Here is a 52,689-nt window from a genome sequence, read left to right on the forward strand (position 1 = left end):
CACCGTCGTCCACCACCGGCCGCGCGCGGCGGCCGCCGCCGGCCGGCGTCCGGGAGCAGCCGTCGCCGCGGCGGCCGTGAACCGGGCCCAGGCCGCGTCGGTGTCGACGGTCCCGGCGGCGGACGGCGCGAGCGCCGAGCCGACGAGCTGCGCATCGGCGCGGGCGGTCTCCAGTGCACGCAGGCAGGTCGGGCAGCCGGCGACGTGGGCGCGGTCGTCGTCGGTCACGCCGGCCGGCTCGTCGACCAGCCGGCGCAGCACGCCCTCAGTCGGATGACGCATGACGGTTCAACTCCTCGCGAAGGGCGGACTCGGCGCGCCGCACGGTGGTGCCGACGCTGCCGGGGGACATGTCGAGCGCCGCGGCGACCTCGGCGTAGCTCCGGCCGCTGTGCCGCAGCACGAGGGCCACGGCCTGCTTGCGGGGCAGCCGGGCGAGCGCCGCCCGCACGCGGCTGCGGTCCTCGAGCGCCAGGACCGCCTCGGCCACGTCGGGCACGACGGCGGCCTCGGTGGCGGCGGCGGACTCCTCCCGCGACGTGCGGCGGCGACCCGAGCGGATCAGGTTCAGGGCGGTGTGGGCCGCGGCGACCGACAGCCACGGGCCGGCCTCGCCGGAGGGCACCGACGAGCGGGCGAAGGACAGGAACACCTCCTGGGCGACGTCCTCCGCCTGGTCCCGCGAGCCGAGGACCCGGGCGGCGACCCCGACGACCCGCTGGTAGTCGCGGCGGAAGACCTCACCGAGGTCGGCCCGCGCGGCTCCGCCGACCGCTCGAGTCGCCACCGCTCCGCCGTCCTCCCCCCGGACCCGGCGCCGGCCGCGACCGGTCACCGCCAGTCCGCCGGCCGGTGCCGGTCCTGCCGGCCGAACGAGCTCCATGCCCCTTCAGCACCGCCGGGGCGCGGAATGTGACAGTCCCCGCTCACCCGCGGCCCGCGGGCGCTCCGGAGCCGTCGACGTAGCGCCCCCGCAGCCGCACCAGCGGGTCGCCGGCCCCGGTCAGCACCGGCACGTCGACCACCTCGAGCAGGGCGAGCACGTGGTCCCCGGCCTCGATGAGCCGCTCCACCCGGCAGTCCAGCGCCGCCAGTCCGCCGTCGAGGACGATCGCCCCGCTCCCGGCCGCGCGCCGCCAGGGCACCGACTCCAGCAGGTGGCGGGCGCTCGGTCGCCCCGCCGAGGAGAACCGGCTGGCGACGATGGCGTGCTCGGCGGCCAGCACGGTCAGCGCGCACCGGCCGACCGCCTCGAGCACCTCCGCCGGATAGCCGCCCGCGGTCAGCCCGACGGCCACCAGCGGGGGCCGCGCCGACACGCTCATCACCGAGGAGACGGTGGTGCCGACGTCGTCGATGTCGTCCTGCACCGTCAGCAGGCAGACCCCCGCGGCGTACTGGCGGAGGGCCTCGGTGAACGTGGCGGCGTCGACCGGCATGGCGGCGAGTGGACCACACCGACAGGATCCCTCAGGTGGAGAACACCTATGACGTCGTCGTCCTCGGGGCCGGGTCGACCGGGGAGAACGTCGCCGACATCGTCGTCCGGGGTGGGCTGACCGCCGCCCTCGTCGAGGCCGAGCTGGTCGGCGGGGAGTGCTCCTACTGGGCCTGCATGCCGAGCAAGGCGTTGCTGCGCGGCACCGAGGCGCTCGCCGCGGCCCGCGCGGTGGACGGCGCGCGGCAGGCGGTGACCGGCGAGCAGGACGTCGCCGCCACCCTCGCCCGCCGCGACTCCTTCACCCACCACTGGGACGACTCGTCGCAGGCGCAGTGGGTCGACCGCTCCGGCATCGCCCTGTTCCGCGGCACCGGGCGCCTGGACGGCGAGCGCACCGTCGTCGTCACCGGGGACGGCGGGACGACGACCCGGCTGACCGCCCGGCACGCGGTCGCCGTCTGCACCGGGTCGGAGGCGGCCGTGCCGCCGGTGGACGGCCTGGCCGACGTCGCGCCGTGGACCCCGCGGGAGGCGACCAGCGCCAAGGAGGCGCCCGGCCGGCTGCTCGTCGTCGGCGGTGGCTACGTCGGGTGCGAGATGGCCATGGCCTGGCAGGCGCTGGGGTCGCAGGTCACCCTGCTGCAGCGCGGCGACCGGCTGCTGGACGACATGGAGCCCGAGGCCGGGGACGCGGTCACCGCCGCGCTGCGCGAGCGTGGCGTCGACGTCCGGCTCGGCACCGACGTCACCGCCGCCCGCCGGGACGGCGACGAGCTGGTGCTGCGGTGCACGAACGGCGAGCTGCGCGGCGACGAGGTGCTGGTCGCCGTCGGCCGCCGGGCGCGGACGCGGGACGCCGGGTTGGACACCGTCGGGCTGGAGCCGGGCGAGTACCTCGACGTCGACGACTCGCTGCAGGTGCGCGGCGTGCCGTGGCTCTACGGCATCGGCGACGTCAACGGCCGGCGGCAGCTGACCCACATGGGCAAGTACCAGGCCCGCCAGGCCGGGGCGGCGATCGTGGCCCGCGCCCGCGGCGAGCGGGTGTCGACGGCGGACTGGTCGCCGACCGCGGCCACCGCCGACCGGCTGGCGACGCCGTCGGTGGTCTTCACCGATCCACAGGTGGCCAGCGTCGGGCTGACCCGCGCGCGGGCGGCCGAGGCGGGCGTGCCGCACCGGGTCGTCGAGTACCCCCTGGGCAACGTCGCCGGGGCGTCGCTGCACGCCGACGGCTACACCGGGACGGCGGTCGCGGTCGTCGACACGGAGCGCGAGGTGCTGCTCGGCGTCACCTTCGTGGGGCCCGGGGTGGCCGAACTGCTGCACGGGGCGACCGTCGCGGTCGCGGGTGAGGTGCCGATCGCCCGGCTGTGGCACGCGGTGCCGGCCTATCCGACGATGAGCGAGATCTGGCTGCGCCTGCTGGAGACCTGGCGCGGCTGACCCGAGGGGCCATCGTGGCCACGATGGCCTGTCAGAGGCGGTCGAGGAGCAGCAGGCTGTAGCCGGCCAGGCTCGGCCCGTCGGTGAACCGGCCGTCGCGGACCATCGCCCGCAGCTCCGCCTCGGGCACGAACTCCGAGCGCATGTCGGCCTCGGTGGCCTCGCGCGCGACCGGGCCGGGCACCAGGTCGGTGGCCACCCAGACGTCGAACTCCTGGGTGCTCTGGCCCGGCGCGAGGTCGAGGTGGCCCAGGTGCCGCAGCGCGCCGGCCCGCAGTCCGGTCTCCTCGGCCAGCTCCGCGCGGGCCAGGTCCTCGGGGCTGCCCTCGGAGCCGGGCGTCCAGGTGCCCTGCGGGAACTCCCACGTGCGCCGGGCGACCGGGTGGCGGTACTGCTCGACCAGCCAGAAGCCGTCCCGCTCGTACGGCAGCACCAGCGCGAAGTGCGGCTTCTCGATGACGCCGTAGACGCCGGCCGACCCGTCGACGAGCTCCACCTGGTCCTCCCGCACCCGGATCCACGGGTTGCGGTAGACCTCTCTGCTGTCCGTCGTCCGCACGCGCCCATCCTGCCGGGTCCCGCCGCGGTCGGTCGGGGGGCAGGGGGCACTTCGTCAGGGCAGGGGGTGGGGTGCCGTCCCGGGCTCGGGCAGCCGGCCGTCGACGGTGGCCGTGACCGTCATCGACTCGAAGCGGGCGACGCCGCCCAGCGTGGTGAGGAACGCGACGTCGGCGGCGTCCCGGCCGGAGCAGATGCGGACCAGCGAGCGCACCGGCGCCAGGCGTGTCGCGTCCACGACGCACCACGTGCCGTCGACGTCGGCCTCGACGACGGCGTGGAAGTCCATCGGGTCCAGTCCCGGGGCGTAGACCGCGACCAGCCGGGCCGGCACCTCCAGGGCGCGCAGCAGGGTGACCGTCAGGTGCGCGTAGTCGCGGCAGACGCCACGGCCGGCCAGCAGGGTGTCGACGGCGGTGTCGACCGGGCGGCTGGCGCCGGAGGTGTAGACCAGCCGGTCGTGCACCCAGGTCGCGACGGTCTCGACCAGCTCGGCGCGCGGCAGGGTGCCGTCGAACTCGGTCGAGGCGAACCCCTCGAGCTGGTCGGACGGGCAGTAGCGGCTCGGGCGCAGCGCCTCGGCCCAGGCGGCCGGGGTGACCGCACGCGGGGGGCCGTCGCGGTCGGTCGCGGCGGTGTAGGCCACCGTCGTCGTCCCCGCGCCGAGCTCGACCCGGTGCACGCGGGCCTCGCCGACGGCAAGCTCCCGCACCTCCAGCGGCCGGCCGTCGCAGAGGACGGTGAGCTGCTCTTCCAGGGGCGCCGCCACCGCCACCTGGAGCAACGCCGTCGCCGGGGCGGGGGAGGAGATCGTCAGGGTCGCCGCGACGTCGGTTCGCACGCCCCCATCGTCGCCGCCGCACAGGTCAGCCGCCCTGTGTCGTCCCTCACGGCACCGCGCCTCGGTCGTGCTCAGTCCTGGTCGGGCGCCGGGTCGGAGGGCAGCGGCTCGGCCGGGGCGCCGGCGGGCGGCTGCTCGGCGGCCAGGACGTCCTCGACGGTGACCGTCCCGGGCGGGAGGGTCCCGGCCAGCTCGACGTCCTCGGTCGTCGGCTCGTGGCTGGGCAGCGGCGCGGGCCGGCCGAAGGCGTAGCCCTGCGCCATCACGCAGCCGTGGTCGCGCAGCCACTGCGCCTGCTCGAGGTCCTCGATGCCTTCCGCGATCACCTGCAGGCCCATGCCGAGGCCGAGCTGCACCAGACCCTGCACGAGCGCCGCGGTCGAGGGCTCGGTGACGACGTCGGCGACGAACGAGCGGTCGATCTTCACGGTGTGGATGGGCAGCCGGTGCAGCGCGGTGATCGCCGAGTAGCCGGTGCCGAAGTCGTCGAGTGCGAGGGTCACGCCGGCGTCGGTCACCTCGGACACCGCCTGCAGCGTCGCCTCGGCCGCGAACAGCGCCGTCGACTCGGTGATCTCCAGCTCCAGCCGCTCCGGCGGCAGGCCCGACTCGGCCAGGGCGTCGGTCACCAGCTCGGCGAACCCGGGCTCGGCCAGGTGGCGGGCGGAGATGTTGACGTGGACCCGCAGCCCCGCGGGCCAGCCGGCCGCGTCGAAGCAGGCCTGCCGCAGCACCCAGGCCCCCAGCCGCGAGGTGAGCCGGTTGTCCTCGGCGGCGGCCAGGAAGGCGCCGGGCGGCAGCAGCCCGCGGGTGGGGTGCTGCCAGCGGATCAGCGCCTCGTAGCCGAGCAGCGTCTCGTCCGAGAGCGCCACGATCGGCTGGTAGAACAGCCGCAGCTCGTCGGACTCCAGCGCGTGCCGGAGGTCGGCCTCCAGCTGCAACTGGTCGACCTCGCTGTCGCTGAGCACGCCGTCGTGCACCTCGATCCGGGCCCGGCTGCCGTCGGCCTGGGCGCGGGTCAGCGCGATGTGGGCCTGGCGGAGCAGGTCGTCGGGGGCGACGTCGTTGCCCAGGGTGAGGCCGACGCTGGCCGACAGCACGATCTCGCGGTCACCGATGAGGAACGGGTCGTCCAGGACCGACAGGAGCCGGTCGGCCAGCGCCCGGAGCCCCTCCAGGTCCTCGACGTCCTCAGCGAGGATGAGGAACTCGTCGGAGCCCAGCCGCACGGCGGTGTCCTCCACGCGGGTGCTCCAGCGCAGCCGGTCGGCGACCTGGATGAGCAGCTGGTCGCCGGCCTCGTGGCCGAGGACGTCGTTGACCGCCTGGAACCGGTCGAGGTCCAGGTGCACCAGGCCGACCTGCAGCCCGCGGCGGCGGGAGAGGGCGAGCGCGTGGTTGAGCCGCTCGCCCAGGGCCCGCCGGTTGGGCAGGCCGGTGAGCGGGTCGGTGAACGCCCGGCGGACGAGGTCCTCCTCCGCGCGCCTCCGATCGGTGACGTCCACCAGCGACAGGACGACGAACTGCGGCGTCCCGGTGCTGGTGTGGATGACCTCGTGCGACTGGGTGGCCCACAGCTCGCTGCCGTCGGCGCGGCGCAGCCGGCGCTCGCCGTCCACCCGCAGCCAGGGGTCCAGCGGCTGCTCGGCGGTCGGGGCCACGTCAGGGACCGGCGCCTCGTCGGGGTGGGCCAGCAGGTCGACGTGCCGGCCGACCATGTCCTCCGCCGGCCGGCCGGTGAGGGTGCAGAGGGCCTCGTTGACCACGAGGAGGTGCCCGTCGAGGTCGACGAGGGCCTTGGGGATCGGCGCGGCGAGGAAGAGGGCGCGGAAGAGCTGGCCGCGGTCGGCCAGCAGCGTGTCGATGGCCCGGAGCCGCGAGCCGGCGGCGGCGCCAGGGCTCCCCGCCCGGGGCCGCGGTACGTCGGGGGCACTCAGGTTCACCCTGACAGGGTGAGGGACCGATGCCGCCAAGTGACGGAACCTGCCCGCGGTGAGTCGTGGTCAACCGGACACACTCCGTGACGAAGTGCTCGTCAGCGGGGCCGGCGGGGCGGCTGGGGCGGGATGGATGACCCCGCCCTCGCGGGCGGGGCCGTCCCGGGTGCCAGGTCGGTCAGCCGAGCGTCCAGGCCCGGACGTAGTCGATCTGGACGTGGCCCTGCGCGGTGGCCGAGGGAGCCGGGCCGGAGAGCTCGGTCTCCGTCTGCAGGACCCAGCGCATCGGTGTGGTGGGGATCGCGGTCGGGTCGTTCGTCGTGAAGGGCTGCCCGTCGAGCACGAAGGTCACGCTGCCGGGCCGCCACTCGATGGCCGCGGTGTGCCAGTCCTGCATCGTCGTCCCGGTGTCGACGGCGAAGGCGTTGCGCGCCGGGTTGCCGGTGACGTCGTGCGAGAAGGCGGCGATCTCCTGGCCGAGGCTGCCCTCGGGGAAGTCGATCTCCCCCTCGTTCCAGTCGTCGGAGGCCGGCCACAGCAGCCAGGCCATCTTGTAGCCCGGGACGGTGTCGGACCGGAAACGGACCTCGTACCGCCCGTAGAGCTGGCCCTCGACGCTGCTGCCGTTGATGACCGGGGTGATGGCGGCGGTGGTCGCCTGCCCCCCGATGGTGTGCACCCAGACGTCGACGATGCCGTTGGCGACGGAGGTCGTCGTCTCGGTGTCGTAGCGGCCGTTCCCCGAGGTGTCGGTGAAGCCGTCGTAGCCGCCGTAGCCGGGGTAGACGTCGGTGAACTGGCCGATCGCCGCCGGGTTCGTGAACTGCTGGTCCAGGACGAGTTGCCACTCGGCGCCCGGGTCCACCGGCGGAGTCGTCGGTGTCGTCGGTGTCGTCGGCGTCGTGGGTGTGGTCGGGGTGGTGGGCGTCGTGGGCGTCGTGGGCGTGGTCGGGTCCGTGGGTGTCGTCGGGGTGGTGGGTGTGGTCGGGGTGGTGGGTGTGGTCGGGGTGGTGGGCGTGGTCGGGGTGGTGGGCGTGGTCGGGGTGGTGGGCGTGGTCGGGGTGGTGGGCTCCTCGTCCTCGTCGTCGTCGTGGTCCCGGCCCCACGGCGCGCGGTGGCCGTCGTCGTCGACGGTCACCTCCACGGTCACCGCATCCCCGATCTCCCCGTCGACGATCGGCGCCGCGAAGAACGTGTACGTCTCGCCCTCCTGCAGCCGCCGGACCTCGAGGGTGCCGGAGAGGTCGCGCACGGTCGTCGTGCGGGCGCCCGAGCCCGACGAGTCGGGGTCGTCCCGGCCGAGCAGGACGCCGTCGACGTCCTGGCCGTTGCGGTGGACGGTCCAGCGCAGCGTGACGGTGCCGTCCTCGGCCCAGGCGGCGAGGTCGATGCCGGCCTCGCCGCGTCCCCGGCGGTCCTGCCGCTCCTGCCACTCCTGGCTCCCGCGCTCGCGCTGCCGTTCCCGCTGCTCACGCTCCCAGGCATCGTCCTGATCGCCGGAGCCCTCGTTGCCGGAGCCCTCGTCCGCGGAGTCGTCGTCGGGGTCGCGGGAGCTGCCGCCGTCGGAGTTCCCGGAGTTCTCGTCGTTCCCGTCGCGGGTCCACGCGCGGTCGTCGTCGGCGGCCGCCCGCTCGCGGCGTTCGGACTCCTCGGCGCGGATGTCCTCGACCAGCGACCGGACGTCGGCCGCGTCGGGGGTCGAGGCCGAGGACCGGTAGGTGGCGCCCGAGTCCCCCTCGTCGGCGAGCGCGACCGTGGGGGAGAGCAGGACGCCGACGGTGCCGATGGTGGCGGCTACGGTCATGCGCGAGGACTTCACGGGTGGGCTCCCCTGGGATCGGTACTGCTGGGGCCGCGCTCGGCCGCCGGACCTGCGCCCGGGGCTGTGGCGGATCACGGCGGCGTCGGCGCTACCCCCTGTGCTGGCGGTCCGGCCGACACGGAGGTCGGCCGGTGCTCAGACCCTGCCTGCGCGGGGGCGGCGTCCGGCACCCCCGGCCGGGTCACGTCGCATCCCCAGTTCGGGGGAACGGACCCGTTCCGCTCTTGCTGTTCCGGGAATCCGGTGGGTGGCCCCGGGGGTTGGCTCCGTGACGGAGAGAGGAGCCGGGATGGACCACGGCAAGCGGATCGGGTTCCTGTCCTTCGGACACTGGCAGCCGATCCCCGGCTCGCAGGTGCGGACCGGGCGGGACGCGCTGGTGCAGAGCGTCGAGCTGGCCGTCGCGGCCGAGGAACTGGGCGTCGACGGCGCGTTCGTGCGGGTGCACCACTACGCCCGCCAACTGGCCTCGCCGTTCCCGCTGCTGGCTGCGATCGCCGCTCGCACCGGTCGCATCGAGATCGGCACGGGCGTCATCGACATGCGGTACGAGAACCCGCTGTACATGGCGGAGGAGGCGGCCGCGACCGATCTGCTCAGCGACGGCCGGCTGCAGCTGGGGATCAGCCGCGGGTCACCCGAGACGGCGCTGCGCGGCTCGGAGGCGTTCGGGTTCGTGCCGCCGGAGGGGAAGACCGACGCCGACTTCGCCCGGCAGAAGACGGCGCTGTTCCTCGCCGCGATCGCCGGCCAGCCGGTCGTGGACGCCGATCCCGCCATGACCGGTGGCGCGCAGGGCCGGCTGGCGATCCAGCCGCAGTCGCCCGGGCTGGCCGACCGGATCTGGTGGGGCTCGGGCACCCGGGCCACGGCCGAGTGGACGGCGCGCCAGGGGCTGAACCTGATGAGCTCGACGCTGCTGGTCGAGGACACCGGCGTGCCCTTCGACGAGCTGCAGGCCGAGCAGATCGCCCGCTACCGGTCCGCGTGGACGGAGGCGGGGTGGGACCGGGAGCCGCGGGTGTCGGTGAGCCGCAGTGTCATGCCTCTCGTCACCGACCTCGACCGGCAGTACTTCAGCGAGCGCTCCGGGGAGGACCAGGTCGGCCTGCTCGAGGGCGTCCGCGCGCGGTTCGGGAAGAGCTACGTCGGGGAGCCCGACCAGCTCGCCGAGGAGCTGGCCAAGGACGCGGCGGTGCGGGAGGCCGACACTCTCCTGCTCACGGTGCCGAACATGCTCGGCGTGGACTACAACGCACGCCTGCTGGAGACGATCGTCGCGCACGTGGCGCCGGCCATCGGCTGGGTGCCCCCGGCGCAGCGCTGACGACGAGGGCGGTGGCCCCGGGCTGACCCGGCGCCACCGCCCTCGTCGTCCGGCCCCCGGAGGGGCCAGGTGCTCAGAGCACCTCGTAGGTGACGTCGCCGGCGTCGTCCACCGTGGCGGCCACGTCGACGGCGTCGGTGGCGTCCGTCGCGTTGGTCACGGTGCAGGGGATCGCCGTGCCGGCGGCGTCGACCAGGACGGTCCGGCCCTCGGTCTCGCAGCTCGCGGTGGCCTCGACGCCGGCCTGGTTCCCGATCTCCTGGGCGAGGAAGGCCTCGACGTCGGCCACGACCACGAACTGGTTGTCGCCGGTGATCTGGACGTTGCCCTCGTCGTCGGTCTGGTCGACGGTGAAGGTGGCGGGCTGGCCGTCGAGCGTCGCGGTGCACGAGAAGCTCTCACCGGCCACCGCCTCGACGTCCTCGGGGCACTGGACGTCGGCCGCCGCCACGCCGACCTGCTCCTCGGTCATTGCGGCGATCTGCCGCTCGGCCTCGGCGGTGTCGATGGTCGTCGTGCCGAACAGGAATACCGCGCCGAGGGCGAGGCCGCCCAGGACGACGAGCGTGGCGACGATGCCACCGATGATCGCGCCGGTCCTCTTGCGCGGAGCCGGCGGCGGGCCGCCGAAGCCGCCCGGCGGAGGCCCGAACGGCGGCTGGCCGAGGGGCGGAGGCCCGAACGACGGCTGGGCGAGGGGCGGCTGGCCGTAGCCGCCGGCCGGCGGGACGGGCGGCTGCGGGGCGAAGCGGGGGTCGTGGATCTGCTGGGTCATGGTTCCTCCTCCAACGGGTTCGGGAGGAACCATGACGGCGGGTGCTTTCGACGGACTTGTCCCCGCCTGGTGCCGCACTTGGAGGACGGCTCAAGTCGTCGGGCCAGGGGCCGGGGGCGCGCCCGGCAGGGATCGAACCTGCGACCAAGTGCTTAGAAGGCACCTGCTCTATCCGCTGAGCTACGGGCGCTCGGGTGCCGATCATCGCACCTGGCGCTCCCGCGCGGCCCGCAGCAGCGCCGACCCGCGACCGCCCTCCTGGTGACTGTCGCCCGAGCGGGTGACCATGTGCGGCGCACCGTCGCCGATCGTCGGGAGGCGTGCCGTGGGCGGAGTGACCCCGACCGGGGCACCGTGGGCGGGTGGCGCCCACTACGAGGCGTACGTCGGGCGGTGGAGCCGGCTGGTGGCACGGCCGTTCCTCGCCGGGCTGTCGGTGCCCCGGGGGAGCACCTGGCTCGACGTCGGGTGCGGAACGGGCGCGCTGACCGGAGAGGTGCTCGCGGCGTGCGCGCCGGCGGCGGTGGTCGGCGTCGATCCCTCGGCCGACTTCCTCGCCTCCGCCGCCGCGCAGGTGCGGGACGGCCGCGCGTCCTTCCGTCAGGGCACGGCCCAGGCGCTGCCCGTGGCCGACGGCTCCGTCGACGCGGTGGTCTCGGGCCTGGTGCTCAACTTCGTCTCCGACCGCCGTCTCGCCCTGGCCGAGATGCGGCGTGCGGCGCGGTCCGGCGGCGTGGTCGCGGCCTACGTCTGGGACTACGCCGGGGAGATGCAGCTGATGCGGTACTTCTGGGACGCCGCCACCGACCTGGACCCCGCCGCCGCCGATCTCGACGAGGGGCGGCGGTTCCCCGACTGCGCGCCGGGGCCGCTGCACGACCTCTTCGCCGCCGCGGGGCTCGAGGACGTGACCGTCGAGGAGACCGTCGTCCCGACCGTCTTCCCCGACTTCGACGACTACTGGACGCCGTTCCTGGGTGGGACCGGACCGGCACCCGCGTACGCCGTGTCGCTGGCGGACGAGCACCGGGCCGCGCTGCGGGAGGCCCTGCGCTCCCGCCTGCCCGTCGGCGACGACGGCTCCATCTCGCTCACCGCGCGGGCGTGGGCGGTGCGCGGTCGGTGTCCCTAGCGACGTCATGCCCGGCAGCAGACCACTCCACCGGTGCGGGCGGTCCGCCGCCGTCCACAGGCGGCACCGTCGTCCACAGATGCTCCGGAGCGGTCGGCCGACCACCGGCTCGGGCCCAGGGTCGGGGGACACCGGCACCGTGCCGGTGGCGCCGGTCCCCGGCGCAGCAGCCCCGAGGAGCACCGTGAACGACACCCACGTCACCGTCGTCGGCAACGTCGTCGACTCGCCCCGCCGCGTGCGGCTGGAGAACGGCACCGTCACCAACTTCCGCATGGCCTCCACCGCCCGCCGCTACGACAACCGGGCGCAGGAGTTCGTCGACGCCGGCACCTTCTGGGTCGACGTCGAGTGCTGGAACGACCTGTCCGGCAACGTGTCCGGCAGCGTCAGCAAGGGCGACCCGCTGATCGTCCACGGCACGCTGACCACGCACAGCTGGGACAGCGACAACGGCCGGCGGAGCACGCCGCGCATCCGCGCGTTCGCCGTCGGGCCGAACCTCGCCCGCGGGACGGCGGAGTTCCGGCGGAGCAGGTCGGCGCGTCCCGGCGAGCCCGCCGACGCGGCGGCCGACGGCCCGCTGTCGCCGTCGGCTGCCACCGCGGAGGACGCCTTCCCCGCGTTGTCCGCGGTCCCGGTGTCCGGGCGGGACTACGTGGAGGACCCTTCGGCGTTGCACGACGTGACCGCCGAGGACCTCACCGCGGAGCCCGCGCACGTCTAGTCGCCCGGGCTGGGAGGATCGGAGGCGAGAACGCACGGGGGCGGGCCGGCAGCCCGCCGGCCCGCCCCCCACTCGCGAATCGACGGAAGGCCTGCGAAACCCAGTGGCTCAGTACATCTACACGATGGTGCGTGCGCGCAAGGCGCACGGCGACAAGGTGATCCTGGACGACGTCACCCTGTCGTTCCTGCCCGGCGCCAAGATCGGCGTCCTCGGACCGAACGGCGCCGGCAAGTCCACCGTCCTCAAGATCATGGCCGGTCTGGAGCACCCCTCCAACGGGGACGCGAACCTGGCGCCGGGCGCCTCGGTCGGCATCCTGCTGCAGGAGCCGCCGCTCAACGAGGAGCTCGACGTGCGCGGCAACGTCGAGGAGGCGGTCAAGCCCCTCCGCGACGCCCTGACCCGCTTCGAGGAGGTCAGCGCGGCGATGGGGGAGCCCGACGCCGACTTCGACGCCCTCCTCGGCGAGCAGGGCGAGCTCATGGAGTTCATCGAGAACCACGACGGCTGGGAGCTCGACGCCCGCATCGAGCAGGCGATGGACGCGCTGCGCTGCCCGCCGGGCGACGCCGACGTCACCGTGCTCTCCGGTGGTGAGCGCCGCCGCGTGGCGCTGTGCAAGCTGCTGCTCGAGGCGCCGGACCTGCTGCTGCTCGACGAGCCCACCAACCACCTCGACGCCGAGAGCGTGGCGTGGCTGGAGCAGCACCTGGAGAAGTACGCCGGCACCGTCGTGGCCGTCACCCACGACCGGTACTTCCTCGACAACGTGGCCCAGTGGATCCTCGAGCTCGACCGCGGCCGCGCCTACCCCTACGAGGGGAACTACTCGACCTACCTAGAGACCAAGGCCGCCCGGCTCAAGGTCGAGGGCGCCAAGGACGCCAAGCGGGCGAAGCGCCTCAGGGAGGAGCTGGAGTGGGTCCGCTCCGGCGCCAAGGCCCGCCAGGCCAAGAGCAAGGCCCGCCTCCAGCGCTACGAGGAGATGGCCGCCGAGGCCGACAAGTACCGCAAGCTGGACTTCGAGGAGATCCAGATCCCGCCGGGTCCGCGGCTGGGCAGCGTCGTCGTCGAGACCCGGGACCTGACCAAGGGCTTCGGTGACCGCCTCCTGATCGACGACCTGTCCTTCACCCTGCCGCGCAACGGCATCGTCGGCGTCGTCGGCCCGAACGGCGTCGGCAAGACCACGCTGTTCAAGATGCTCGTCGGCGAGGAGAAGCCCGACGACGGCGAGATCAAGGTCGGCGAGACGGTCAAGCTGTCCTACGTCGAGCAGAACCGTGCCGGCATCGACCCGAAGAAGACGCTGTGGGAGGTCGTCTCCGACGGCCTGGACCACATCCAGGTCGGCAACGTGGAGATGCCCTCGCGGGCTTACGTCGCCGCCTTCGGGTTCAAGGGCCCGGACCAGCAGAAGCCGGCCGGCGTGCTGTCCGGTGGTGAGCGCAACCGCCTCAACCTCGCCTTGACCCTCAAGCAGGGCGGCAACCTGCTGTTGCTCGACGAGCCGACCAACGACCTCGACACGGAGACGCTGACCAGTCTCGAGTCCGCGCTGCTGGAGTTCCCCGGCTGCGCCGTGGTCGTGAGCCACGACCGGTGGTTCCTCGACCGCGTGGCGACGCACATCCTCGCCTACGAGGGCGAGTCGACGTGGTTCTGGTACGAGGGCAACTTCGCCGACTACGAGAAGAACAAGGTCGAGCGGCTCGGCCCGGAGGCCGCCCGCCCGCACCGCGCCACCTACCGGAAGCTGTCCCGGGACTGACGAAGGACCCTCAGCAGAGGGGCCACCGACGGCCGGCCGGAGCTCGCGCTCCGGCCGGCCGTCGGCGTCTCCGGGGCTGCCCGGTCGCCGGTCCGCCCGGGCGGCACCTGCGGCGGTGCGGCAGGGTGTCGGCCGTGCGGTACACGGTGCAGGTCCCGATGCGCTGGTCGGACATGGACGCCTACGGCCACGTCAACAACGTGATCTTCCTGCAGTACTTCGAGATGGCCCGCGTCGACCTGTTCTTCGAGCGGGCGTCGCTCGAGGAGCGGACCGGCCTGCGCCGCGGCACCGTCGTCGCCGCGCACGACGTCCAGTACAAGCGGCCGGTCGTCTACTCGCCCCGCCCGCTCGACGTGCAGATCTGGGTGTCCGCCATCCGGGCCGCCGCGTTCACCTGCCACTACGAGGCCTTCGACCACGAGCACCTGGCGGTCACCGGCAGCACACTGCTGGTGCCGTTCGACTTCTCGATCAACCGGCCCCGCCGGCTCACGCCCGACGAGAAGGAGTTCCTCGGCCGCTGGACCGATGAGGGGCCCGTGAGCTGACGGCTGCGCCGGTTCCGCTCAGTGGGCCGGGACGCCCGGCCGCACCACGGCGCCCCCCGCCGGCATCCAGTCGCGCGGGGGAGTGGTCTCCACGACCAGCTTGCCGAGGGGGAACAGGCCGACCGCGGCGAGCTTGAACGAGGCGATGCCGAACGGGATGCCGATGACGGTCAGGCAGAAGGCAACGCCGCTGACGACGTGGACCAGGGCCAGCCACCACCCGGCCACGAGGAACCACACCAGGTTGCCCAGCGCCGAGGCCGCACCGGCGCCGGGTGCTCGCACCGTCGTGCGACCGAAGGGCCAGACCACGAAGCCGGCCAGCCGGAAGGCGGCGACGCCGAAGGGGATCGTCACCACCAGCAGACACGCGACCAGGCCCGCCAGCGCGTAGGCGAGGGCCAGGATCCAGCCCTGGAAGACCAGCCAGACCAGGTTCAACAGCGTGCGCACGGTGTCCACACCTGTTCCACGGGCCGGGCCGGCGGGAGGTTCCTGCGCGGGAGCTCGTGCTCTGCCCGCGGTGGTGGGCAGAGCACGAGCCTCCTGGAGGGTCACCCCGCCCCGGCCGGCGCCGGACGGCCGGGCGCGGTGCTCAGCCGGCGACGACCCGCGGCACGGGGCGGTCGGCGCCGACGGGGGCACCTCGCCGGGCCGCCTCCTCCTCCGGGACCGCGCGCACCGGCACGCCGGGAGCGATGTGCGCGCCGACGAACACCGCCGCGTTGATGCCGCCGCGGTGCACCATCGCCTTCACCAGCCGGGCTCCTGTCAGCCGCTCCAGGTGGGTGCACGGCGGGCAGCGCTTCATCCCGAACAGCAGCGCGTCGCCCACCGCGAACCAGCGGCCCACCAGCGACGGCAGGTCGATCCCGGTGGTCACCAGGTTGCGCCGGGTGTCCCCGGGCGTGAGCTCGACGCCCGCCTCGGCCGCCACCGCGGCGACGTCGGCGGCGTCGATCAGGGTCAGCTGCTTCTCCAGGTCCGGGTACGCGGCCCACGTGCCGCCGCCCAGCGCGTACCGGTCACCCTCGAGCCCCTGGCCGGCCAGCAGTCGGGCCGTGGGGACCCGGCGCATCGGGCCGGCCGCGGTCCCGGTCAGCCAGATCTCGGCGAGCACGCCGTCGGTCACGTCGTCCCCAGGGAGGTCCGCCGCGCTGTGCGGGCGGGGGCGTCGTCGGCGCCGCGGGCGTCCAGTGCCTCGCTGAGGGTGTGCGCCAGCCGGAGCACCGCGATGAGCAGCGGGACGAGCATGCCGATCCGGACGCGGTCGGCGCCGCGGGCGGCCTGGGCCTCCCGGATCCGGGCGGCCTGCTCGGCGACCAGCGGGATGAACCGCAGGGTCATCGCCACCACCAGCCCCACCCGGGCCGGCCGGACGCCGACCAGCTGCAGCGGGCGGGCCAGCCACTCCACCACCGCGACCAGCGCGGTCACCCGGGTGGTCGCGGTCACGATCGCGGCGGCCAGCACCAGGGTGAGCAGCCGCAGCACCGCGACCGTGCCGGTGACCGGGTCGGTGACCAGCAGGTGGAAGACGAACAGCCCGGCCAGCCAGAGCCACACCGGTCGCGCCTGGGCGGCCAGCGCGGCGGCGGGCAGCCGGGCCACGACCAGCCCGACCAGCAGGACGGCGGCCAGTGCCCCGGCCACCACGAGCGGCCGGGCGGTGGCGAACAGCCCGATCCCCAGCGCCGCCAGCGCGGCCAGCTTTCCCCCCGCCGGGGCCCGGTGCACCGGGCTGGCGCCCGGTAGGTACAGCGACAGCATCAGCCCATCCTCGCCAGGTACCAGGGCACCGTCTCGGCCGGTGCGCCGTCGGCGGCCACCCGGCCGTCCTCGAAGACCAGCACCCGGTCGAAGCCGGCCAGCAGCTCCAGGTGGTGGCTGACCACCACGACGTCCTGCTCCAGTTCGGCGATCACCCGGGCCACCCGGCGGGTGTTGGCCAGGTCCAGCAGCGTGGTCGGCTCGTCGAACACGATCCGCTGCGGGCGCATGACCAGCACCCCGGCGATCGCCAGCAGCTGCTTCTGCCCGCCCGAGAGCAGGTGCGCGGGGTGGTCGCGGTGCCCGGCCAGGCCGTAGCGGACCAGCACCTCGTCCACCCGGCGGGCGATCTCGTCCGGGGGCAGGCCCTGGTTGGTCAGCCCGAAGGCGACGTCCTCGGCCACGGTGGGGTGCACGATCTGCGCGTCGGGGTCCTGGAACACGAACCCCACCCGGCGGCGCACCTGCCGGGCGTGGGTGCGGGTGTCCAGGCCGTCGACCAGCACGGTGCCGGCCGAGGGCAGCACGAGGCCGTTGAGCAGCCGGGCGAAGGTGCTCTTGCCCGATCCGTTGGCCCCGATCACGCCGACCCGGGACTCGGTCAGCGTCACCGACACCCCGGCCAGCACGCTCCGGTCGCCGTAGGCATGGGCGACGTCGCGCAGCTCGATCCCGGTCCGCGGCCGGGCGTCCGCGACCGCGACCGCGGCGCCGCGCCGTCCCCACCGCATCGAGCTCAGCCGGTGGTGGCGCGCCGGGTCGGCAGCTCGATCACCGGATAGGCGCGGCGCACCGCGACGGCCACCACCGAGGCGGCGACCGCCTTGACCGCGTCACCGGGGAGGAAGGCCAGCGAGCCGGTGGCCGCCGCCGACAGCGGGATGTCGGTGTACAGGCTGGTGAACGGCACCCCGATCGCGTAGATCACCAGCACTCCGCCGACCAGGTTGGCCACCAGCGCCCAGGCCAGGTTCAGCCGCCGCCACCACAGCTGGGTCAGCGCACCGATGACGAACGCCGCGATCGGCCAGCTGTACAGAAAGCCCGCCGACGGCCCCACGAACACCGCCAGCCCGCCCCGGCCACCGGACAGCAACGGCGCGCCCATCGCCACCACCGCCAGGAACACCAGCAGCGCCAGCCCACCCCGCCGCGCGCCGAGCACCGAGCCGGCCAGCATCACCCCGAGGGTCTGCGCGGTGATCGGCACCGGGATCCCCGGCACCGGCACCGGCGGCAACAGCCCCAGCACCGCCACGATCGCCGCGAACAACGCCACGTAGGCGAGGTCCCTGGTCTTCACGGTGCGCTCCTCCCGACGGCGCGGCGGCGCCGCACGATCTCCGGCGGAAGGTACCGGAGCGGCGCCGTCGCCCTCGGGCCCGGAGGGCTCGGCGTGGGCTCGGCGGGGGCTAGGCGTGCAGCCAGACCGCCGCATCGGTGGGCAGCACCCCGGCCCCGACCTCGGCGCTGGCCAGCAGCACCTCGCCCTCGGGCAGGGGGACGTCGTCGCCCGACAGGTTGAGCAGGCAGACCAGGCCGCCGGGACGGCGGAACGCCAAGCAGCCCTCCGGCGCCGGGAGCCAGGCCAGGGACTCGCCGGCGAAGACCGGGGAGGTCCGCCGCAGCGCGAGCGCCGATCGGTACAGCGACAGCATCGAACCGGGGTCGGCCGCCTGCGCCTCCGCGGTCAGCGGCCCCCAGCCCGGCGGCATGGGCAGCCAGGTGTCCGCTCGGGTGGAGAAGCCGTAGGAGGGCTCGGTACCCGACCACGGCACCGGGATCCGGCAGGCGTCGCGGCCCCGTTCGGCGTGCCCCGAGCGCTCCCAGATGGGGTCCTGCAGCGCCTCGTCGGGCAGGTCGACATCGGGCATGCCGAGCTCGTCGCCGTTGTAGACGTAGGCCGCGCCCGGCAGCGCCAGCTGCAGGAGCGCCGCGGCACGGGCACGCCGGGTGCCCAGCTCGCCCCCGCCGTAGCGGGTCACGTGCCGCGGGCGGTCGTGGTTGGACAGCACCCAGCAGGCCGGCGCGGGGGTGCCCGCCACGGTGGCCAGCGAGTGGACGACGGCGTCGCGGAGCTCCTCGACCGACCAGTCCGAGGTCAGCAGCTTGAAGTTGAACGCCAGCTGCAGTTCGTCCGGGCGCAGGTACCGCGCCAGCCGGTCGTCGTCGGAGACCCACACCTCGCCGACGGCCATCGCCCCGGGGTGGGCGTCGAGCACCGTCCGGATGTGCCGGTGCACGTCGTGCACGCCGTCGTCGTCGAAGCGGTGGTCGCCGGGGCCGTGGTCGTCGAGCAGGCCGGTGTCCTCCATCGGCTGCATGTCCGGCAGGCCGGCGGGCTTGGCCATGCCGTGCGCGACGTCGATCCGGAAGCCGTCGACGCCGCGGTCCAGCCAGAACCGCATGGTGGTCTCGAGGTCGGCGAGCACCTCGGGGTTGGTGAAGTCCAGGTCCGGCTGCTCGGGCGCGAACAGGTGCAGGTACCACTGGCCGTCGGGCACCCGCGTCCACGACGGGCCGCCGAACACCGAGGGCCAGTTGTTCGGCGGCTCGTCGCCGTCCGGGCCACGCCCGTCGCGGAAGACGTACCGCGCCCGCTCGGGGGAGCCGGGTGCGGCGGCGAGCGCGGCCCGGAACCACACGTGCAGGTGCGAGGTGTGGTTGGGCACCAGGTCGACGGTGACGCGGAGGCCGACGGCGTGCGCCTCGGCCAGCAGCGCGTCGAACTCGGCGAGGTCGCCGAACGTCGGCTCGACGTCGCGGGGGTCGGCCACGTCGTACCCGTGGTCGGCCATGGGGGAGGGGTAGAACGGCGTGATCCACAGCGCGTCGACGCCCAGCTGCACGAGGTGCGGCAGCCGCTCCCGGATGCCGGCCAGGTCGCCCACGCCGTCGCCGTTCCCGTCGGCGAAGCTGCGGATGTAGACCTGGTAGAAGACGGCGTCGCGCCACCAGTCGGGGCCGGTGGTGCGGGCAGCGGTCAGGGACGGGTCCGGTGTCACCGGGCTCCTCGGGGTCGAGCGGGCGTCGGCCCCGTCGCGAGGAGGACGGGGTCCTTCTCCAGGACGAGGTCCTTGTTCAGATGGTGGAGAGGCCGCCGGGCGCGTCGTCGGGCCAGCGGTTCTGCATGCTGCGGGCGGCCATCTCCATGTAACCCCAGAGCGTGGCGTCCTGCTCGGGGGTGAGCTCGAGCGAGTCGACGGCGTCGCGCATGTGCGACAGCCAGGCGTCCCGCTCGGCGGCGCCGATCGCGAACGGGGCGTGCCGCATGCGCAGCCGCGGGTGGCCGCGCTGCTGGGAGTAGGTGGTGGGGCCGCCCCAGTACTGCTCGAGGAACCCGCGCAGCCGGGCCTCAGCGCCCGCCCAGTCGTCCTGCGGGTACAGCGGCGCGAGCACGGGGTCGGTGCGGACGCCGGCGTAGAAGCGGGCCACGAGCCGGGCGAACGTCGGGGCGCCGCCGACCTCCTCGTAGAAGGTCCGCGCCGAGGGCAGGCTCGAGCTCACGACTCCGATGGTCCCGCAGCGGACGCCTCCGCTGCCACGTGACCCTGCGTACGTGTGAACGACAGCAGCGGCAGGACGACGGCGACCAGCCCGATGCCGCCGATGAGCGCGACCACCCCGCCGGCCGACAGCCCCTCCGCGGCGAGCCCCGCGGCGAGGACGCCGAGTCCCTGCACGCCGTACAGCCCGCTCACCGCGACCCCGAAGGCCCGCCCGCGGAAGGCCGACGGGACCGCCTGGACGAAGGCGACGTTCAGCGGGATCACCCAGGAGGCCCCCAGGCCGGCGACGAACATCAGCGCGACGACGAGCACATAGGTGCCGCGGCCCGGCCCGGCCCACACGGTGACGAGGCCGGCCAGCAGGATCGGCACCAGGGACAGCGCCACGAGGGCGGGCACGAGCCGCTCCCGCTGGCGCTGGGTCGCGGCCCGGGCGATGAGCAGCCCGCCCAGGGTGACCCCGAGCGGGTTGGCCGCGAGGAGGACGCCGACCTGCGTCGCGCCCTCGCCGAGCTGGTCCACCAGCGGGGTGGCGATGCCCTCGGAGGCGTTGACGAAGAGGGTGCCCACCCAGGTGAGCGCGATGATCGCGCGCAGCCGGGGAGTGCGGCCGATCAGCCGCAACCCGGCGCCGGCGTCCCGCCAGATCGAGCGCGCGGCGCCGCCGTCCGGGGCCGGACGGCGTTCGAGCCGCGCCCACAGCCACAGCGCCGAGACGGCGAACGTGGCCGCGTCCAGCAGCAGCACCGCCGACGGGTGCAGGACGGCGACCAGCGCACCGGCCAGCACGAAGCCGACCACCTGGGCGATCTGGGAGCCCACGTTGGTCAGCGAGCTGGCCACCGCGTACCGGTCCGCGGACAGGACGTCGGCCATCAGCGCCGACCGGGCCGCCTCGAAGGGCGGCGCGCACAGGGCCACCACGAACAGCAGGCCGAGCAGCACGGGCAGCGGCGTCCCCGGGATCACCATCCCGGCCACCAGCAGCGCCCGGGCCACGTCGGTCGTGATGAGCACCCGGTGCCGCGGGAAGCGGTCGGCGAGGGTGGACAGCACCGGACCGCCGAGCAGCCACGGCAGGTAGCTGATGCCGAAGGTGATCGCCGACAGCAGGGCAGAGGAGGTGCGCTGGTAGACCAGGACCGTCAGCGCGACCCGGGCGAGCTCGTCGCCGATCGTCGACAGCAGGTAGCTGCCGAACAGCGGCCGGAACTCCCGCTCGGCGAAGACCTCGCGGAAGGTCGCCGGGCGGCTCTGCGCTGCGCCGGCGGACGTCGTCCCCGTCGGCGCGGTGCCGCTCAGCGGACCCCCGCCGCGGCGCCGGAGACGGTGCCGAGCAGCGGGAGCGGGGTCTTGATGCCCTCGAGGACGAAGCGCTCCTTGAGCCGCATGCGCAGTTCGCGGGCGACCCGCCACTGGTCGGCGTTGGTGGTGCGCACCTGCAGCCGCATGAAGACCCCCTCGGAGGTGATCTGCTCGACGCCCAGAGACTCCGGCGCGGCCAGCAACACGGCGGCCCAGTCGATCTCGTCGTACATCTCGTCGGCCACCTCCTGCATGACGCCGCGGCAGCGCTCCAGGTCGGTGTCGTGGGCGACCGGCATGTCGATGACCACCTGGGCGAAGCCCTGGCTCTTGTTGCCGACCCGCATGATCTCGCCGTTGCGGGCGTACCAGACGACGCCGTTGACGTCGCGCAGCCGGGTGATCCGCAGGCCCACCGCCTCCACGGTCCCACTGGCCTCCCCGAGGTCGACGACGTCGCCGACGCCGTACTGGTCCTCCAGGATGATCCCGATCCCGGCGATGAAGTCCTTGACCAGGTTCTGCGCGCCGAAGCCGAGGGCCACGCCCACCACGCCCGCGCTGGCGAGGATCGGGGCCAGGTTGATGCCCAGCTCGCCGAGCACCAGCACCACGGCGATCCCGAGCACGACGATCGAGGAGAAGCTGCGCAGCACCGAGCCCATCGCCTCGGCGCGCTGGGTGCGCCGGGCGGCCACCTGCCCGGCCGGGTCGGTGTCCGCGGCGGCGCGGCCGCGGCGGGCCCGCAGGATCGTCGGCACGCTGCCGGAGGCGGTGCGCTCGGTGAGCCGGCGGATGGCGCGGTGGGCCAGGACGCGCACCAGCGTGGCCAGGACGACGATCAGCAGGATCTTGGCGGGCGTGGCGATCAGCGCGCGGGCGTTCTCCGCCAGCCAGTCCAGCCCGAACCAGTCGTAGACCTGCTGGCAGAGCCAGTAGTCGGCGCAGTCGGGAACGGAACCGGCGAGGCCGTCATCGGCGGCCGCGAGCACGGACGGTGAAGCAGTCATCACTCAAATACTCTCAGGTTCGAGCCCCGACGGGTATCACGTCGGCCGGATCCGTCCCTGTGACGGATGCTCCGCACCGGCCACCTTCCGCACTCGGCCACGATGCGGTAAAGGCCCTCTCCGCCGTGTTGACGCACCCCGGGCGACGACCTAGCGTCCGCCGCCGACCATGCGTCGGAAACGCGGGTGACGCGCGTCCGGCACGGAGCAGTCTCTGGAGGACCAGTGCGTCGTACGTTGATCAGCCTCACCCTGGCGAGCACCGTCGTGCTCGCCGCGTGCGGAGGCGGGGACGAGGAGTCCGGCGACGGGGGCGGCTCGGGCGAGGCCGGCGGCCTCACGGCCATCCGGGTCGGCGCGATCCCGATCGTGGACGTGGCCCCGCTCTACCTCGGGATCGAGCAGGGCATCTTCGAGGAGGCCGGCCTCGACGTGGAGCCGTTCCTCGCCCAGGGCGGCGCGGCGATCGTCCCGGCCGTCGTGAACGGCGAGGCCCAGTTCGGCTTCTCCAACATCACCAGCCTGCTGCAGGCCACGGGACGGGGCGTCCCGCTGGCGCTGGTGGCTCCCGGCCCGGGCGCGACCGGCAACCTCGAGGACGACTTCGCCGCCGTCGTCGTCCCGGCCGACAGCCCGGTGCAGAGCGCGGCCGACCTGCCCGGCCTGCGGGTGGCGATCAACTCGATCAACAACATCAGCGACACCGTCGTCCGCGAGAGCGTCCGGCAGGCCGGTGGTGACCCGGCGAGCATCGAGTTCGTCGAGATCCCCTTCCCCGACATGGTGGCCGCGGTCAGCACCGGCCAGGTCGACGCCGCGTTCGCCGTCGAGCCGACGGCGACCGCGGGCGAGGCCGCGGGCCTTCGCCGGGTGTCGTTCCCCTACGTCGAGACCGACGACGACCTGACCGTGGCCGGGTACTTCACCTCCGACCAGTACGCGGCGGAGAACGCCGACGTCGTCCAGCGGTTCGCCGAGGCGATGGTCGAGGCCCAGGAGTACGCCCAGGCCAACCCCGACCAGGTGCGTGCCGTGCTGGGCAGCTACACCCAGATCGCGCCGGAGGTCGCGGAGCAGCTGACCCTGCCGACCTTCCAGAGCGAGATCAACCGCGAGTCGGTGGAGCTGCTGCTCGAGCTGGGCAACCAGGACGGGATCATCGAGGGTGAGGTCGACCTGGAGCAGCTCTACCTCGAGGACTGAGAAAGGACCCCGTCCTCCTCACCGCTCGCAGGCTCACGGCGAGCCTGTGGACGGGGCCAGGTGCCATGGGGGACCCCCTGCCCCCCGCCACTCGCGAGCTCGCGGCGGGACCCTGCAGGGGGCCGCCGTCGGGCCCCGCACCGCTCCTCCCCGGAGCGGTGCGGGGCCCGACGCGTTCAGCCGGTCAGCCCGGTGTGCGCGGCGAGGAAGGCCAGCTGGTCGGCGGCCAGGCCGACGGTGCGGCTGACCGCGCGGGCGCCGTGCCCGACGGAGGTCTCCCGGCGCAGCAGCACCGGAGCGGCCGAGCTGGTCGCGTGCTGCAGCGCCGCGGCCAGCTTGCGGGCGTGCAGCGGATCGACCCGGGTGTCGGACTCGAACGTCGTGAACAGCACCGCGGGGTAGCCGGTGCCCTCGACCACCCGGTGGTAGGGCGAGTAGCCGAGCAGCCAGCCGAGCTCCGTCGGGTCCTCGGCGGTGCCGTACTCGTCGTTCCAGGTCCGGCCCAGCCCGAAGCGCTCGTACCGGACCATGTCCAGCAGCGGCGCGCTGCAGACGACGGCCGCGGCGAGGTCGGGCCGCCGGGTCAGGGTCGCCCCGACCAGCAGCCCGCCGTTCGACCCGCCCATCACCGCCAGCTGCCCGTGCGTCGTCCAGCCCTGGGCGACCAGGTGCTCCCCGGCGGCGGCGAAGTCGTCGAACACGTTCTCCTTGTGCTCGCGCATGCCGGCCCGGTGCCACTCCTCGCCGTGCTCGGAGCCGCCGCGCAGGTTGGCCACCACCCACACCCCGCCCGCGGCCACCCAGGACAGCGCCTGCGCCGAGTAGCCCGGGGTCAGCGCGACGTTGAACCCGCCGTAGCCGTAGAGCACGGTCGGCCGCGGCCGGTCGGGAGCGCCGGTGCCGGAGAGCACGAACAGGTGCACCGGCGTCCCGTCGGCCGAGGTCGCGTGCGTCTCCACGACCCGCAGCCCGGGCACCTCGCCGGCCACCGGGGCCTGCTCCCAGTCGGTCAGCCCGGCGGGGGCGGCGGCGTCCCAGTGGAGCACCGACGGCGGGGTGGCGTAGTCGGTGAAGCCCACCCACGCGGTGCTGCCGCCCTCCGGCGGCGCACTCACCCCGGAGACGCTGCCCGGGCGCAGGGCGGTCACGTCGGACAGCCGGCCGGAGCCGTCCCCGGCCCACACCGACAGCCGGTCGGTCGCGTCGACCGAGTGCACCGCGAGCACCTGCAGCCCGCCGTCCGGGCCGTCCACGAGGGCGGCGTCGGTGAGCACGCCGTCCTGCTGCTGGGGGACGACGTCCCGCCACCGCTCCGGCGCCCACGTCCCCGGGTCGGCGGGGTCGGCGACCGCCAGCCGCCAGCGGGGCGTGCCGCGGTCGGACATCAGCCACAGCCGGCCGTCGCGGGCCACCCAGGCGGTGGTCTGCGCGTCCACGCCCACCTGCAGCTCGCGCAGGCCGCCGTCCCCGGTGAGGTCGGCGAGCCAGACGTCGTCGCGCGGCGCGGTGCCGATCGAGGCGGAGACGACCAGCCACCGACCGTCGCGGCTGGTCCGGACGCCGAAGTAGGTCGAGGGGTCGCTGCCCTCGCCGTGCACCAGGACGTCGCCGTCGGGGTCGGCGCCCACGCGGTGGCGCCAGACCCGCCGGTGGAACTGCTCCTCGCCGTCGGGCACCAGCTCGGGCGCCAGCCGGCGGACGTAGAACAGCTCCTCGCCGCCGGGCAGCCAGGCCACGGGGGAGTAGCGGCAGCGGTCGACCGGGCCGTCGAGCTGCTCGCCGGTGGCGACGTCGAGCACGTACAGCCGCGACTCCTCGTCGCCGCCGGTGGACAGCTGGTAGGCCAGCCGGTCGCCCTCCCAGGACGGCGACCACGCGTCGAGGGTCGTGGTGCCCGCCGGGTCGATCGCCATCGGGTCGACCAGCACCCGCTGCGTGCCGTCGGCCTCGCGGACCCGGAGGACGGCGTGCTCCTGGCCGGGGTCGCGCCGGGTCGAGAAGGCCAGGCCGGCCCGCCAGACCGGGACGCCGACGGCGCCGGCGTGCACCAGCTGATCCAGCCGCGCGGCGAACCGCTCGCGTAGCGGGAGCGCGGCCAACGCCTCGGTGGTGAGGGCGTCCTGGGCCTGTGTCCAGGCGACGGTTCGGGGATCGGCGGGGTCCTCCAGCCAGCGGTACGGGTCGGCGACCGGGTGGCCGTGGAGGTGCTCGACGAGGTCGAGGCGGGGAGCGTCGGGATAGCGCACCCGCCGACGGTAACCAGGCCGCCGGGTGCCACCGCGGGGTTCCCGGGAGCGCACATGCGCTGTCGGAGGTCAGAATGGGGGCGCCCGCGGGTCGCACTGCACCCGGCGCGCGGCCTCGGGCGCCCGGAGGTGCTCTGTGCCGCGTCATCCATCCGGGTCGTCCGCCGGCCAGCCAGGTCAGCGGCGCGACCACCACACCCATCCTGTGCCGCCTGCTCCCGCGCGGGTGACCGCGGCCGCCACCCTCTTGCTGAACGCCACGTACGAGCCGCTCTGCGTGGTCTCCAGCCGCCGGGCGATCGTGCTGGTGCTCGCCGAGAAGGCGGAGTCGGTCGACGCGGCGGCGGAGGTCGTCCACTCCGAGTCGCTGAGCCTGCCGGTGCCGGTCGTGGTGCGGCTGACCCGCTACGTGCGGGTGCCCTACCCCGCCCAGGTGCCGCTGTCGCGGCGGGCGGTCTTCACCCGCGACGGCTCGGTGTGCGTGTACTGCGGGAACTCGGCCACGAGCATCGACCACGTCGTCCCGCGCAGCCGCGGCGGCACCCACACGTGGGACAACGTCGTCGCGGCCTGCCGGCGGTGCAACCACACCAAGGCCGACCGGTCGCTGGCCGAGCTCGGCTGGAAGTTGCCGCACCCGCCGCGCACGCCCAGCGGCGCGGCCTGGCGGCTGCTCGGCGCGCGCACCGTGGACCCGCGGTGGCGGGAGTGGCTCGGCATGGCGGAGAAGGCGGGCGAGCGGGCGAACAGCTCCAAGGACACCGCAGCGCCGCGCACGCCGCTGACGAGCGCCGGCGAGGAAGTGGCGTGAGGGCGTGACGTCGCCCGCGACCGCCCGGCGGCTGTGGGCCCTGGGCGAGCCCTTCCACGGCCTGACCTACTTCGCGGACGAGTGCCGCACCGCCGCCGAGGCGGCCGGCCTGGACGGCTTCTGGTCCACCTACTTCGCGATGCGCGCGGCGCCGCTCGGTCCGGTGAGTGCGGACGTGGTGACGGCGATCTTCTACAACTTCGCGCCGGCGTTCGTGGCCCGTCGGGTGCCGGCCGTGTGGGAGGCGGTGACCCCCGCGGCGGCGCTGTCGGCCCGCCTGGCCGGCGTCGACGCCGCCGTCCGCCGGGTGCTGGGATATGACTGGCCGGCGGCCGAGACCGCGCAGCTGGCCGCGGTCGCCGCCGCGGCGGTCGACGTCCCGGGCCGGCCGCTGGCCGCGGCCAACGCCGGGCTGCCGGTCCCCGGCGAGCCGCACCTGGCCCTGTGGCAGGCGCTCACCACGCTGCGCGAGCACCGCGGTGACGGGCACAACGCGGCGCTGCTGCAGCGCGGGATCTCGGGGGTGGGCGCGCACGTGCTGGCCGCTGCCGCGGGCCGCACCGAGCGGGAGTGGCTGATGCGCGCCCGCGGGTGGGACGACGCCGCGTGGGAGGCCGCCGCCGACGAGCTCACCGGGCGCGGCTGGCTGGCCGGGGAGGAGCTCACCGCCGACGGTGCGGCGATCGTGGCCGCGGTCGAGGCCGACACCGACCGGCTGGCGTTGGGGCCGTGGCGGGAGCTGGGCGACGTGCGCTGCGACCGGCTGGCCGAGCTCCTGGGGCCGGTGCGCCGCGCCGTCCTGGCCGCGGGGCTGTGGCCCGACCGCAACCCGATCGGCGTCCCCGACCCCGCCTGAGGGAGGCATAGGAAGCTATACCCGCGTATCCCGCCCGTGGACGCGGGTGTTGCTTCCTATGCCTCGGTCACCTCAGGTGACGCGGCTGCGCTCGGTCGGGTAGGTCTCGTGGGCGCCGGTCGCCAGCACCTCGTGGACGCGGTCCATGGCGTCCCACACGTCGACGAAGCGGGTGTAGAGCGGCGCCGGGCCCAGCCGGACGCGGTCCGGCGTCCGGAAGTCCGGCACCACACCGCGGTCGACCAGCGCCTGGGTCAGCTGCCACGCCTGCGGGTGGGCGAGGGTGACGTGCGACCCCCGCCGCGCCGGGTCGCGTGGCGAGGCCAGCGTCACCCCGCACCCGGTCAGCCAGGCGTCGGCGAGGGCGACGGTCAGCTCGCCGAGCGCCCGCCCCTTGGCCGCCAGCGCGCCGATGCCCGCCTCGGCCACCAGGCGGGCGCCGACCTCCACCGCGGTCATGGCCACCACCGGCGGGGTCCCGACGCCGAACCGCTCGATCCCGGGCACCGGGTCGTAGGCCGGGCCCATCGCGAACTGGTCGCGCTGCCCGAACCAGCCCCAGATGGGCTGCCGCAGCCGGTCCTGCAGCTCGCGGCGCACGTAGAGGAAGGCGGGCGAGCCGGGGCCGCCGTTGAGGTACTTGTAGGTGCAGCCGACGGCGAGGTCGGCGCCGTTCGCGGTGAGGTCGACCGGCACCGCGCCGGCGGCGTGGGAGAGGTCCCACAGCACGAGCGCGCCCGCCTCGCGCGCGGTCCGGGTGATCGCCGCGACGTCGGCGAGGGCCCCGGAGCGGTAGGCGACGGCGGAGAGGACGACGACGGCCACCCGCTCGTCGAGGGCCGCGGCGAGCACCGCCGGGTCCAGCCCCTCGTCGACGTCGGCGGGCACCTCCCGCACGGTCATCCCGCGGGCCTGCGCCACCCCGGCGACGACGTAGCGGTCGGTGGGGAAGTCGTCGGCGCAGCACACCAGCACGTCGCGGCCGGGGCGGGCGTCGGCGGCGGCGACCAGCAGCTTGTACAGGTCGACCGACGTGGAATCGCTGACCAGCACCTCGCCCGGCCGCGCGCCCAGCACGCCCTCGGCGAGCAGGTCGCCGATCCGGGTGGCCGCGCCGATCCACGAGGACCACGAGCCGACCAGCCCGCGCGCCCACTCCTGCTCGACCACGCGGGCGAGCGCGGCCGGGGTCTCCCGCGGCATCCGGCCGAGCGAGTTGCCGTCGAGGTAGAGCAGGTCGTCGTCGCCGGCGAACCGGTGGCGGAAGCCGGCCAGCGGGTCGGCGGCGTCGAGGGACTCGGCGTGCGCGCGGGTGAGGTCCACCGGTCCTGTCTACCGGGTCTAGCGTGCCCGGTCGTGACGCCGGGAACCCAGCTGCACGACCTCACCGCGCTCGAGCAGGCGGCCGCCGTCCGCGCGCGGGAGGTGAGCCCCCTGGAGCTCGTCGAGCACGCGCTGCGCCGCATCGAGGCGCTGGACCCGGGGCTCGGGGCCTTCCTCACCGTCACCCCCGACCGGGCGCTGGCCGCGGCGCGGCGGGCCGAGCACCGGGTGGCCCGCGGCGGCGAACTGCCCCCGCTGCTCGGCGTCCCGACGGCGGTCAAGGACCTCAACAACACCGCCGGGGTCCGGACGACGTTCGGCTGCACGGTCTTCGCTGACAACGTCCCGACCGTCGACGACGCCGTCGTGGAGAAGCTGGCCGCCGCCGGGACGATCAGCGTGGGCAAGACCAACACCCCCGAGTTCGGCTTCCCCTGCTACACCGACAACGCCCTGGCCGGCCCCGCCCGGTGCCCGTGGGACCGGTCCCGCCTGGCCGGCGGCTCCAGCGGGGGAGCGGCGGTGGCGGTGGCCGCCGGGATGCTGCCGTTCGCCCAGGGCAGCGACGGCGGCGGCTCCATCCGCATCCCGGCCAGCATCAACGGCCTGTTCGGCATCAAGCCCAGCCGCGGCCGGGTCAGCAACGCGCCGCTGGGCGGGGACGTCACGGGGCTCGGCACCAACGGGCCGCTCGCCCGCACCGTCCGGGACGCCGCGGCCATGCTCGACGCGATCGCCGGGCCGGTGACCGGCGATCCGGCGTGGGTGCCGCCGCCCCCACCGGGCGAGACGTTCCTCGGCTACGCCGACCGGCCGGTGGGCCGGCTGCGGATCGGCCGGCACCTGGAGTCCCCGATGCCCGACGTGTCGCTGGAGCCGGAGGTGCGCGCGGCCTTCGACGACGCCTCGCGGCTGCTGGCGGACCTCGGCCACGACGTCGAGGACCTCCCGCCGGGGCTGTTCGGGCCGGACCTGCTCCCCGCGTTCGAGCGGGTCTGGACGCTGTCGGGGACGCTGCTGCCGGTCCCGCCGGGCCGGGTGGGCGAGCTGCGGCCGCTGACCCGGGAGCTGCGCGCCCGCGGGCTGGCGCTGTCGGCGCAGGCGGCGATGGAGGCGCTCACCGCACTGCGGCTGTTCTCCCGTCGCTTCGTCCAGGCCACCGCGTCCTACGACGTCCTGCTGGCCCCGGTGACGACGATGACCCCGCGCCCGCTGGGCTGGTTCGACGCCGACGGCGACGGTGCCGCGGACTTCGAGCGGCAGAAGCGCTACGCCGCGTTCACCGCCGTCTTCAACGTCACCGGCCAGCCGGCCGTGAGCGTCCCGCTGCACTGGACCCCGGGCGGGCTGCCCGTCGGCACCATGCTCGTGGGCCGTCCGGCCGACGAGGCGACGCTCATCGGGCTCTCGGCGCAGCTGGAGGCGGCGCGGCCGTGGGCGCACCGCCACCCCGCCGGGTGGGACTGATCACGAGGAACCGACCGGGTGCCGGTAGGTTGTCGCCCGTGACCGTCGTCGAGACCCTCCTCGTCTACGTGGGGGCCCCGCTGGCCGTGGTCCTCCTCCTGGTGCTGCTGACCATGCGGCCCGGCAAGGGACAGAAGAAAATGCGGTACAAGCCCGGTCAGGCCTGGGAGCACGAGCCGATCTGGTACGAGCCGCACGCCGGGGCCACCGGGCACGGCGGCGCACACGGCTCGCACGCCCTGACCGCCGGGACGTCGGCCTCCGGCCGCCCCTACGGCGGCGCCCGCGGGACGTGGTGACCCGATGACCTCCCGCACCCCCACCACGACCGTCTCCGGAGGCCGGCGTTGACCCACGTGTTCGAAGTCGAGTCGCACGACACGGCGACGGTCGATACGCAGGCCAACGTCATCGACGAGGACCTGCACCACGACCACGTCTTCAGCTACCGCGAGCTGCTCCGCCTCGACGACGCGCTGACCATGTCGTCACGGGAGACCGGGCTGCGGTTCACCCTCTACATCGGTGACCTGGGGCGGCAGACCCGCGTCCGCGCCGAGGAGCTGTTCGAGAGCTCCGGCGGCAACCTCCCCGAGTCGGTGCTGCTCGCCGTCTCCCCGGGGCAGCGGGTCATCGAGGTCGTCGTCGGTGCGGCGGCCTCGCGCCGGCTCCCCGACCGGGCCTGCGCGCTCGCGGTGCTGTCGATGACCAACTCCTTCGCCTCGGGCGACCTCGTCGGCGGCATCGTCAACGGGCTGCGCCAGCTGTCGGACCAGGCCGGCCACCCGCGGAACCTGCGCACGCACTGAGAGGACTCCGTCCTCCGCACCGCTCACAGGCTCGCGGCGAGCCTCTGGTCGGCCCCCTGCAGGGTCCCGCCGCGAGCTTGCTCGTGGCGGGGGGCAGGGGGTCCCTCATCAGTCGCTCTCGGCGGCGTCCCGCTCGCGGGCCCGCAGCGCCCGCGCGATCCCGTCCCGGCCCTCGGCGACCAGCCGGCGCAGCGGCGCGGGGTGGTCCTCGCCGGCCAGCCACTCGTCGGCCGCGGTGACCGTGCGCAGCTCGACGACCGGCGGGAACAGGTACTGCACCGCGTTCTTCGCGATCTCTCCGGGACGGCGGTCCCAGAGCGGGCGGATGTCGGCGAAGTACCGGTCGACGTAGCCCGCGGTCAGCTGCCGCTGGGCCGGGTGCCAGAAGCCCTGCAGCATCGCCTCGTGCACGGCGTTCGGGATGGTGTCGTCGGTGAAGGCCCGCCGCCAGGTCTCCTCCTTGGACTCCGCCGTCGGCCGCAGCGCCCGCGCCGTCGCCGCCCGCCGTGCTCCGGTGGCCGTCGCGTCGCGGGTCTCCTCGGCCTCGATCTCGGCGTCCCCGGCGGCACCGATCGCGACCAGCCCGTGCAGGAAGGCCCAGCGGGCGTCGGCGTCGACCGGCAGCCCCTCGACGACGTGCGAGCCGTCGAGCAGCCGGCGCAGGAAGGCGGCGTGCTCCTCGGTGCGGGCGGCGCCGGCGAACGTCCGTGACCACTGCAGCTGGCTGTCGCTGCGCGGTTCGGCCGCCTCCAGGGCCCCCAGGGCCTTGTCGGCCAGCGCCCGCCAGCCGGACTCGGCCCAGCGGGGGTCGGCGTAGCTGGCCAGGGCCGTCTGGACGCGGAGCAGCAGCGACTGGACGACGCTGATCTCGGTCTCGGCGTCCACCCCGCCCAGCACCAGCGTCACCCAGTCGCGGGCCGGCCACTCGGCGTCGCGGGTCATGTCCCACGCCGCCGCCCAGCACAGCGCGCGGGGCAGCGAGTCGGGGATCGTGGCGATGGCCCGCTTGAGCGTGGCCAGCGACCGCTCGTCCAGGCGCAGCTTGGCGTAGGTCAGGTCGTCGTCGTTGACCAGCACCAGGTCGGCGGCCGGGTGGCCGACCAGCTCGGGCACGTCGGTCCGCTCGCCGTCGACGTCCAGCTCCACGCGGGTGGTGCGGGTCAGACCGCCGGGGCCGGTGTCGTAGAGGCCGACGGCCAGCCGGTGGCGGCGCAGCACCGGGTGCTCGGGGACGGCGCTCTGCTCGATGGCGAAGTCGGCGTAGCGGCCGTCGTCGGTCAGGGTGGCCACCGGGCGCAGCGTGTTGACCTGACTGGTCTCCAGCCACTGGCGCGACCACTCCGACAGGTCCCGGCCGGTGCTCTCCGACAGCGGGCCCAGCAGGTCGGCGAGGGTGGTGTTGCCGTACTCGTGCTTGCGGAAGTACCGCTGCACGCCGCGGAGGAACTCGTCGCGCCCGACGTAGGCGACCAGCTGCTTGAGCACCGAGGCGCCCTTGGCGTAGGTGATCCCGTCGAAGTTCACCTCGACCGCGGCGACGTCGACCATGTCGGCGGCGATCGGGTGCGTGGAGGGCAGCTGGTCCTGGGCGTAGGCCCAGGCCTTCTCGCTGTTGGCGAACGTCGTCCAGGCCGTCGTGTACTCGGTGGCCTCGGCCTGGCACAGGGTGGAGATGTAGGTGGCGAACGACTCGTTGAGCCACAGGTCGTCCCACCAGCGCATGGTCACCAGGTCGCCGAACCACATGTGGGCCAGCTCGTGCAGCACCGTCTCCGCGCGCCGCTCGTACCGGGCCCGGGTCGCCTTCGACCGGAAGACGTAGTCCTCGAGGATGGTGACCGCGCCGGCGTTCTCCATGGCGCCGGCGTTGAACTCCGGCACGAAGAGCTGGTCGTACTTGTCGAACGGGTACGGGTAGTCGAAGACCCGGTGGTAGAAGTCGAAGCCCTGCTTGGTGACCCGGAACAGTTCCTCGGGGTCCAGGTACTGCGCCAGCGAGGCGCGGCAGTACAGGCCCAGCCGGATGCCCTCGTGCGCGTCGGTGACCTCCGCGTACGGGCCCGCGACCAGGGCCAGCAGGTAGGTCGACAGCCGCTTGGTGGGCGCGAAGTGCACCAGCTGCGCGCCGCCCGCGCCGGACTCGACGGTGCGGCCGCCGGTGTTGGAGACCACCTGCCAGCCGGACGGCGCGGTCACGTGCACGGTGTAGGTGCCCTTGAGGTCGGGCTGGTCGAAGCAGGCGAAGACGCGCTTGGCCTCGGCCGGCTCGAAGTGCGTGTAGAGGTAGACCTCGCCGTCCTCGGGGTCGACGAAGCGGTGCAGCCCCTCGCCTGAGTTGGAGTACCGGCAGTCGGCGACGACGACCAGGGTGTTCTCCGCGGCCAGCCCGGGCAGCGGCAGCCCGCCCTCCTCGGTGTAGGTGGCCACGTCGAGCTCGACGCCGTTGAGGGTGGCCGAGCGGACCCGCTCGGCCACCAGGTCGATGAAGGTGTCCTCGCCCGGCTGCCGGCAGCCGAACTGCACCGTCGTCGTGGACCCGAACGTGTGCTCGCCGGGCTGCCCGGCGCCGTCGGTGAGGTCGAACTGGACGTCGTAGCTGTGCACCGCCAGCAGCTGGGCGCGGGCGGCGGCGTCATCGCGGGTCAGGTTGGGTACGGCCACCCGGGCAGCTTCCCACGGGGGCCCGACGGCCTCCGCGAGCCGACGGCGGACCGCCGTCCGGTTGAGGGAACAACCATCGCGCCGCAGGGCTTGGGGAACGGCAGGACAGTCGTTCGTCAGCGAGGAGTGACCCATGACCGAGGCAGTGCAGAGCGCCCCCGTGAAGGCACGCGTGGACTTCTGGTTCGACCCGCTGTGCCCGTGGGCGTGGCTGACCAGCCGCTGGGTGCTGGAGGCGGCCAAGGTCCGCGACATCGACCTGCACTGGCACGTGATGTCCCTGGCCGTGCTCAACCGGGGCCGCGACCTGCCGGAGCAGTACCAGGAGATGATGACCAAGGCGATCGGCCCGGTCCGGGTGGCGATCGCCGCGGCGCAGCAGCACGGCGACGAGGTCCTCGGCGACCTCTACACGGCCATGGGTACCCTGCGGCACCACGAGGGCGTCGAGCTGGACGAGCTGATCGGCCCCGCCCTGGAGCGGGTCGGCCTGCCGGCGTCCCTGGCCGAGGCGGCCGGCTCGACGGAGTACGACGAGGCGCTGGAGAAGAGCCACCACGAGGGCATGGACCCGGTCGGCGACGACGTCGGCACGCCGGTCGTGCACATCGACGGCGTGGCCTTCTTCGGCCCGGTGATCAGCAAGGTCCCCACCGGGGAGGACGCCGGCAAGGCCTTCGACGGCGCCGTCCTGCTGGCCAACCTGCCCGACTTCTGGGAGCTCAAGCGGACCCGCCTGTCCGGGCCCGACATGGACTCCGTCCCCGCCGACGCGCTGGAGCTGACCGGCCGCCGGTGATGTCCCGGCGTCGGCGTCGGTTTCCGCGGAAACCGCCGCCGACGCCGTCCGGCATCCTGAGGGGGTGCCGCACCCCGTCCGCCAGCGCATCCTGATCACCGGCGCGAGCTCCGGCCTCGGCGAGGGCATGGCCCGCCGCTTCGCCGCCCTCGGCCGCGACCTCGCCCTCGCCGCCCGCCGCACCGACCGGCTCGACGCCCTGCGCGAGCAGCTGCTCGCCGCCCACCCCGGCATCCGGGTGGTCACCGCGGAGCTGGACGTCGACGACGCCGCCGCGGTGGAGGAGGTCGTGCCCGAGCTGGCCGGGGAGCTCGGCGGCATCGACCGGTTCATCGCCAACGCCGGCATCGGCAAGGGCGCCCCGGTCGGCACCGGCAAGCCCTGGGCCAACCGGGCCACCCTGTTCACCAACGTGCTCGGCACGCACGCCCAGTGCGAGGCGGCGATGGAGCTGTTCCGGGCGCAGGGCTCCGGGCACCTGGTGCTCGTCTCCTCGGTCGCGTCCATCCGGGGCATGCGCGGCACGAGGACGGCCTACGGCGCGAGCAAGGCGGCGCTCAACGCGCTGGCCGAGGGCATCCGGGCCGACGTCCTGGGCACCGGCATCGCGGTCACCACCGTGCTGCCCGGCTACATCGCCACCGACCTCAACGTGAGCCGTCGCGGGCCGTTCACCGTCGACCTCGACACCGGCGTCGCGGCCCTGACCGCCGCGATCGAGCGGGAGCCGGCCCGCGCGTACGTGCCCGAGTGGCCGTGGCGGCCGGTCGCCGCGCTGCTGCGGGTGCTGCCGCTGCCGGTCGTCCGCCGGCTCACCTGACGAAGGACCTCCTTGCCCCCACCGCTCGCGAGCTCGCGATGGGCCCCTGCAAGGAGGCCGTCCTACTCGTCCTGCACAGGTTCATGACCCATTCGATGGGCGGCCGTGCGCATCGTGGCCGCGTCGTAGGGCCCGTCGGTCAGCCGGCCGGACCGGACGGCGGCCAGCACGGCCAGCAGCTCCGCCCGCTGCGCGCCGACGAACGCCGCGTCGACGACGGCGCCGTGACCGGGCACCACGGGCCCGCGGGCCAGCGCGTGCAGCCGGCCCAGGGTCGCGGGCCAGTCCGCGGGGAAGGCGTCCTCGAAGGCCGGGGGCGCGCCCTCCTCGACGAGGTCCCCGGCGAACACGACGTTCCCGTCGCCCGGCGTCTCCACCTCGACCACGAGGTCGTGGCCGGTGTGCCCGCGGCCGAGGAAGCGCAGCACGACCTCGCGGCCGCCCACGTCGAGCACGGCCACGTCGTCGACGAGGGCGTCCGGCGGGTCGAGCGGTGCCTGCCGGACCCGCTCGGCGGCGGCCGGGTCGCCGGCGGCCAGCAGTTCGGCCACCCGCGCGGCGCGCTGCGCCTCGCCCGTGGCGCGCAGGTCCGCCGCGCAGCCGCGGGTGCCCCAGACCGGAGCCGGGCGGAAGGCGGCGTTGCCGAAGCAGTGGTCGTAGTGGGCGTGGGTGTTCACCACCGTCCACGGGGCCGGCGTCACCCGGCGGACGGCGGCCACCAGGTCCGCCGCCTCGCCGAGGTCGGAGCGGGTGTCGACCACCAGGCAGGCGCCGTCGCCGACGACCAGCCCGCAGTTGAGGTCCAGTGACTCGTGCCGCCGGACGAAGACCCCCTCGGCGATCTCGGTGAAGGTCACCAGCAGATCCGCATCGGCCGGTCGCGGGCGTCGCGGGACCCGTCCCCGACGCACGTCGCGACCCCGTCGGCGATCCGCCGGGCCGACCACGCCGCGGCGCAGGCGTCGAGCGCGTCCACGGCGGGGACCCCTGCCGGCGCGTCGGCGAGCGCGTCCACGACGTCCATGACCGGCGTCAGGGCGCGGATCCGCTGGGCCTGGCCGCGCGCGCTCGACTTCGGGTCGGACACCCGGTCGTCGAGGGTGCGGAAGGCCAGCTCGGGGTGCACCTCCACGACGTGGTCGGCGGGGGGCTCGCCCAGCGCGTCGTCGAGGGCCGCGATCGAGCGGGCGAGCTGGAACGACTGCGCCGACAGGGACCGGCCGCCCGTCGCCTCGACGGAGATCCGCCGCGCATCGGCATAGTCCCGGGCGCGGAGGACGGCCCGCACCGGGGCGGGGAAGACCGAGCCGGCCGCTCCGCGCCCGCGCAGCGCCTTCCGGGCGGCGACGTCGCAGGCGCGGACGCCGTCGTCCGACAGCCCGATCGGCATGTCGATGCCCACGACGGCCGCGCGCGCCGCGAGGACCGCAGCGGCGTCGGGCAGCACCGACAGCGTCACCGCCCGGCCCTCGAGCAGCGCCCCCACCCACTGCCCGCGCCAGCCGTCGACCCCGAGCACCGCCACCGCGGCAGCCTGACAGACTCGCCGGCATGCGCGTCTTCGTCGGCACCGACCATGCCGGGCTCGAGTTCAAGGAGCACCTGAAGGAGGCCCTGACCGGGGCCGGGCACGAGCCGGTGGACTGCGGGGCCTACGAGTACGACGCCGAGGACGACTACCCGCCGTTCTGCTTCGAGGTGGGGGAGCGCACCGTCACCGAGCCGGGGAGCCTCGGCGTGGTCATCGGCGGGTCGGGCAACGGCGAGCAGATCGCGGCCAACAAGGTCCCCGGGGTGCGCGCCGCGCTGGTGTGGAACCGGTCGACCGCCGAGCTGGCCCGCCAGCACAACGACGCCAACGTGGTCTCCATCGGCGCCCGGCAGCACAGCGTCGAGGAGGCCACCGAGCTGGTGCTGCTGTTCCTGGACACGCCGTTCAGCGGCGACGAGCGGCACGCCCGCCGGATCGGCCTGGTCGCCGACTACGAGCAGAACCGACACCGCCCGGCCGGCGGTCTGCCCACCCGGGACGAGCCGGTCTGACCTCGGACCCCGCCTTTGCATGATCATGCATAGGCGTGCATACTTCTCCCGTGTCCAAGGTCCTCACCTCCCTGCCCGTCGGCGAACGCGTCGGGATCGCCTTCTCCGGCGGCCTCGACACCTCCGTGGCGGTCGCGTGGATGCGCGACAAGGGAGCGGTGCCCTGCACCTACACCGCGGACATCGGCCAGTACGACGAGCCCGACATCGCCTCGGTCCCCGGTCGCGCGACGGCCTACGGCGCGGAGATCGCCCGGCTGGTCGACTGCCGGGCCGCCCTCGTGGAGGAGGGCCTCGCCGCCCTGACCTGCGGCGCGTTCCACATCCGCTCCGGTGGCCGCAGCTACTTCAACACCACCCCGCTGGGCCGGGCGGTCACCGGCACGCTGCTGGTCCGCGCGATGCTCGAGGACGGCGTCCAGATCTGGGGCGACGGCTCCACCTTCAAGGGCAACGACATCGAGCGGTTCTACCGGTACGGCCTGCTGGCCAACCCGTCGCTGCGGATCTACAAGCCGTGGCTGGACGCCGACTTCGTCACCGAGCTCGGCGGCCGCAAGGAGATGTCGGAGTGGCTGCTCGCTCACGGGCTGCCCTACCGGGACAGCACGGAGAAGGCCTACTCCACCGACGCCAACATCTGGGGCGCGACGCACGAGGCCAAGGCGCTCGAGCACCTCGGCGTCGGCGTCGAGGTCGTCGAGCCGATCATGGGCGTGCGGTTCTGGGACGCCGCCGTGGAGATCCCCGCCGAGGACGTCACGATCGGCTTCGCGCAGGGCCGCCCGGTGACGATCAACGGCAAGGAGTTCGACTCCGCCGTCGACCTGGTGCTGGAGGCCAACGCCATCGGCGGGCGGCACGGCCTGGGGATGTCCGACCAGATCGAGAACCGCATCATCGAGGCCAAGAGCCGGGGGATCTACGAGGCGCCGGGGATGGCCCTGCTGCACGCGGCCTACGAGCGGCTGGTCAACGCGATCCACAACGAGGACACCCTCGCCACCTACCACAGCGAGGGACGGCGACTCGGCCGGCTGATGTACGAGGGCCGCTGGCTGGACCCGCAGGCGCTCATGCTGCGAGAGTCCCTGCAGCGCTGGGTCGGCATGGCGGTGACCGGCGAGGTGACCCTGCGGTTGCGGCGCGGCGAGGACTACTCGGTCCTCGACACCTCCGGGCCGGCCTTCAGCTACCACCCGGACAAGCTGTCGATGGAGCGGACCGAGGACTCCGCGTTCGGCCCGGTCGACCGGATCGGCCAGCTGACGATGCGCAACCTCGACATCGCCGACTCCCGGGCCAAGCTCGAGCAGTACGCCCGGCTCGGCATGGTCGGCGGCGCGCACCCGGTCGCGATCGGCGCCGCGCAGGCGGCCGCGACCGGGCTCATCGGCGCGATGACCGCCGGCGGCGCCGAGGCGATCGCCTCCCGCGGGGCGGTCTCCGCCGACGACGAGCTGCTCGACCGCGCGGCGATGGAGTCTGGTACCGACTGATCGCGGACCATCGCTCGTCCGCCGGGCCGAGGGCTCAGAACTCGTCGGGGCACCACGGCGTCACGGGCCAGCGGAACGCCGTCGCCGCGTGGATGACCGCCCCGGGGCTCACCTCGGTGACCCGGCCGGCCGCCTGCAGGTCGGAGAGCGAGACGCCGCCGAGGTAGGCCGCGCCCAGCGACTCGACGTCCAGCACCAGGTCGGGGTCGCCGTCGGTGGGGGCGCAGAAGGCGCCGGCGGGGTGGCCCTTCAGCCACCAGCGCCCCTCGTTCCACGGGCAGAAGGCGTCCCGCACCTCGAGCACCAGGTCGATCGGCGCGGGATAGCGGCGGGCCGCCAGCGCGCGGCCGACGTCGACCAGCCGCACCCACAGCCCGTCGACCGGCCGGGTGTGCAGCGTGCGCGGGTCGGCGAGCAGGTGCCGCAGCGGGTCGTCGGGCGAGAGGGTCGACGCCCGCAGGTTGCGCACCAGGTCGATGGAGAGCAGGAACCGCCAGAGCGCGGCGTAGGCGGGGGTGCTGCCGGCGCGGACCTCCTCGACGACGACCGTGCCGTCCGGCTCGCCGTCGTCGGTCCAGTGGCCCTTCACCCGGTAGGCGGCGTACCCGCTCACGGTGCCGTCGGGCTCGGTGTGCAGCGCGTGGCGCCGCCCGGTGGCCCCGTTGCGCTGATCGGCCTCGTCGCGCAGCGCGCGGTCCCACCAGCGGCCGTCCCGCTCGAGGTTGCCCGGGACGAACCGGCGCAGCCGGTCGTGCAGCGCCGCGGCGGCGGCCCGGTACTCCTCGACGGGCACCAGGTCGACCCGGCCGGAGCCGAGGTCGACGTCGCGCCGGAAGGCCATCCGCCGCACCCGGCCGCCGAGGTTGCCCTTCCACGTGGCGGTCGCGTAGCCGAACCGCCCGTAGATCGACCCCTCGGACGCCCACAGCGCGGCGACCGGTTCGCGCTGCTGCTCGTGCAGCTCGGTGAGCTGGCGCCCCATGATCGCCGTCAGGACGCCGCGCCGCCGGTGGGTGGGGGAGACCGACACCCAGGTGACGCCGGCGCACGGGACGACGGCGCCCGGCACGGTGAGGTGCCGGCTGTAGATGCCCGCCGTCGCGACCACGCGGTCGCCGTCCCACAGCCCCAGCGACCGGTCCAGCTCGGCGTGCGGGGGGACGGCGTCGACGAAGGAGCTGGGCCCCTCCTCGGCGAAGGCGTCGAACAGGGCCCGGCTGAAGGCCGGCCACTCCTCGGGGGTCACCGGGCGCAGGCTGTCGGCGAGAACGGTCACCCGAGCTGTCTACCGGCAGGCCCCGACGGTTCGCGAACCAGTTCCCGGGTGTCAGCGGTCGGTGCCAGCATCCGCCCGTGACCGCCACGCCCGCCGACGTCCGCTCCGTCGCCCTGGCCCTGCCCGAGACCACCGAGCGCCCGGCCTGGGACATGGCGTGCCTGCGTGTGCGCGACAAGATCTTCGCGTCGATGCCGCCGGACGAGAGCTGGGTGGCGGTCCGGCTGGCCGAGGGCGAGAACCGGGCCCTGGCGGCCGAGCGGCCCGGGGTCTTCTCGGTGCCGCACCACTACCGGAACTCCACGATGGTCGTGGTCGACCTGGCCGCGGCCGACCCGGGGGAGCTGGCCGAGCTGCTCACCGAGGCGTGGCGGCTCCGGGCGCCGGCGCGGCTGCGCGCCGCCTACGACGCCGCCGGACGGCCGCCGCCGGGTGAGCCCTGAGCCGGGCCCCCGCGGGGCCCCAGGGGTCCTCTCTCAGCCGCGCAGGTAGGCGAGGGTCGCCATCACGCGGCGGTGCTGGTCCTCGTCCTGGGTGAGGCCGAGCTTCGCGAAGATCCGCTGGGTGTGCTTCTCGACGGCGCCCTCGGTGACCACCAGCCGCCGTGCGATCGCGCCGTTCGAGTGCCCCTCGGCGATCAACCCGAGCACCTCCCGCTCGCGCGGGGTGAGCCGGCGGACCGGATCGTCGCCCCGGCGGCGGGCGAACAGCTGGGCGACCACCTGGGGGTCGAGCACGGTGCCGCCGCCCACGACGTCGGTGAGCGCGGTGAGGAACGAGTCGAGGTCGGTGACCCGGTCCTTGAGCAGGTAGCCCACCCCGCCCCGGCCGTCGGCCAGCAACTCGTCGGCGTAGGCGACCTCGACGTACTGGGAGAGCACGAGCACCGCCGTCCCCGGCGCGGCGGCGCGGGCCTCGACCGCCGCCCGCAGCCCCTCGTCGGTGTGCGTGGGCGGCATCCGGACGTCGACCACCGCGACGTCCGGGCGGTGCTCGACCACCGCCCGGACCAGCGACGGGCCGTCGCCGACGGCCGCCACCACCTCGCAGCCCTCGTCCTCGAGCAGCCGGACGAGACCCTCCCGGAGCAGCACCGAGTCGTCGGCGATCACGACCTGCACGGCAGCTCCGCCACGAGCCGGGTCGGGCCGCCGCGCGGGCTGTCGACGGTGAGGACGCCGTCCACCGCCAGGAGCCGGTCGGCCAGTCCGGCCAGGCCGTGTCCCGGGGCCAGGACGGCGCCGCCGGTGCCGTCGTCCTCGACGACCACCCGCAGCGCCGGGCCGGCCATCACGACCACCACCTGGCAGGTCGTCGCGCCGCTGTGCTTGGCCACGTTGGCCAGCGCCTCGCTGACGACGAAGTACGCGGTGTTCTCCACGGCCGGGGCCAGCCGCGGCTGAGGCAGGTCGACGGAGAGCTCGACCGGCACGGGCGAGCGGGCGGCGACGGCGGCCAGGGCGGCGGCCAGCCCGCGGTCGGCGAGCACCGGCGGGGCGATGCCGCGGGAGAGCGCGCGCAGCTCCTCCAGGGCCTCCTTCGCCAGGCCGGCCGCCTCGCCGAGGGTGGCCCGCGCCGCGGCGGGGTCGCGCTCGAGCTGCCGCTGCACGCGGGAGAGGTCCATGCCGAGGCGCACCAGGTGCTGCTGCGGGCCGTCGTGGATGTCGCGCTCCAGCCGCCGGAGCGCCACCGCCTCGGCCGCGACCGCGGCGTCGCGGCCCTGCGCGAGCCGCCCGAACTCGGCCTGCGTGGCGGCCCGTGAGGTGAGCAGCGCCCGGCCCAGCTGGGCCTGCAGCAGCGCCGTCCCGCGGACGGCGAAGGGCAGCAGCACCGCGAAGACCAGCCCGATGAGGGTGGAGAAGGCGATCCGCGCGCCCGTCCCCGTGTCGAAGCCCATCAGCTCGAGCAGGTCCTCGTTGTCCCGGCCGTCCGGCAGCGCCCAGTCCCACAGCCCGTAGGTGAGCCCACCCAGCGCGCCGGCCCAGAAGGTCACCGCGACGACGAAGGACAGGATCGCGAACGGGAACCGGAGCACGGCGTGCAGCGCGTCGAGCCAGCACTGCGGGTCGCGCAGCGGCGTGGTGAGCCGGCGCAGCCGGCCGCCGTCGGCGCGGGCGTAGGCCGGGTGCGGCACCGGCCGGCCGAGGACCAGGGGCAGCCAGCTCCGCTCCACCGCGGCCGGCCCGCGGGCGGCCAGCAGCGTGGCGGCGAGGACGGCGACGCCGACCCAGATCACCAGGAGCCCGGCCCCGACCGCGAGGCCGGTGACCACGAGCACGAAGGCGGCGATGGCGACCGGGAAGGAGACGAAGGAGTAGGCGGTGTCCACGCCCAGCTGCCGGAGCAGCGCCCGCCGGGGTCCGGCGGGCGGCGGCGGGGGCGTGGTCACGGTCGGCAGGACGGCGATGTCGGTCATGCCGTCGAGCCTGGCCGGGGGCGGGGTCGGACCCCATCCCGCCAGCCGGTCGATCGGGTGTCGGGCTGGCCCGACAAGCGTGCGGTGCTCATCTCGGCCCGGATGCTCCCGGCGCAGCGGGGCCGGTGTCCAGCACCCCGCCCGTTAGGGTCCCGGGGACCGGGCCCGCCGACGTCGTCGCGGACCGCGCGACAGCGTGCCCGGCGGGGGAGGGGAGCCGTGCGCGCTCCGACGGTGCCGTTCGCCCTGGTGGTGGTCCTGCTGGCCGGTGGGTGCGCCTCGATCACCGACGAGGAGGCCACGCGCGGGTCGGCGGGGGCGGTCACCTCGGTGCCCGACGCCCGGCTCACCCTCGTGGCCGACGAGGACCCGGTTGCGGCGGCCGCCTCGACCAGCCGGGCGCTGTTCGACACCGCCGAGGTCGCCGTCGTCGCCCGCGACGGGGACACCGCCGGCACCCTGCTGGGCGCGTCGGCCGCGGCCGGCCTCGGGGTCCCGTTGCTGCTGGAGCCGGCGGGGGGCGGCGACGCCGATGCGCTGGCCGCCGAGCTGGAGCGGCTGGGGACGACGACCGTCCTCGCGGTCGGGGAGGCCGAGGGCACCGCGGCATCCGGCGCCACCGCCTCGGCCGCGGTGGTCGCGGTGCCCGCCGCGGCCGAGGCGGTCGCGGCGGCCACCGGCCTGGACCTCGGCGAGACCCGGCAGGTGGAGGACGGCGGCGGGCCCGCCGCCGTGGCGGAGCTGGACCCGGAGCAGCCGGTCGCGCTGCTGAGCGGGGACGACGCGCCGCCGGCCGGTGACGTCGAGCAGCTGCCCGAGGTGGAGCGCGCCGAGCCGCTCGACGGGACCCTGGTGGTGGCCACCGGCGGCGCGGCCACCCTCGCCGGCATCGCGACGGCCCGGGCCGCGGGGGCGCGGGTGCACGTCACCGCCACCCCCGACCCGCGCGGTGACGCGGACCTGGTCGGCCTGCTCGGCGAGGAGCCGCCGGACGCCGTCGTCACGCTCGGCCCGGAGTACACCGGGGTGGACGGGCTGGAGTGGAAGCTGGCCACCGCGGCCACCGGCCGGCAGCTGCCCGGCGGTGGCCAGCTGCTCTTCCCGGGGCACTTCCTCGTCGCCCTCTACGGGCACCCGGGCAGCGGCGCCCTCGGCGTCCTCGGCGAGCAGGACGCGGCGGCGTCGGTCGAGCGGGCCCGCGCGCACGCGGCGCCGTACGAGCCGCTGGTGACCGACGCGACCGTCGTCCCGGCGTTCGAGATCATCGCCACGGTGGCCTCGGAGTTCGCCGGGCCCGACGGCAACTACTCCACCGAGGTCCCCGCCGAGCAGCTGCGCCCGTGGGTCGAGGCGGCGGGGGAGGCCGGGATCTACGTCGTCATCGACCTGCAGCCCGGGCGCACCGACTTCGTCGCGCAGGCCGAGCAGTACCGCTCGCTGCTGGAGCTGCCGCACGTCGGCCTGGCGCTGGACCCGGAGTGGCGGCTGGCGTCCGGCCAGGTGCACCTCAGTCAGATCGGGTCGGTCTCGATCGACGAGGTCAACCAGGTCGTCGCCTGGCTGGCCGACCTGACCCGCGCCAACGAGCTGCCGCAGAAGCTGCTGGTGCTGCACCAGTTCCAGGTGCGGATGATCCCCGAGCGCGAACGGCTGGACACCTCCCGCGACGAGCTGGCGGTGATGGTGCACGCGGACGGGCAGGGCGGGCAGGGCGACAAGCAGGCGACCTGGCGGACGCTGCGCCAGACGACACCGGACGCGGTCTGGTGGGGGTGGAAGAACTTCTACGACGAGGACGCCCCGATGCTCACCCCGGAGGAGACGATCGTGCAGGTCAGCCCGCGTCCGCAGCTGATCAGCTACCAGTAGGGCGCGACCCCTCCCGTTGTGTCGGTCCCCTGTGGTGAGCTGGCGCGGCCGTCGAGACGAGGAGGCCCCACCGTGACAGCCGTCAGCGCAGAGCTCGATCCCCGCCTGCTGGAGCACCGGCGTGAGCTGACCGGCTACTGCTACCGCATGCTCGGGTCGGCGTTCGACGCCGACGACGCGGTGCAGGAGACGATGGTCCGGGCCTGGCGCGGGCTGGCCGACTTCGAGGGCCGATCGGCGCTGCGCTCGTGGCTGTACCGGATCGCCACCAACGTCTGCCTCGACCAGCTGTCCGGGCGGCAGCGCCGGGCCCTGCCGATGGACCTCTCCGGCTCGCCGTGGCAGCCGGTCGAGGCCTCGCTCTCCTCACGGCGGCCGGGCACGGCGTGGGTCGAGCCCATCCTCGACCGGCAGGTCGTCCCCGAGAACGCCGACCCCGCCGAGCAGGCGGTGCAGCGGGAGTCGATCCGGCTGGCCTTCGTCGCGGCCCTGCAGCACCTGCCGCCGCGGCAGCGGGCGGTCCTGCTGCTGCGCGACGTCCTCCGCTGGAAGGCCGACGAGGTGGCGCAGCTGCTCGACACGACCGTCGCCTCGGTCAACAGCGCGTTGCAGCGCGCCCGGGCCACGCTCGCCGCCGTCGGCGGCGAGCTGGACCCCCGGCCGCTGGACGACGACGCCCGCGACCTGCTCGACCGCTACGTCGACGCCTTCGAGCGCTACGACATCGACGCGTTCGTCAAGCTGCTGCACGAGGACGCCACGCAGCACATGCCGCCGTTCGAGATGTGGCTGCGCGGGGCGGGCGACATCGGCACCTGGATGCTCGGCCCCGGCTCGAAGTGCCGCGGTTCCCGGGTGCTGCCGACGCACGCCAACGGCCTGCCCGCCTTCGCCCAGTACCGGCTCCGCGAGGGAGGTGGTCGCGAGCCGTGGGCTCTGCACGTGCTCGAGGTGCGGGCGGGGCGGATCGCGCACATCTCGAGCTTCCTCGACCTCGAGACGGGGCTGTTCGAGCGGCTGGGCCTGCCCGCCCTGCTGGACTGACCGGTCCGGCAGCGGAGAGGACAGGGTGCTGATGCCGCAGGCGGACGTCACCGTCGGCGCGCACGACGAGCGCCACCGGGCCGGGCACCGACGGCGGCTGAGTCCGGCGCGCGCCGCGGTGACGGGGTTCCGGTCTTCCCCCGCCGCAGCCGGGCGCGGCACGATCGCCGTGCCCGACGAGGATCGGAGGCCGACGTGATCCCTCCCGCGACCGGTACCGCCCCGACGACCGGGTACGCCCCGCTCAACGGGCTGGAGATGTACTACGAGATCCACGGCGAGGCGGCCGGTCCCGATGCCGTCCCGGTGCTCCTCCTGCACGGCGCCTACATGTCGACGGGCACGTTCGGACCACTGCTGCCCGCTCTCGCCGAGACCCGGCAGGTCGTCGTCTGCGACCTGCAGGGCCACGGGCGGACGACGGACGCCGACCGCCCCATCACCTACGAGGGGCTCGCCGACGACGCGGCCGCGCTGCTCGGCCACCTGGGCCTCGCGCCGGCCGACGTCGTCGGCTACAGCATGGGCGGGGGAGTGGCGCTGCAGCTCGGCGTCCGTTCCCCGGAGGTGGTCCGCCGGCTGGTGGTGATGTCGGCGTCCTACACCAGCGACGGGATGCAGCGCGAGCTCCTCGACATGATCCCGAGCATCAGCCCGGAGGTGTTCGCCGGGACACCGATCGAGGCGGGCTACCGGGAGATCGCGCCGGACCCCGACCGCTTCCCGATCCTGGTCGACAAGCTCAAGACGCTGGACATGACGCCGTTCTCCTGGCCACCCGAGGCGATCCGGGCGATCCCCGCGCCGACGATGATCGTGGTCGGGGACGCCGACGCGATCCGCCTCGAGCACGCCGTCGAGCTCTACCGGCTGCGCGGTGGCGGCGCCATGGGCGATCTGGCCGGCCTGTCCCGCGCCCGGCTGGCGGTGGTCCCCGGCACCACGCACTACATGCCGGAGGGCCGCGGCCTGCTCGACCGCTGGGACTGGCTGTGCGCCGTGCTCACCGCGTTCCTCGACGAGCCCGAGCCCGAGCCCGAGCCCGAGCCCGACCCCGGGCCCGGGCCGACCGGCTGAATCCTCCCCACCCTGGTCTCACCCGTTCAGGGGGGACGGGCGCGGTTCGGGTTCGGTCGGAGTGGTGTGTGGCCGATCCCGGAAGCATGAGAGAGCACGGGCAACCGCCGGCCGCGCGTCGGCCCGCCCCTGCCCTGTGTCTGACGATCGGCCTCGCGCTGCTGTTCGCCACCGGGGTCGGAGACCGGCCCGACGGCGTCGCGTGGGACCGGGCGTACGACGTCGTCCTGTTCAACCTGCCCTACCTGGCCGCCGCCGGAGCGTGCTTCGCCGCGGGGGTCCGGGTGCGGATCGAGCGCGTCGCCTGGATGGGTCTCGGCGTCGCCCTGGCGCTGAGCGCGGTCGGCAACGCCCTGCGCGTGCTCGCCGCCGGGGTCGAGGGCAACGGACCGTCCTCCCCGCTGGCCGACGCGATCTCGCTCCTCGGTTACCTGACCCTCTACGTGCACGTCGTCGGGCTGATCCGGGCCCGGGTGCCCCGCTTCCACCCCAGCATGTGGCTGGACGGCGTCATCAGCGCCCTCGGCACCCTGTCCGCCGGTGTGGCGTTCGTGCTCGGTCCCTACCTCTACCCCGGCCCCGGCCGGGAGGCGGTGGCCGCCATCGAGATGGTGGGCCCGATGACGAGCGTGGTGCTCATCGCCGTCCTCGTCGCGGTCGGCTCCATCCTCGGGGTGCGGCTCGACCGCACGCTGCTCACGGTGGCCCTGGGGCTGTGCTTCATGTGCGCCTCGGACTTCATCCTGTTCGTGCTCAAGGTCCAGGACCGGTACGTCGACGGCGGCCCGCTGGAGCTCGGCTGGCTGGCCTGCATCGTCCTGGCCGCGACGGCCGCGACCGGTGCGCGTCACCGCCCGCCGCCGGTCGACGCGGGCGGCCGCTCCCGCATCGGGTGGCGGCTGCTGGCCGTGCCGCTCGCCTGCATCGTGGCCAGCCTGTTCGTCCTCAGCTCCGGCTGGACCCATCCGATGCCCGCCGTCTCCGCCTGGCTGGCCGTCGCCTGCGTGCTGGCCGGCATCGCCCGCATCGCGGTGACCTTCCGCGAGGTCCGCGGCTACCACCAGATCAAGCAGGAGGCCCGGACCGACGAGCTCACCGGCCTGGCCAACCGCCGCGCGCTGCTCGAGCGGGCGAAGCGGTTCGTCGCCACGGCCACGCCCGCTCGGCCCGCGGCCCTGCTGCTGCTCGACCTCGACGGGTTCAAGGAGGTCAACGACAGCCTCGGGCACGGAGCCGGCGACGACCTGCTGCGCCAGGTGGGTCCCCGCCTGCGCCTCGCCCTGCGCGCCGACGACGTCCTCGCCCGACTCGGTGGCGACGAGTTCGCCGTCCTGCTGCCCGCGACCGACGCCGACGCCGCCCGGCTGCTCGCGGAGCGGCTGCGTCAGCTGCTGCTGCAGCCGTTCACGGTGGAGGGGGTCCGGCTGCACGTCGGCGTCAGCATCGGCGTCGCGACCACCCCCGCCCCTGCGGCCAGCGTGCAGGAACTGCTGCACTGCGCCGACATCGCGATGTACACCGCGAAGAGCGCCCGCGAGGGCGTGCACGTCTACGTCCCCGACCCCGTGACGGGGACGGGCGGCGGCGACCGGCTGCGCACCATGGAGGAGCTGCGGACCGCCCTGACCGGTGACGAGCTGGTGGTCTTCCTGCAGCCGCAGGTGGACCTGCGCGACGGCGGGGTCGTGGGCGCCGAGGCGCTGGTCCGCTGGCACCACCCCACCCGCGGACTGCTCTCGCCCGCCGAGCTGCTGCCCGCGGCGGAGCAGGCCGGGCTGCTGCGGCCGCTGACCGACACGGTGCTCGAGCTGGCCCTCGCGGCGACCCGCCGCTGGTGGCGCGAGCACGAGGTGCCCGTCTCGGTGAACCTCTCCGCGGCCAACGTCACCGACCTCGACCTGCCCGACAAGGTCGCCGCCGCGCTGCGCAGGCACGACCTGCCGGCGCAGGCGCTGACCTTGGAGCTGGTCGAGGACACCCTCATGGCCGATCCCGAGCGGGGCCGCGCCGTCCTGGCCGACCTGCGCCGGCTCGGCGTCCGGACGTCGATCGACGACTTCGGCACCGGGTACAGCTCGCTGGCCTACGTGCGGCACCTGCCCGCCGACGAGCTCAAGCTCGACCGGAGTCTCACCGCCGACGTCGACCGCGACCCGCGCGCCGCGGCGATCGTGCAGCACACCGTCGCCCTCGCCCACGACCTCGGGCTGAGCCTGGTGGCGGAGGGGGTGGAGACGCTCGCGACGAGCGTCGTGCTCGCCCGGCTCGGCTGCGACGTCGCCCAGGGATATGCGATCGCTCACCCCATGCCGGTCGACGACTTCCTCGCCTGGCTGGTGGCCGCCGACTCCGGCCTCGTCGACGAGGCGCTGGTTCCGCAGCTCAGCCGGGGTGCCACCGCGAACTGAGGCGCCGGCCGACGGCCGCGCAGGAGCGCCGGTCGTGCCACAGCGCGGGCCGGCGTTCGTCACATCTCCACCACGCGACACGCGCGTCACTCCCGTGCTCTCCGCGGTCGTCCATGCACGCTGAGGTCATGACGCCGTCCTCACCAGCCACCGAACTCCTGCGTCCGCGCCTCGTCCGGGGCGCCGACCGCCCGTCCCACCGCGGTGGGCCCGACGACTGGCGCGACCTCGCGCCCGAGATCCACCGTCAGCGGCTGGTCATCGAGGGCGTCCCGGCCCGTCCCGTCACGGACAGCCAGATCCGGCACTACCTCTCCGCGCTGTCCCGCGAGGTCGAGATGGTGCAGCTGCTCGAGCCGGTGACGCACCGCTCCGACCTGTACGGCTGGGCCGGCTGGATCCACTGGGAGACGTCGGGCGCCCACTTCTACGCGTGGGAGCAGCCGCGGCTGTTCTTCTCGGTCGACATCTACACCTGCAAGGCGTTCGACGTGGAGACCGCCGTGTCCTTCACCCGCGAGTTCCTGTCCGCGGGCACCATCGTCGCGAAGTCCTTCTGAGATGGCCCTCCGGCTGCTGGTCGCGGACTCCCCGGCCGAGCGGGCCGCCGCGCGGGACGTCGAGGCCCGGGTCTTCCTGCAGGCGTTCGGCAACACGCCGGAGGTCATGGAGCAGGAGTACGGCGCCTACCGCGACCGGTCCCGCTTCCTCGTGGTGCTCGACGACGCGGACGGGATGGCTCTGGGTGCTGCCCGGCTCATCGTCCCGGACGCCACCGGCGAGGTGAAGACGCTGACCGACGTCGCGGGCGAGCCCTGGCACCTCGACGTGCCGGACAGCCTCCGGACGGCGGGCCTGGCCGGGCGACCGGTCTGGGACGTGGCGAGCCTGGCCGTGGACCGGCGGTTCCGCAGCGGCGCGGCCGGCGCCGAGGTCACCCTCGCGCTCTGCCACGGCCTGCTGCGCCACTCGCAGCTCTGCGGCGCCGAGGGCCTGGTCACCATCCTCGACGACCGCGTCCTGCGGCTGCTGCGCGTGATGGGTGTGCCGTGGGCCCCGATGGCCGGCGCCTCGTCCCGCTTCTACCTGGGCTCGCCGGCCAGCACGCCGTGCGTCTGCCTCGTCGACTCCATCGGGCCGAACATCCGCGCGGTCCGGCCCGAGCTGGCGCCCGGCGTCGTCGACGGCGTCTTCACGTCGATCGCCGTGGACCCGGCCGACCTGCGCCCCGGCCGCGGCGCCCCGGTGCGGGAGACCGTCGCGCCCACCGGGCCGGTCATGGCACGGCGGGACACGACCGGCTGGCGGCCGCCGACCCACCGGCGCCCGGAGGTCGTCGCCGGGGCGCCGACCTCCGGGGCCTAGTCAGGGCTCAGGCCGCCAGCGGGTGGTGGTGGCACCGGCCGCCGGACGAGGCCCGGGCCGCGCACGGCGCGCCGGCCTTGGTCCGGCCGCCGGTGTCCCCGCAGCGAGCCGGGGCGGCCGCCGGGGCGACCGGCGCGGGCGCGGCCAGCCGGAGGAAGGGCAGGACGACGGCGTCACGGGTCGGCACCGCCGGAGCGGCGACGGCCTCGGCGGTGACGGTCCGCGGGGTGACGGTCCCCTCGGTGACGGGGAGCGGGGTCGCGGCGCGGCGACGGTCAGCCCGCCGGCGCAGGGCCGCGGCAGCGGTGAGTCCGGCGGTGAAGGCAGCGAGGGCGGTGGCGACGTGGCTGGTGCGCATGCCTTCGGTATCGGCGGTCCGGAGCGCGGGCGGAACACCCGTGGGGCGCCGTATCTGGGGACCGGGCTGCGGCCCGATGACTTCCGGCCGGCGCCGGGGTCTGCATGCGTGGAATGCCGTTGACCCGTTTTCCGACGGGGGCCGAGCATGGATCCGGTTCGAGCCGCGACCGGTGCCGCGGTCGACGGGCAGGGGAGGGGCAGCGCGTGATCCGTGCACGGGGTCTGGTGCAGACCTTCACGACTCGTCAGGGCCGGGTCAGGACCGAGGTCCGGGCCGTCGACGGCGTCGACCTCGACGTCGCCGAGGGGGAGATCGTCGCGTTCCTCGGGCCCAACGGGGCCGGCAAGACCACCACGCTGCGGATGCTGACGACGCTGCTGAGGCCCACCGCCGGCACCGCGACGGTGGCCGGCTTCGACGTCGTCACGGAGTCGGTGCAGGTCCGCCGCAGCATCGGCTACGTCTCACAGGCCGGCGGGGCGTTCAGCGGCGCTCGCGCCGGCGATGAGGTCGTGGACCACGGGATGCTCTACGGGTTGCCCCGGGCGGTGGTCGAGGAGCGGGCCCGGCAGCTGTTCCAGCAGCTGCACCTGGAGGGGCTGTGGACCCGGATGCCGAAGAACATGTCCGGCGGCCAGAAGCGCCGGCTGGACATCGTCATGGGGCTGATCCACGAGCCGACGCTGATGTTCCTCGACGAGCCGACCACCGGCCTGGACCCCCAGGCGCGGGCGAACCTGTGGGAGCACATCCGCGACCTGCGGCACCGGCGCGGTGCGACGGTGTTCCTCACCACCCACTACCTGGACGAGGCCGACGCGCTGGCCGACCGGATCCTGATCATCGACCGTGGCCGGATCGTCGCCGCCGACACCGCCGACGACCTCAAGGCACAGGTCGCCGGCGACCTGGTCGACCTGGAGGTGGTGGACCGGGCCGACGTGCCGGAGGCGGTCCGCAAGCTCGCCGCCCTCACCGACGGGCACGCCGACGTCGAGGTGGACGACCGGCACATCCGCGGGCGGGTGCGCCGCGCCGGGCGCATGGTGCCGGGGCTGCTGCGCGAGCTGGACCACTCCGCGATCGAGCTGGACTCGATCGAGGTGCACCGGCCGACCCTGGACGACGTGTTCCTGGCGCTGACCGGACGGTCCCTGCGCGACGCCGAGGCCGCAGCCACCGCCGCCACAGCAGACGCCGGCGGGGCGCCCGCGGACGGCACCGAGACCGTGCCCGCCGCCGCCGAAGGAGCCCAGCGGTGACGACCTTCCTGCGCGAGTCCCGCATCGTCTTCCGGCGCCAGCTCCGGATGAACCTGCGCAACCCGGCCTGGGTGATCATCGGGGCGATCCAGCCGGTGCTGTACCTGCTGCTGTTCGGTCCGCTGCTGACGCCGCTGGTCGAACGGTTCGGCGCGACGAACGCCTACACCTTCTTCGTGCCCGGGATGCTCGTGCAGCTCGGCATCTTCGGCGCCTTCTTCGCCGGGTTCAGCCTCATCGGGGAGTGGCGCGAGGGCGTCATCGAGGCCGAACGCGTCACCCCGGCCAGCCGGACGGCGCTGCTGGTCGGGCGGCTGGGCCGCGACCTGCTGCAGCTGCTCGTCCAGGCGCTGATCCTCATCGCCCTGGGCTACGCGCTGGGGATGGACGCGCCGATCCAGGGCATCGTCCTGGGCACCCTGCTCACCCTGCTCATCGGTGGCGCCTGCGCCGCGGCGTCCAACGCGCTGGCGCTGACCACCAAGAGCGAGGAGGTCATGGCGCCGGTGATCAACATGGTGATGATGCCGGTGCTGCTGCTGTCGGGGATCCTGCTGCCGATGACGATCGGTCCGGTGTGGCTGGAGCAGGCCAGCGGCTTAATGCCGATCCGGCACGTGGTCGACGCCGTCCGGAGCTCCTTCCTCGGCGACTTCACCTCGTCCGGACTGCTGTGGGGCACCCTGTGGGCGTTGGCGCTGTTCGCCGCCGCGGTCTGGTGGGGCACCGCCACGTTCCGCCGGGAGAACGCCTGACGTTGCTCCGGACGCCTGGGTTGCGGTGACGCCGCCGTGACGGCCGGGTGCTAGCAACTGGTCCACGGCGGTCCCACGCGATGCCGACGTCCGCGTCGCTGCGGGACACAAAGGGAAAGGGACGGCTTGATCGCGAATGGGCCGTCCCGACGGCACCGTCGCGAACGTGGCGAGTCGCCATTCGTGCTGCCCAGGCACGTGATCCGCGCCGGTCGTGGCTTCGTCCGCGGACAAGGATCTTGGTATTTCGCAGGTTCCGGTATTGCCACGCCCGAATGGGCTGAGTAGGAAGTCGGGAATCGGTTCTCCCCGGGTCCGGATCCTGTCCCTCGGGCGTGTCAGGTCTGCTGTGTAAGTGCGTGACTCCGAAGCTGAGCCCTCATGGCTCGGAGAG

50 protein-coding genes, 1 tRNA gene and 1 pseudogene are annotated in these 52,689 nt (G+C 74.7%); 25 read left to right on the plus strand and 27 right to left on the minus strand.

The annotated features are described in order from the left end of the window. The 3 genes and pseudogenes from MY526_RS20250 to MY526_RS20260 all read right to left on the minus strand — a co-directional run. A pseudogene (locus MY526_RS20250) lies at window positions 1-282 on the minus strand (hypothetical protein); the annotation flags it as partial. Further along, on the minus strand, window positions 266-787 hold the full coding sequence (locus tag MY526_RS20255) for a sigma-70 family RNA polymerase sigma factor (RefSeq protein WP_436693700.1): 522 nt from the start codon (window positions 785-787) through the stop codon (window positions 266-268). The pseudogene MY526_RS20250 and the gene MY526_RS20255, both read right to left, overlap by 17 nt. Before the next feature lie 139 nt (window positions 788-926). After that, window positions 927-1,439, minus strand: coding sequence for a flavin reductase family protein (locus MY526_RS20260; protein WP_436704928.1), 513 nt, complete (start codon window positions 1,437-1,439; stop codon window positions 927-929). Window positions 1,440-1,474: 35 nt separating this feature from the next. Here MY526_RS20260 and MY526_RS20265 point away from each other — a divergent pair, with 35 nt between their 5' ends. Then, window positions 1,475-2,887, plus strand: a complete 1,413-nt coding sequence (locus MY526_RS20265; protein ID WP_436704929.1) for a dihydrolipoyl dehydrogenase family protein — start codon at window positions 1,475-1,477, stop codon at window positions 2,885-2,887. 31 nt (window positions 2,888-2,918) lie between these two features. On the opposite strand, the gene MY526_RS20270 is transcribed toward MY526_RS20265, so the two are convergent. From MY526_RS20270 to MY526_RS20285, 4 genes are all read right to left on the minus strand, one after another. Further along, window positions 2,919-3,446, minus strand: a complete 528-nt coding sequence (locus tag MY526_RS20270) for an NUDIX domain-containing protein (protein ID WP_436693697.1) — start codon at window positions 3,444-3,446, stop codon at window positions 2,919-2,921. Between the two features lie 54 nt (window positions 3,447-3,500). Next, entirely contained in the window at window positions 3,501-4,286 is a 786-nt protein-coding gene (locus MY526_RS20275) for a transglutaminase-like domain-containing protein (protein ID WP_436693696.1), read from the minus strand. 71 nt (window positions 4,287-4,357) lie between these two features. Beyond that, window positions 4,358-6,229: a putative bifunctional diguanylate cyclase/phosphodiesterase gene (locus tag MY526_RS20280; RefSeq protein ID WP_436693695.1), complete on the minus strand. Its 1,872-nt coding sequence runs from the start codon at window positions 6,227-6,229 to the stop codon at window positions 4,358-4,360. 172 nt (window positions 6,230-6,401) lie between these two features. Further along, on the minus strand, window positions 6,402-8,027 hold the full coding sequence (locus MY526_RS20285) for a glycoside hydrolase family 16 protein (protein WP_436704930.1): 1,626 nt from the start codon (window positions 8,025-8,027) through the stop codon (window positions 6,402-6,404). Between the two features lie 307 nt (window positions 8,028-8,334). Between MY526_RS20285 and MY526_RS20290 the strand changes: the two genes are divergently transcribed. Further along, entirely contained in the window at window positions 8,335-9,372 is a 1,038-nt protein-coding gene (locus tag MY526_RS20290; RefSeq protein ID WP_436704931.1) for an LLM class flavin-dependent oxidoreductase, read from the plus strand. A 73-nt stretch (window positions 9,373-9,445) separates the two neighbouring features. Here the strand turns inward: MY526_RS20290 and MY526_RS20295 are convergent, their stop codons facing one another. Beyond that, a complete protein-coding gene (locus MY526_RS20295) occupies window positions 9,446-10,147 on the minus strand; it encodes a DUF4333 domain-containing protein (protein ID WP_436693692.1) in 702 nt (233 codons plus the stop codon). 117 nt (window positions 10,148-10,264) lie between these two features. Next, a tRNA-Arg gene (locus tag MY526_RS20300) sits at window positions 10,265-10,337 on the minus strand. 135 nt (window positions 10,338-10,472) lie between these two features. On the opposite strand from MY526_RS20300, the gene MY526_RS20305 reads away from it, so the two are divergent. From MY526_RS20305 to MY526_RS20320, 4 genes are all read left to right on the plus strand, one after another. Further along, on the plus strand, window positions 10,473-11,279 hold the full coding sequence (locus tag MY526_RS20305) for a class I SAM-dependent methyltransferase (RefSeq protein WP_436693691.1): 807 nt from the start codon (window positions 10,473-10,475) through the stop codon (window positions 11,277-11,279). Window positions 11,280-11,463: 184 nt separating this feature from the next. Next, window positions 11,464-12,006: a single-stranded DNA-binding protein gene (locus MY526_RS20310; protein WP_436693690.1), complete on the plus strand. Its 543-nt coding sequence runs from the start codon at window positions 11,464-11,466 to the stop codon at window positions 12,004-12,006. Between the two features lie 103 nt (window positions 12,007-12,109). Further along, window positions 12,110-13,780, plus strand: a complete 1,671-nt coding sequence (ettA, locus tag MY526_RS20315) for an energy-dependent translational throttle protein EttA (protein ID WP_436704932.1) — start codon at window positions 12,110-12,112, stop codon at window positions 13,778-13,780. Window positions 13,781-13,914: 134 nt separating this feature from the next. Beyond that, complete coding sequence (locus MY526_RS20320; RefSeq protein WP_436693686.1) at window positions 13,915-14,331, plus strand: acyl-CoA thioesterase; 417 nt, start codon at window positions 13,915-13,917, stop codon at window positions 14,329-14,331. An 18-nt stretch (window positions 14,332-14,349) separates the two neighbouring features. Here the strand turns inward: MY526_RS20320 and MY526_RS20325 are convergent, their stop codons facing one another. From MY526_RS20325 to MY526_RS20365, 9 genes are all read right to left on the minus strand, one after another. Beyond that, window positions 14,350-14,784: a YccF domain-containing protein gene (locus tag MY526_RS20325; RefSeq protein ID WP_436693684.1), complete on the minus strand. Its 435-nt coding sequence runs from the start codon at window positions 14,782-14,784 to the stop codon at window positions 14,350-14,352. A gap of 142 nt (window positions 14,785-14,926) precedes the next feature. Beyond that, window positions 14,927-15,463 (minus strand): MOSC domain-containing protein, encoded by a 537-nt coding sequence (locus MY526_RS20330; protein WP_436693682.1) that lies wholly within the window; start codon window positions 15,461-15,463, stop codon window positions 14,927-14,929. Then, entirely contained in the window at window positions 15,460-16,101 is a 642-nt protein-coding gene (locus MY526_RS20335) for an energy-coupling factor transporter transmembrane component T (RefSeq protein WP_436693681.1), read from the minus strand. The genes MY526_RS20330 and MY526_RS20335 overlap by 4 nt, the downstream gene beginning before the upstream one ends. Beyond that, window positions 16,101-16,832 (minus strand): energy-coupling factor ABC transporter ATP-binding protein, encoded by a 732-nt coding sequence (locus MY526_RS20340; protein WP_436693679.1) that lies wholly within the window; start codon window positions 16,830-16,832, stop codon window positions 16,101-16,103. The genes MY526_RS20335 and MY526_RS20340 overlap by 1 nt, the downstream gene beginning before the upstream one ends. Window positions 16,833-16,837: 5 nt before the next feature. Beyond that, entirely contained in the window at window positions 16,838-17,404 is a 567-nt protein-coding gene (locus MY526_RS20345; RefSeq protein ID WP_436693677.1) for a biotin transporter BioY, read from the minus strand. A gap of 109 nt (window positions 17,405-17,513) precedes the next feature. Next, window positions 17,514-19,106: a glycoside hydrolase family 13 protein gene (locus MY526_RS20350; protein WP_436704933.1), complete on the minus strand. Its 1,593-nt coding sequence runs from the start codon at window positions 19,104-19,106 to the stop codon at window positions 17,514-17,516. Window positions 19,107-19,182: 76 nt separating this feature from the next. After that, window positions 19,183-19,608, minus strand: coding sequence for a globin (locus tag MY526_RS20355; RefSeq protein ID WP_436704934.1), 426 nt, complete (start codon window positions 19,606-19,608; stop codon window positions 19,183-19,185). Continuing rightward, a complete protein-coding gene (locus MY526_RS20360) occupies window positions 19,605-21,026 on the minus strand; it encodes an MFS transporter (protein ID WP_436693671.1) in 1,422 nt (473 codons plus the stop codon). Before MY526_RS20360 ends, MY526_RS20355 begins: the two co-directional genes overlap by 4 nt. Next, on the minus strand, window positions 20,909-21,925 hold the full coding sequence (locus MY526_RS20365; RefSeq protein ID WP_436704935.1) for a mechanosensitive ion channel family protein: 1,017 nt from the start codon (window positions 21,923-21,925) through the stop codon (window positions 20,909-20,911). The genes MY526_RS20360 and MY526_RS20365 overlap by 118 nt, the downstream gene beginning before the upstream one ends. A gap of 237 nt (window positions 21,926-22,162) precedes the next feature. Here MY526_RS20365 and MY526_RS20370 point away from each other — a divergent pair, with 237 nt between their 5' ends. Then, window positions 22,163-23,128 (plus strand): ABC transporter substrate-binding protein, encoded by a 966-nt coding sequence (locus MY526_RS20370; protein WP_436704936.1) that lies wholly within the window; start codon window positions 22,163-22,165, stop codon window positions 23,126-23,128. 176 nt (window positions 23,129-23,304) lie between these two features. Here the strand turns inward: MY526_RS20370 and MY526_RS20375 are convergent, their stop codons facing one another. After that, window positions 23,305-25,374 carry a prolyl oligopeptidase family serine peptidase gene (locus tag MY526_RS20375; RefSeq protein WP_436693665.1) on the minus strand — a complete coding sequence of 690 codons (2,070 nt, stop codon included), beginning with the start codon at window positions 25,372-25,374 and terminating at the stop codon, window positions 23,305-23,307. A 205-nt stretch (window positions 25,375-25,579) separates the two neighbouring features. Here MY526_RS20375 and MY526_RS20380 point away from each other — a divergent pair, with 205 nt between their 5' ends. Both MY526_RS20380 and MY526_RS20385 read left to right on the plus strand, forming a co-directional pair. Then, a complete protein-coding gene (locus tag MY526_RS20380; RefSeq protein WP_436693663.1) occupies window positions 25,580-26,185 on the plus strand; it encodes an HNH endonuclease in 606 nt (201 codons plus the stop codon). Between the two features lie 4 nt (window positions 26,186-26,189). Continuing rightward, window positions 26,190-27,041 carry an SCO6745 family protein gene (locus tag MY526_RS20385; RefSeq protein ID WP_436693661.1) on the plus strand — a complete coding sequence of 284 codons (852 nt, stop codon included), beginning with the start codon at window positions 26,190-26,192 and terminating at the stop codon, window positions 27,039-27,041. 72 nt (window positions 27,042-27,113) lie between these two features. Here MY526_RS20385 and kynU read toward each other — a convergent pair whose 3' ends face one another. Further along, window positions 27,114-28,364: a kynureninase gene (kynU, locus tag MY526_RS20390; RefSeq protein ID WP_436704937.1), complete on the minus strand. Its 1,251-nt coding sequence runs from the start codon at window positions 28,362-28,364 to the stop codon at window positions 27,114-27,116. A 33-nt stretch (window positions 28,365-28,397) separates the two neighbouring features. Between kynU and MY526_RS20395 the strand changes: the two genes are divergently transcribed. The 3 genes from MY526_RS20395 to MY526_RS20405 are packed head-to-tail and all read left to right on the plus strand — an operon-like array spanning window position 28,398 to window position 30,640. After that, window positions 28,398-29,831 (plus strand): amidase, encoded by a 1,434-nt coding sequence (locus MY526_RS20395; RefSeq protein ID WP_436704938.1) that lies wholly within the window; start codon window positions 28,398-28,400, stop codon window positions 29,829-29,831. Between the two features lie 38 nt (window positions 29,832-29,869). Continuing rightward, entirely contained in the window at window positions 29,870-30,130 is a 261-nt protein-coding gene (ctaJ, locus tag MY526_RS20400) for an aa3-type cytochrome oxidase subunit CtaJ (protein WP_436693654.1), read from the plus strand. A 57-nt stretch (window positions 30,131-30,187) separates the two neighbouring features. Further along, window positions 30,188-30,640, plus strand: a complete 453-nt coding sequence (locus MY526_RS20405; protein ID WP_436693701.1) for a DUF5130 family protein — start codon at window positions 30,188-30,190, stop codon at window positions 30,638-30,640. A gap of 108 nt (window positions 30,641-30,748) precedes the next feature. On the opposite strand, the gene pepN is transcribed toward MY526_RS20405, so the two are convergent. Beyond that, on the minus strand, window positions 30,749-33,301 hold the full coding sequence (pepN, locus tag MY526_RS20410; RefSeq protein WP_436693652.1) for an aminopeptidase N: 2,553 nt from the start codon (window positions 33,299-33,301) through the stop codon (window positions 30,749-30,751). Window positions 33,302-33,434: 133 nt separating this feature from the next. Here pepN and MY526_RS20415 point away from each other — a divergent pair, with 133 nt between their 5' ends. After that, window positions 33,435-34,100, plus strand: a complete 666-nt coding sequence (locus MY526_RS20415; RefSeq protein ID WP_436693651.1) for a mycothiol-dependent nitroreductase Rv2466c family protein — start codon at window positions 33,435-33,437, stop codon at window positions 34,098-34,100. Between the two features lie 64 nt (window positions 34,101-34,164). After that, window positions 34,165-34,920 (plus strand): SDR family oxidoreductase, encoded by a 756-nt coding sequence (locus MY526_RS20420; protein WP_436704939.1) that lies wholly within the window; start codon window positions 34,165-34,167, stop codon window positions 34,918-34,920. Between the two features lie 62 nt (window positions 34,921-34,982). On the opposite strand, the gene MY526_RS20425 is transcribed toward MY526_RS20420, so the two are convergent. Together MY526_RS20425 and MY526_RS20430 are read right to left on the minus strand one after the other, a co-directional pair. After that, window positions 34,983-35,777, minus strand: coding sequence for an MBL fold metallo-hydrolase (locus MY526_RS20425; RefSeq protein ID WP_436693647.1), 795 nt, complete (start codon window positions 35,775-35,777; stop codon window positions 34,983-34,985). Beyond that, a complete protein-coding gene (locus MY526_RS20430) occupies window positions 35,774-36,445 on the minus strand; it encodes a DUF429 domain-containing protein (protein ID WP_436704940.1) in 672 nt (223 codons plus the stop codon). Before MY526_RS20430 ends, MY526_RS20425 begins: the two co-directional genes overlap by 4 nt. 26 nt (window positions 36,446-36,471) lie before the next feature. On the opposite strand from MY526_RS20430, the gene MY526_RS20435 reads away from it, so the two are divergent. Next, window positions 36,472-36,963, plus strand: a complete 492-nt coding sequence (locus tag MY526_RS20435; RefSeq protein ID WP_436693643.1) for a ribose-5-phosphate isomerase — start codon at window positions 36,472-36,474, stop codon at window positions 36,961-36,963. Window positions 36,964-37,013: 50 nt separating this feature from the next. After that, complete coding sequence (argG, locus tag MY526_RS20440) at window positions 37,014-38,462, plus strand: argininosuccinate synthase (protein ID WP_436693641.1); 1,449 nt, start codon at window positions 37,014-37,016, stop codon at window positions 38,460-38,462. A 34-nt stretch (window positions 38,463-38,496) separates the two neighbouring features. On the opposite strand, the gene MY526_RS20445 is transcribed toward argG, so the two are convergent. Beyond that, window positions 38,497-39,738, minus strand: a complete 1,242-nt coding sequence (locus tag MY526_RS20445) for a GNAT family N-acetyltransferase (RefSeq protein ID WP_436704941.1) — start codon at window positions 39,736-39,738, stop codon at window positions 38,497-38,499. A gap of 77 nt (window positions 39,739-39,815) precedes the next feature. On the opposite strand from MY526_RS20445, the gene MY526_RS20450 reads away from it, so the two are divergent. Further along, window positions 39,816-40,181, plus strand: coding sequence for an MmcQ/YjbR family DNA-binding protein (locus MY526_RS20450; RefSeq protein WP_436693638.1), 366 nt, complete (start codon window positions 39,816-39,818; stop codon window positions 40,179-40,181). 33 nt (window positions 40,182-40,214) lie between these two features. Here the strand turns inward: MY526_RS20450 and MY526_RS20455 are convergent, their stop codons facing one another. Continuing rightward, on the minus strand, window positions 40,215-40,859 hold the full coding sequence (locus MY526_RS20455; RefSeq protein ID WP_436693637.1) for a response regulator: 645 nt from the start codon (window positions 40,857-40,859) through the stop codon (window positions 40,215-40,217). Then, the gene (locus tag MY526_RS20460) at window positions 40,847-42,154 is read right to left on the minus strand and encodes a sensor histidine kinase (protein WP_436704942.1); all 1,308 of its coding nucleotides are present in this window, start codon (window positions 42,152-42,154) and stop codon (window positions 40,847-40,849) included. The genes MY526_RS20455 and MY526_RS20460 overlap by 13 nt, the downstream gene beginning before the upstream one ends. A 219-nt stretch (window positions 42,155-42,373) precedes the next feature. On the opposite strand from MY526_RS20460, the gene MY526_RS20465 reads away from it, so the two are divergent. The 6 genes from MY526_RS20465 (at window position 42,374) to MY526_RS20490 (ending at window position 49,917) form a co-directional block, all read left to right on the plus strand. Then, entirely contained in the window at window positions 42,374-44,023 is a 1,650-nt protein-coding gene (locus MY526_RS20465; protein ID WP_436704943.1) for a hypothetical protein, read from the plus strand. 72 nt (window positions 44,024-44,095) lie between these two features. Next, on the plus strand, window positions 44,096-45,067 hold the full coding sequence (locus MY526_RS20470; RefSeq protein WP_436693632.1) for a sigma-70 family RNA polymerase sigma factor: 972 nt from the start codon (window positions 44,096-44,098) through the stop codon (window positions 45,065-45,067). A 195-nt stretch (window positions 45,068-45,262) separates the two neighbouring features. Next, on the plus strand, window positions 45,263-46,144 hold the full coding sequence (locus tag MY526_RS20475; RefSeq protein WP_436704944.1) for an alpha/beta fold hydrolase: 882 nt from the start codon (window positions 45,263-45,265) through the stop codon (window positions 46,142-46,144). A gap of 86 nt (window positions 46,145-46,230) precedes the next feature. Then, window positions 46,231-48,552 (plus strand): putative bifunctional diguanylate cyclase/phosphodiesterase, encoded by a 2,322-nt coding sequence (locus tag MY526_RS20480; RefSeq protein ID WP_436704945.1) that lies wholly within the window; start codon window positions 46,231-46,233, stop codon window positions 48,550-48,552. 128 nt (window positions 48,553-48,680) lie between these two features. Continuing rightward, window positions 48,681-49,112, plus strand: coding sequence for an S-adenosylmethionine decarboxylase (locus tag MY526_RS20485; protein ID WP_436704946.1), 432 nt, complete (start codon window positions 48,681-48,683; stop codon window positions 49,110-49,112). 1 nt (window position 49,113) lies between these two features. Continuing rightward, entirely contained in the window at window positions 49,114-49,917 is an 804-nt protein-coding gene (locus tag MY526_RS20490) for a hypothetical protein (RefSeq protein WP_436693625.1), read from the plus strand. Between the two features lie 7 nt (window positions 49,918-49,924). On the opposite strand, the gene MY526_RS20495 is transcribed toward MY526_RS20490, so the two are convergent. Then, window positions 49,925-50,275: a hypothetical protein gene (locus MY526_RS20495; protein ID WP_436693623.1), complete on the minus strand. Its 351-nt coding sequence runs from the start codon at window positions 50,273-50,275 to the stop codon at window positions 49,925-49,927. Window positions 50,276-50,481: 206 nt separating this feature from the next. On the opposite strand from MY526_RS20495, the gene MY526_RS20500 reads away from it, so the two are divergent. After that, window positions 50,482-51,540: an ATP-binding cassette domain-containing protein gene (locus MY526_RS20500; protein WP_436704947.1), complete on the plus strand. Its 1,059-nt coding sequence runs from the start codon at window positions 50,482-50,484 to the stop codon at window positions 51,538-51,540. Further along, window positions 51,537-52,295, plus strand: coding sequence for an ABC transporter permease (locus MY526_RS20505; RefSeq protein ID WP_436704948.1), 759 nt, complete (start codon window positions 51,537-51,539; stop codon window positions 52,293-52,295). Before MY526_RS20500 ends, MY526_RS20505 begins: the two co-directional genes overlap by 4 nt. Window positions 52,296-52,689 lie beyond the last annotated feature (394 nt).

Origin of the sequence: Geodermatophilus sp. CPCC 205761 (genome assembly GCF_051383655.1) — a bacterium.
In the GTDB taxonomy this organism is placed as follows: domain Bacteria; phylum Actinomycetota; class Actinomycetes; order Mycobacteriales; family Geodermatophilaceae; genus Geodermatophilus.

Excerpts from the sequence above, each read along its gene's own strand:
- MY526_RS20490 (WP_436693625.1), top strand. The coding sequence starts at position 49,114 with ATGGCCCTCCGGCTGCTGGTCGCGGACTCCCCGGCCGAGCGGGCCGCC.
- MY526_RS20460 (WP_436704942.1), bottom strand. The coding sequence starts at position 42,154 with ATGACCGACATCGCCGTCCTGCCGACCGTGACCACGCCCCCGCCGCCG.
- MY526_RS20295 (WP_436693692.1), bottom strand. The coding sequence starts at position 10,147 with ATGACCCAGCAGATCCACGACCCCCGCTTCGCCCCGCAGCCGCCCGTC.
- MY526_RS20340 (WP_436693679.1), bottom strand. The coding sequence starts at position 16,832 with ATGCGGTGGGGACGGCGCGGCGCCGCGGTCGCGGTCGCGGACGCCCGG.
- MY526_RS20290 (WP_436704931.1), top strand. The coding sequence starts at position 8,335 with ATGGACCACGGCAAGCGGATCGGGTTCCTGTCCTTCGGACACTGGCAG.
- MY526_RS20285 (WP_436704930.1), bottom strand. The coding sequence starts at position 8,027 with ATGACCGTAGCCGCCACCATCGGCACCGTCGGCGTCCTGCTCTCCCCC.
- MY526_RS20485 (WP_436704946.1), top strand. The coding sequence starts at position 48,681 with ATGACGCCGTCCTCACCAGCCACCGAACTCCTGCGTCCGCGCCTCGTC.
- MY526_RS20260 (WP_436704928.1), bottom strand. The coding sequence starts at position 1,439 with ATGCCGGTCGACGCCGCCACGTTCACCGAGGCCCTCCGCCAGTACGCC.
- MY526_RS20415 (WP_436693651.1), top strand. The coding sequence starts at position 33,435 with ATGACCGAGGCAGTGCAGAGCGCCCCCGTGAAGGCACGCGTGGACTTC.
- MY526_RS20480 (WP_436704945.1), top strand. The coding sequence starts at position 46,231 with ATGAGAGAGCACGGGCAACCGCCGGCCGCGCGTCGGCCCGCCCCTGCC.
- MY526_RS20495 (WP_436693623.1), bottom strand. The coding sequence starts at position 50,275 with ATGCGCACCAGCCACGTCGCCACCGCCCTCGCTGCCTTCACCGCCGGA.
- MY526_RS20365 (WP_436704935.1), bottom strand. The coding sequence starts at position 21,925 with ATGACTGCTTCACCGTCCGTGCTCGCGGCCGCCGATGACGGCCTCGCC.
- MY526_RS20335 (WP_436693681.1), bottom strand. The coding sequence starts at position 16,101 with ATGCTGTCGCTGTACCTACCGGGCGCCAGCCCGGTGCACCGGGCCCCG.
- MY526_RS20435 (WP_436693643.1), top strand. The coding sequence starts at position 36,472 with ATGCGCGTCTTCGTCGGCACCGACCATGCCGGGCTCGAGTTCAAGGAG.